This is a genomic window from Paenibacillus sp. FSL K6-1558, from assembly GCF_038002565.1.
Lineage (GTDB): Bacteria > Bacillota > Bacilli > Paenibacillales > Paenibacillaceae > Paenibacillus > Paenibacillus polysaccharolyticus.
The window spans coordinates 1614804-1672474 of record NZ_JBBOCV010000001.1 but is presented as its reverse complement, the minus strand read 5'-3'; the positions used below and the strand labels follow the sequence as shown (position 1 = coordinate 1672474).

Below are 57671 nucleotides of genomic sequence, written 5' to 3'. Positions count from 1 at the left end.
GTGGAATACCTGTTTTTGTTCCACGCCAGATACGGGATGAAGTCAGCGGCGAGTGGGTTTGGGATGGTCGTTGGAATATGGAGCGTCCAATAGGCGATATCTTGCTTGGGATTAAGCGATGTGGGGAGCTGGGGGCGGCTGTGGCCGATGATGAGCAGCCAGCGGGCTATATCTATGCGGCCAAGACAAAGGATCAGTTCCGATACATGCCGCTATTTTCTCGGGCATTCGAGCAACTTGTTGAGGACAAGCTTACTGAATTGGAGCGAACTGCTATTAAGCTCCGCCAAACTTATGCTGGATACGGAATGAGAGCCAGGATAGATAGGGCCGTTGAATCACTAGTAATTCAGGGGTACACGCTGGACCGGCTCAAACTGGTCGTTTCCCCTTTTGATAGATTGGCGGCGGATGAAGATGTTCGGACAACCTTCGGGATGTTGACTGTGGCACCGGATAGGATGGTGCCGGAAGGTGTGTCGTATGTGATACAGGATACTGGCAAGGATCGTGCTCTTGCCTGGGTTAAAAAACGGAATGAATGGAGGCAGGAACAACATGGAAGCAGCAATAGCAAAATTGAGGGCTGAAATGGATGGGGCAGGTGCGAACGCATATATCAAGCTAATCGGGGATTTCTTAATCAAGCATGTGCAGGATAACCCTGGTACTGCGGATTTGGTTGCGGCCGCTGACAAGACGATTGCTAAAAGTCTCCTTGCTATGCAGGCAGAGGCCAAGAAAAAGGCAGTTGGCGGGATGGCTATGCTGACCGATGCAGAAGGATTTGCTGTAGTGCTGAATTATTTTGGATTGCAGGGTGCGAACATGCCAGCACCGGTTGTCGAAGAGAAGTCTGCGCGGTTTGATGTTAAGCTGGATGATTTCTTATGAGGGGGAACAGTTCAATGGAATTTAAAGATGCTGTTAAGCATTTCCCTATGAAAATAAGTCGGTCACTTGTCAGGTTCGTAACTGAAACAGCTTTAAAAGACAGCAGGTACTTGTTCATAAAAACAATGAAAGGCATTCAATCAGCATATTGCACATACTGCAAAAAACAGCATTATCCAGAAGCGAAACTTAAGCACAAACAGCTTCTTCGGGTTGAGTGTCCTCACTGTAAATCAAAGTGTAAGGTACGAGCTTCAGGTCTTGGGCGTAAATATATGCTGGATCGTGCAGTAGTTGTTTGGTATGAAAAATCGATATTAGATAATAAAACTATTGTTGCTAGAGTGATCGAGGTAAGAAGAGACTATAGCGGTGACTACACAAAAATAGAAACAGAATACAGTTCCAATATGCATTATGTATTCCGTCCAGGTAAAAGTTTTTATTACAGCTATGAAAAACTACGCTCAGAGGTAAGGTCTGCATTTGATGAAGTATCTACACGCTATGGATCGGGCTGCCCAAGGTTCATGTCACTGTCGAATATTAAGAGAGCTGTGAAGGGTACTCCATTTCAGTATTCTACTTGGGAACAGTACACGAAGTACAAGAATTCCTTTTATGTAACTGATATGGTTGAATTTTTTGATCTAGCATCCAGATATCCTTGTGTAGAATATCTGACCAAAATAGGATTTGAAAGTTTTATATGGGCAAAGCTCTACCGAGAACAGACATATGGAGCAATTTACTGGCAGGGAACAACACTTATGAAAGTCTTGCGGCTGGATAAAGTGGAGTTGCGAGAGATACGAAACCACAAACTTGTGCTGACCCCAAAAGAACTGAGGTTCTATCAATATGCTCGAAAAAGAGAACTGCCCGTCACACTTCGAGATGCGGCAATAATAGGTGGAGTGTATGGGGGCTATATAAATAATTACTACAAAGATGCTTGTAAACTGGCCCCTGAAGCTACAGTCATTAAATATATCTTGAAACAAATGAAAAAAGAACATTACAAAGGTGACAACTTGTATTCTATGCTTTCTGATTGGCAGGATTACAGAAAACAATGTAGAGAGCTTGGAATGAGCCTTGATGAAGAACGATACTTATTCCCAAATGATTTGAATAGTGCTCATGCTGAATTGGGAAAACGAATCAAGTTAAAAAATGATAGAGCTATTGATTTGATTATTCAAAGGCGGGCAGATGGACTGAAAAAATTCATGTTCCAAAAGGATGGGTTACTGATTCGTCCTATCATGTCACTAGAAGAATTACACGATGAGGGAATAAAGCTGAATCATTGTGTGGGTAGTTATGCAAAAGACTACGGAAATGGACGGATTATCATCATGTGCATAAGGAAAGAAGATGCCCCTGATATACCTTACTTCACCATGGAGCTAGTGGGAAGCAAGGTAATGCAGTGTCGAGGGATGAAGAATTGCAAAATGACTGATGATGTCAAACGTTTTGTTGATCAGTTCGTGGTGACTAAGCTTGTTGTTAAAAAGCAGAGACGTGTTAAAGGGTCTAAAAATACCGAGGGGGTAGCCGTATGAGCCAATTAGCCATCCGCACCATTGAGACAATAGCAATCGAGATTAACAGCATTAAGGATCAGACACGCAAGATCATGATTCATAGTTCTATCGAGATTGGGCGCAGGCTGACAGAGGCTAAAGAGATGATGCCGCACGGCGAGTGGATGAACTGGCTGGCTGATTCGGTTGATTACTCACAGAGTACAGCTAACAACCTCATGAAAGTATTCAAAGAATATGGTTCTGATCAACTCTCATTGTTTGGAGATAATGCAGAATCGGAAGCGCTTGGGAAATTGAGTTATACGCAGGCAGTTGCCCTGCTGGGTATTTCAACGGAGGAACGTGAGGCTTTTGTGCAGGAGAATGACGTGGATAACATGTCTACTCGTGAGCTGGCTGAGGCAGTCAAGGCTCGTAAGGATGCGGAGAAGGCCAAGAAAGAGGCTGAAAAGAAGCTGAAAGAGGCTCAGAAGGCTATGGAGCAGGAGCGGAAGCTGCGGGAGAAGCTGGAGAAACAGCATGAAGACCATGCGCAGATTGTTGAACGGCTCCAGAAGCAGGCAGAAGAAGCGGAGGCGGCTGCGGCCAAAGCTGAATCAGGTGAGGATGATGGACGAGCTGTTGAATTGCAGGCAGAGCTTGAAAAGGCGAAGCAGGAACACGCAGCGTCCTTAGCGCAGATTAAGCAGCTTGAACAGGATTTGAAGGCGAAGCCGATTGATGTTGTCCCTGCTACTGTAGAGGTAGAGGTAGTTCCGGCGGAAATCACAGCAGAGTTGGAAGAGTTGCGTAAGAAGGTAGCACAAGGTACAGGCGAGGAAGCAGCCATATTTAAAGCCCACTTCAAGAATTTGAATGATGCATTCGCTAATCTGCTTGGTGCCCTGGAGGTTGTCGGCAAAACGGATCAGGAGATGCACGCTAAGTACAAGGTTGCTACAAACGGCCTAATAGATCGAATGAAAGCTGAGTTGTGATGAGATATGGCTTTCCTGTTCTTCTACTTTGAAGAATTCAAACCAGGGATGGTTTGCAGAGTGGTAGGAAGTCCAGATAACAAGATGGTTGTTGTTCATAAAGTATTTGAGGACATGCTCTGGTGTTACGATAATCGGCCTGTTGAATACAAGTTGAACAGCAAAAAGCAACGGGTCATAGCATTTGATCCAGCGTGTGTCATGTCACCTTATCCAGCTTCCTGCCTTGAAATCACACCGTTGATCCCGATGCAGGAGGATGGCTGGGGTGCATCATATCGGCATAAAAGGATGTGGCTTTAAATACGGAGGGGATTGCCCCTCTCTCATAGGAGGGAATACATGATTAAAGCAATAGCATTTAAGGCGAAGGAAAAGAACGGCCGTTATTTATGCGATGGGATAGACTGCGGAGACTGGGGAGACGAGAATCTTGATACATCCGTATTGTCTGATGCAATGTTGCTTATCCGCAAGGACTATTCCGAGCCGGATGAAAAGGATATCGAGGGCTATTACAAATTCATGGCCTCTCTGCCGTTGACCAACGATATTCAATCCATCAAAGACAATTATGATCCTGTAACAGTTATTTTAACTCAATCGGAACTTAAGATAATACGTGAGCGGAATGGTTGGTGAGGGAGACAAAATGATCATTGAATTAGAAATTGGCGATAATGTTGAATGCCCTACATGTAAGAGGGAATTCACGATAACTCATATGGATGATGAAGAGCTGGACGATACAGATTTCTATTTTGAACATGTAACATTGTGTACTGGAGGTACAGACGATGGCGAGAGTGAGATATTTTAAATGTGAGCAGGGCGGGAAAGTCGTAGAACTGTTTGAGAGCAGCCATCCAGCCCGAGCCATTGCGGACATATCTGACAAAAAGCGTGCGCAACCGGACATAATCATTACTCAGATTCCCGAGGATGTATACAGGGAGCTGGAACAGGTTGAGGCGGTGACAGAATGAATCAAACGACATTGGAAGGCGCGCAGGCGAAAATAGACAGTCTGGCAAAGGATCATTTCAGTGAATCCGACTACGAATTGTTTTGTGCGGTTATGTTGCAATTAGAGAAGTACAAGTCACTCTCCGATACCCAGCGGTCTGAGTTGTACAATCAAGATAAGGAATTTGCTAATCATATGGAGATCCAGCAAGAAGAAATTAATTCTCTCACAAGATCCGTATCATATTGGCAACACCAATGCACTTTACTTTATGTAGAAAACAAGAGGTTGAAGAGGGAACCAGGAGAGGGTGCAGAGCATGGGGGCGGTGATTATCCAAATGGAGCTATTCCCAAGAGCGGATAAGACAGATTACGAAGCAGCTCGAAGCATGTTGAAAAGGTATTCGCGGATGAGACAAACAGCAAATGCACTGAACAACCGTTCCCTGCTATCTGACAAGGAAGAATTGGTCAAGATCGAGTATCATCAAAAAGCCGATGCTATAGAAATGGCCGTGAATCTTATACAAGATGATGGGGTCAAGAAAGTAATGGAATATAGATTCCTTCGAGGGTTTCCGCGCTGGGGCACAGTCAATCGATTTCAGAGCATAACTGATAGGTCAGTAGACAGGAGAATCGTCCGAGGAATAGAATCTGTGGCCGAGACTCTTAAATTAATTGGAGCCATCTAATCAAACCAAAAAAACCAAAGGGGAGCGACCCCTTTGGTTTTCTCAGTTCCTATTCGCTAAGTCTACTATGTAAGTAACACAACAGAGCAAAGCTAAATGATGCCCATCCAAATCCCAGCGTTGAGAGGAAATACTCAAGCGTGAAATCGAGGTACACCACCAGGTAAAAGTAAGCAGGTTGTTGCCAGTTTCTCATTATCATCATCCTTCACATTTTGTTCAGGGGCAGATTGCCCAGGTCTGGGGAGCAGCTGTCAGCCATTCCCCAGAAATGCAAAGGACAATGTGAGAAACGCATCATCCTACTATTATCATTTTACCTAACAGGAAAGTGTGAACAAACAAATCAAGGAGATGATTAGAGAAACTGGCGATTTACCCCTGCTAAAAGTAAATCTAATGTCCTTTAGTGATCCGAATTTGTTTGATAAGCTTTCGCTCGATCAGACGACACAAATTTCATGCTACACATAGTTTGGATTCACCCTCCTTCATCATCTTTAACTTAATTTGTTGTCACGCCTAATATTATAGTATCTTCCAGTATTTAGCGCAAGGAACTTTAAATTAAATAAATGCTATCTGATGGTTGCACGTTATGGGTTTTGCGTCTGTAGCACGTCTGTAGTGGGTCGGCACAACGTCTGTATTTCAGACTTAAACTAGGCACATAGGGAAGGAAAAATCTTCCCCGGTGTGCTTGGTGCCCGTTATCGCTCCAGGACTCAACCATGCTGAGTGACCCGGAGAGAGTCTATGGACTTCTCTCAGATGTGGCGGTGTGGACGTGGGGGATGCGGGCAAGATCACCGCAAGTTCGCTCCATCCGGGCGAGCCATACAAATACGGATAATTATATAGCAGGTTCTTAACGGAGCCTGCATCATGGTCTGAGAGCAACAGTCTGGGGGCAGGTCCCAGCCGGACCAACGAACGGTTTGACTATGTTTTACTCCTCCTTGATTGAGCCATCCATATACGGGTGGCTCCTTTTTTTATGGAGAGATTCCCAAGCGATTGTAATTATGAAGGGAGGTTTTGAAGATGTCTGAAGGTGGTGGCGTGACAAATGATTAGGAGTCCACACTTTGTGGCAATTAAAGAACGTCCTGTACCTGTTGTGTCCAATCTCCAGCCCAATCAATGTAGAGGGTGCGTGTGGGGGGCATGGGCGGGTGCTAAGCAGATGTGTATGTTACCGAAATGCAGAAAGGAATGAGCGCTGAGTATGCCGCTTAAAAAGTTCTGCGCTAAGCAAGGGTGTAAGGAGACTATAAACGAGGGCAGATATTGTGAAGACCACCAAGACCAAGTACATAGCTATGACCAACATAGAGGGACAGCAGCAGAGCGAGGATATGACAGCCGATGGCGTAAGGCCAGGGATGGATTCCTGAAGAAGCATCCGCTATGCGTCACTCATTGGAAGGAAGGATATGTACAGGCGGCTACGGTAGTCGATCACATACAGCCACACAGGGGAGACAAGACGTTGTTCTGGGATCGTAACAACTGGCAAGCATTGTGTAAGCAGTGCCACGATATCAAGACAGCTAAGGAGGACGGCGGCTTCGGCAATGGGGGAGGGGGGTGAAATCTCTGGAAACCTTTTGGACGATAGACCGCGTCGGACTTATTTCGCGCAAAAATTCGTTTTATAAATTTTTCTGAGGTTAGGGGGTACCTCTGATGGGAAGAAACGCCAAACCGGTTGGACTCCATCTTGCGGAGGGTAACCCAAACAGACTGACGAAAGCACAGATTCAAGCCAGACAAGAAGGTGAGGTTAAGCTTGGAAAAACTGAGTTGGAAAAGCTGAAACCTCCAGTGTTTGTAAAGGATGACACAATCGCCTTCTCTCATTGGAAACAATGCATGAAGGAATATAAAGCTGCTGCTGTTGATGGTGTGAACTTGCTTTCAAGTTCTGATGTTGGTCTTTTAGCTATGTATTGTCGAACGTATTCAGAATACGAAAAACTGCTGAAACAGTACCAAAAAATCGAGCGAATTTCCATCGAAGATTATGTATTTGAAGAATATTTCGAGGAATTGGCTCGAAAAGCCGAGGAAACAGAACAGGACCTGAACGAGTATGGGCTTCGGGCACAAAAATATCTGTCTCAACTGGCATCCATTGAAGGTGTCCTGAAGATCGAAACTGCGATCAACAAGAAAATGGACATGCTCATAAAAATGCAGGACAGGCTATTCCTGAATCCGTTGTCCAAGGTGAAGAACGTTCCGAAACCAAAAGCCAAGGAAGAAAAGGTGAGTAAGTTTGGAAAGTTCGGTGCCAACCGCAGTGGCTAATCCGCAAATATACCCATACAACACAGTTGGTGAGACGGACCGAGTAACGGCCTACGCTCTCGAAGTCACGTCCGGCAGGATCATAGCGGGACAAGCCCAACGCCAGGCGTGCGAAAGGCACCTTCGAGACCTAGAACGACAGGGCACGGAAGATTTTCCTTACGTGTTCGACCCAGATAAAGCCCATGAGATCATAGAATTTGCCGAGTCCCTTACACTGGCTGAGGGTGAGGAACCGACGCCTCTTGAATTATGGGGGTTTCAAGACTTTATCTTTGGATGTTGGAACGGCTGGCTGAAGATGGACGGGTATCGGCGTTTTCGAACCTCATACATCCAAGTAGCTCGGCAGAATGGTAAGTCGTTGGGAAATGCGGTTCCTGCGTTGTATTACGGAAACTTTGACGGATACAGCTATCCGCAAGTTTACGTTACAGCGACCAAGGAAGCGCAGGCACGAATTGTATTAAAGGAATGTATCAAGTTTATTGATGCAGACCCAGAGTTGGCCGGGGATGAATACGAATCCGGTCTTTTTGACGTGAAGGATTATAAAAGCACGATCCTGTGTACCGTTTCAAGAGGCGAGATAAGAGCGCTTGGTCGTGACACTAAATCCATAGATGGTTTCAGGCCGTACTTTGCATCCGTGGATGAGTACCACTTGCACAAGGATAACCAGATGTACAAACTACTGGCTGACGGAACCAAGAAGCTGAAGCAGTGTCTTATTTCCGTTATCACAACAGCCGGATTTAACATCAACGGTCCATGTTACGAATTGTACAAGTACTGCAAGTTAATCCTGTCTGGCGCTCATGCAGATGAAACGCAATTTGTATTTATTTGCGAGCTGGACAAAGAAGACGATGTCTGGGACGAATCGAACTGGCCGAAGGCGAACCCTCTCTGGACTCCTGAAACATTGGAGAGCTTGCGTGCTGAAGCGATCAAAGCGAAGGTTCAACAAGGCGAAGAGCTTCGGAACTTCCTGACCAAGTCCCTGAACAGATGGGTGCAGTTCTCAGATACTCAGTACATGAATATGGAACATTGGGTAGCCTGTGAATCTGATACAACCATCGAAGACATGGAGGGCAAGGAATGTTATCTGGGTCTGGACTTGTCTTCAGGTGGAGACTTAACGAGTGGTGCGTTGGAATTCCCGTTAGACATTAACGGGCAACGCAAGTATTACATTCATTCACACAGTTGGATTCCGGCTGCGCGGGTTGACGAACATGTGAAGAGTGACTTTGCACCTTATGACATGTGGATCATGGAAGGGTTGCTGACCCCAACAGAGACGATGGGCGGAGTCAAGACAGATTACAAGTACATCCTGTCTTATTACCGGGACTTGATTAAAAAACATAATTTGAAGCTGCTAGGCATAGCGTATGATCCACACAACGCAGATGCTTTTTTGTCTGACCTGGAAGAGTTCGGTGTCGATCTGGTTGAGATTGTTCAAAGCGCTAAGAGTTTGAATGATGCTACGGTGGATTTCAAGTTGGAGGCAGAGGCCAGAAACGTGATTTACGACAAGCGGAACAAACTTTTAACGTGGAGCATGGCGAACGCCAAGACGGTCAGTAACAGTTTTGGCGAGATCAAAATAGATAAGGATCCTACTGCCAAAACGAAGCGGATTGACCCGGTGGATGCTGTCATAGATGCCCACAAGCTGACGCTTTCAAATTCAGCAAAACCGAAAAGGTCTGTTTATGAAGAACGTGGCGTCAGAGCGATTTAATGAAAGGGGGTGTAAACACTGCGGATACCATTTGTTTCAAAGTTATTTGAGAAGCGGAGTGATTCCAGTGACCTGAAGAATCCCAAAAGCTGGCTCTACAATGCTTTAGGTGTTCCGATGGGTCGAGGGATAGCCGTCACAGAATCAACGGCCATGCGTTCAACAGCCGTGCTGACTTGCGTAAGGATTCTTGCTGAGTCGGTAGCTTCATTGCCCTTGCCTGTTTATAAGCGGTTAAACCCAAGAGGGAAAATGAAGACCAAACACAGAGTTTCCGATCTTTTACAGAACAGGCCTAATCCGAGAATGACCGCTTTTACTTTTCGTGAAACTATGATGGCTCATATTTTGTTGTGGGGTAACTGCTATGCGGAAATCGAATTTGACTTAGCTGGCGAAATCGTTGCGCTTTGGCCTATTCCCCCTCACAGGGTTGAACACATGGAAACGGCCGAAGGAGATCCATTTTTTAGAGTCGCGACAAAGGATGGAAAACAGCATAACGTCCCGTTTTATGCCATGTTCCATATACCTGGACTTGGATTTGATGGAACCAAAGGCGTATCCGTTATTCATTGGGCGAGACAAGCCGTGGAACTAGCATTGGCAACCGAACAATTCGGAGCTGACTTCTTCGAGAACGGGACGAATGTCGGCGCAGTTGCAACGCTTCCTGGAACATTATCCGATCCGGCCTTTGAACGATTGCAGAAATCACTTCGAGAAAAATACGAGGGTCTGGGGAAGGCTCACCGTCTAATGCTGCTAGAAGAGGGTATGACATTTTCTAAAAACACGATTCCACCGAATGATGCTCAATTTTTGGAGACAAGGAAATTCCAGATACTTGAGATTGCACGGGTATTTCGCGTGCCGCCGCACATGATGGCAGACCTTGAACGGGCTTCGTTTTCAAACATCGAACAACAGTCTACCGATTTTGTTATTCACTCGCTCCGGCCATGGCTGATCAGATGGGAACAGACCATCAACTGGAAGCTATTTTCATCGAACGAGCAAAAGCGGTTCTTTGCCGAGCATCTTGTTGAAGGATTGCTTCGCGGGGATTCAACAGCGCGTGCGGCCTTCTACAAAGAAATGTTCATGATCGGTGTTTATTCTCAAAACGACATTCGGGAAAAGGAAAATGATAATCCCATAGACGGCGGTGATCGGTACTATGTACCGCTTAACATGTTGCCGCTGGATATGCTTGACGACTATTACAAAAATCAGAACAAGGAATCTCCTGAGCCAATTACACCGAAGGGAGGTGATAACGAAAATGGGGAAAGAGACAAAGGAACAACGGGAGATAATCCTACCGGGGAGTCGGCCGGAGGTTCGGAAAGTTGATGGAGAGCCGACCAAAATCATCGGTTACGCTGTGAGGTGGGATCAGTTATCACATCCGATATTTGGGATGTTCCAAGAGAAGTTCCAACGGGGCGCATTTACTGAAGCTTTGCAGAACCCGGATGTATACGCCTCATGGCAACATGATAGCCGAGAGATTTTGGGTCGTACTCCTGGGACACTGCAATTATTTGAGGATGATCTTGGACTGAGATATGAGATACAGCCTCCGAGCTGGGCAGATAAACATGTAGAGACGATTGAGCGCGGAGACGTGCGAGGATCGTCTTTTATTTTCCGGGCAGTCAAAGAAGATTGGGACGAAACGGGTGACATGGCTATCCGCAGTGTTACGAAAGCAGAGTTGTTTGAAGTATCACCTGTCACGACTCCGGCATATCCACAGTCTTCGGTCGGCATCCGTTCAGCTGAAGACACTTTCCAATCAAGGCCTAAACCTGATGTGAGTGAAGATGAGGCAGAGAAACGTTCGGCAGCTTTACTTAAATTGCAAATGAGACGAAGAAAATTAAATCTTTAGGAGGCTACTACTTTGGAAAACTTGATGGAACTGCGCCGCTTACTCGCGGCCAAGAAAGAAGAAATGCGCTCGATGCTCAATAAGGCCGAAGGGGAAAAGCGGGGCTTTAATGATGAGGAAGAAACTGCGTATACAGCCTTGGAAAAAGAACAACGCGAACTCGAAGCCAAGATTAAGTTGGAAGAACGCAAGCAACAGAACGCAATGTCTGCGGTTGAGACGAAGAAACCAGTCGATGATCCAGCATTTGAAGGCGAATTTCGTGACTTCGGTGACTTGCTCGCCACGTATCGTTCGAATCCGTCCGATGAACGATTAAAAGAGTACCGTGAACTCGCTGTCGGTGCGAACGTATCTGGTGGAATCTTCGTCCCTCCACAGTATTCAAAACAACTTCTTGAAATCGCTGCGGAGACAGCGGTTGTCCGTCCTCGGGCTGTCGTGATTCCAGCAGATGGTACATCACCAGATGCAACTATCAACCTTCCGGCTCTTGATCAAGGCGCAGGTTCAAATATTTACGGCGGCGTAGAGGTCACATGGATTGGTGAGGGTGACGAAAAGCCAGAAACAAATGCGAAGTTCCGTGATATGAGCCTTACACCGCATGAAGTGGCAGCGCACATTGTTGTGACGGACAAGTTGCTTCGCAATGCTCCAGCAATAAGTTCAATCGTTAATCGCCTTTTTGGTGGAGCCATTGCCGCTGCTGAGGATAGGGCCTTTATGTTTGGTGATGGTGTAGGCAAACCACTTGGGGCATTTACTTCAACGGCCGCGACAACGATTGCTCGTAAAACAGCAGCAGTCATTACTTATGCAGATGTTGTTGCAATGCTTGCAAAGGCTAAACTTGGCGGTAGATTGGTATGGACAGCTTCTCAATCCATCTTGCCGCAGTTGTTGACGATGAAAGACGAAGCCGGAAACCTTATCTTTCAACCTAATATCGCCGCTGAAATCGGCGGAACGCTTCTTGGATATCCAATTAGATTCACTGAAAATTCGCCAGCGCTTGGGACTGTCGGAGATTTAACACTATCTGATTTTGGATACTACGTTATCAAAGACGGGGCGGGTATCTTTATCCAAGCTTCGGACGCTCCGCTGTTTACACAAAACAAAACGATCATCAAAGCATTCTGGAACGTGGATGGCAAACCGTGGGTTAATGGTCCGTTCACACTTGCGAATGGATACCAAGTGTCTCCGTTCGTCAAATTGGGTATCCCAACTGCTTAATTAAATATCACAGGCGGCCTGGACATTCCAGGCCTGATAGGAGGACGGAGAAAGATGGCCAAAGACGAAGTTTTGAATTACAAGGTAATTTCTGCATTTAACGATAAAGAAACAGAAGAGTTGATTGAAACTGGGTCACTGTATGCCGCTGATCAGAAGCGAGCGAACGTCCTGAGGGCTGCGGGAGTTATTGCCGAGGATGATGAAGGGCAAGCGATACCTAAACAATCCAAAACGGCTGATTCGGGCAAACAAGATTCCAAGACACAAGATGATACAGCAGGCGGTGCTCCTAATGCTGACGACACTCCAAAGAGCTAAAGGAATGTTGTCCATTCCTGCGGACGACACTTCACAGGACTTGTACCTGATATCGGCTTTGTCGGCGGCATCAGAGTGGATTGAACGGGAATGTAATCGAAGCTTTGAATACAAGACATACCAACAGACATTGGACGGTCCTGGAACGCAGTTCCTCCGGCTTCGCAACTTCCCCATTCACTCGGTATCCAAACTGAGCATTAGCGATAAAGTTCAGCAAGCGGACTCTTTTAAGATTGAGTCTGAAAACGGTATGTTATTTAAACGCTCTGGATGGCCTTGTGGCGCACGTTTGGTTGAGGTGGAATATTTGGCGGGTTATATCCTTCCAAGCGACGACATGGAGGCTCCGGCGTCCACGTTGCCACAAAAATACGAACTCGCCTGTGTATTGCTTGCCCAAACTCTCATGAGAGAGCAAGGCGTCACGAGCGAGAGGGTAGGTAACATATCCGTAACATACAAAGATGAGGGCCGAAGCCTGCCGGGTGCAGTCAAGGCTCTTATTCAGTTGTGAGGTGATTGAATGGCCCGTGCAAGACGAGCAAACGTCACGTATACCGGAGATATGGACTTATCTGTAATGGTTAACCGTGTACGTCCATTGATAGATAAAGAGGTTGTCATAGGGGTTGAGGGGAATGCGGAACTGGCTATGATTGCAGCAGTTCACGAATTTGGTTCAGCCAAGATGAATATTCCGGCGCGTTCCTTTATCGGCTCCGGTAAAAAGAAGGCGCAGGCCGCCATTAGCAAGCTTGTCCGAGCCGGAGTAAATGAAATCGCACTTGGAAACAAGTCGGTTGAGTCTCTCTTACAAGAGATTGGACAAGTCGGGCAACAACGTGTGGTTAAGAACTTTGACCGAATCAAACAACCTGGACTATCTGTAATTTATGCTCGTGTCAAAAAAGGGAATCGTCTATTGCAGTCTGATATGGATTTGCGAGAATCTATCGTGTTCCGCGTGCGGAATAAAGGGGGGTAACCATGCGATTTGATCAAGCTCGAATCCTAAGCAAATATGAGCGTCCATACACCCTAATCCGTGAGGGCGAGGGAGATTGGGACTCGGTTGGCGTCTATCGACCTCCCGAAACCGAGAGAATCGCCCTGAGAGGGTCGATACAACCTTTAGGGGATAAACTCACCCAAACGGATGGAGGACGTTACACAGTGGACGACAGGCTGTTATTGACTACGTATCGACATGATTCGGGGGATGTCGTGGAGCATGAAGGTAAACAGTACACGGTTGAGTCTGATAGTGACTGGAATCAGTACAGCAATGTCAACGAGTACCGTTTAAAGCGGGTGAGTACACATGATCCAGTTTGAGGCGATCCGAAAAATCATGATCGAAGGATTGTCGGCGGCTATCGGCGTGCGAGTCATTGAGATTGACGGAGTGAACAAGGTTCCACCAGTTCCGTTCATGTCATATGACTTTTCTGATGAAAGCGGTGTGCGTGGTCACATGGCCGTAACCCTTGAAGACAACAAAATGGTGCATACAGGAGATGTGACGCTAAGCGTGACGTTTCAAAGCTATGCCCATGATCGGTTGGGAGCTGTCGTGTTGGCGAATCGGGCGAGGGATTGGCTTCTTACGTCCGGTCACAGGCTCTTGAAGGACGAAGTCAACACAGTTGTCGTGACCGTTGGTGAATCTGTGAAAAATGATGTACAGATTGGTACAGAATGGGAGCGGCGAAACGCTTTTGAAATTGAATTACGAACTAAAAACGTGATCGAAGAAGATTACACGCCGATTGAATCGGTGAACGTGGAAGGAGTTGAGCCAATTGGCTAAGGACGTAAATGTAATTATCCAGATTGAAACGCCAACGCCAAGGCTTGGTTTTGGTAAACCTTTGATCTTGGGGAGTGCAGCAACGGCTAAACCGTATAAAACATACTTGGATTTAGCTACTGTGAAGGCGGATTATGGCGAGACAACAGAAGAATATAAGGCAGCTGCGGCAATTTGGGCACAGGGCGATTATGCACCGGCAGAGATTGCAATTGCCCGGCAGAAAACCGGGACAGAGCCTGAGACAGTATCGGATGTGTTGGAACGCTTGTTGAAAGAGGATTGGTACTTTCTCATTACCACCACAACAACGCAGTCCGATGTTGATGAATTTGCGGCAGCAATCGAAGCAGACGACACACGGGAATACTTCACAAGAGCAAGTGATTTGGCGGTGGTGTCGGCGCTGAAGGCAAAGGGATACAGCCGGACAACAGTTTTCTATCATACAACCATCACTAATTATCCTGAAGCGGCTTTGATTGGACGTGTCGGGTCGGCTCCGGTTGGCTCTGTGACGTGGAAATTTATGTATCTCCAAGGGATTGAACCTTTGGACATTACAAACACCAATTTGAATGAAATTCATACAGCCGGAGCCATTACCTACGTCACGAAGGCCGGGCGAAACCAGACCTCTGAAGGAAAGACGTTATCTGGAGAATGGATTGATGTCATTCATTCAAAGGATTACATCAGATTCAATATTGAATACGCGATTCAAATCTTGTTTGCTGACTCTGACAAAGTGAGCTTTGATAATACGGGAATTGCGCAACTGGAGAGCGTTACTCGTAACGTACTGCGGCAAGCGTTCCAACAGAAAATGATTGCACAAGATAATGATGGATTGCCACTTTATGGGACGAACTTCAAAAGACGTTCTGAAGTCGATCCTGCGGACCGCGCCCAACGGAAATATAACGGAGGCGAATTTTGGTTTGAACTGGCGGGTGCGATCCATGAAACAACAATTCGCGGGGTTATCCGCAAGTAAGGAGGTATAGCAGATGAAGACGTATGATCCAAAGGACATTACCGTGACCATCAAAGGCGTGTACTTAACTGGATTCAGTGAGGACATGGTAGAGATTGAGAAGGACGAAGAGAACTTTGAAACCAAAGTCGGAGCGCAGGGAGACGTTCAACGTAACAAAATAAACAACCCATTATCCACGGCCACAATCACGCTTCTGGGAAGCAGTCCACAATTGAAATTTATGAACAATTTGGCGAATACGGGGGAGTCATTCCCATTTTCATTAATTGATGCAGGTATGGGTGAAAACATCACGGCAACAGAGGCTTACATTAAAAAGCAACCAACTAGAACATACGGCACGGAGCTTGAAGACAGGGAATTCGAATTGCAACTTGTAGATGCGCAGTTCGACTAAAATATAAATAGAAAAGGATGATTTATCATGGCAGGTATTTTCAAACAAAAGGACTTCAAAAGTGAAAATGGAACGGAATATGTTTTCCAACATCCGGGTGTACGGATGATTTCAAAAATTAACGATCAATCAAAAAATAAATTTGGCGTTGTTTCAGAGGAACGATTGGCGGAGCTAATGTTAAAACATGTTGTGGTCACGCCAAAAGTGACTATTGATGATTTTACCGATTACGAGGAATATAGCGCAGTAATCAATAATGCGTATGCTTTTATTACTGGTAAGGGTGATGAAAATGATAACGAAAAAGGAAGCGAAAGAGAGGGCGACTAGGAACTGGCTTCAATGGCGTTTGCTCCTGTCTGACATGTCCATAACGTATAGTGATTTATATATAATGGATGAGGATGATTTGCTGGAAGCCAACGCCGCTCTTGATATTCACAATGAGCACATGGAAAAACAGAATAAAAAGAAGAAATAGCGTCCCGTTGGGGCGCTTTTTGCTTTTAAATGGGGTGATTTGAGGTGGCAGGCGGCATTATTGGCAACCTCATGTTTGCCGTTGGTTTTAAGCTGAATACCAAGGGCTTAGACGAAGGTAACAAGAAAATCTCCACCTTAACGAAAGGCGTAATAGGTTTAGGCGCTGCTGGCGTGACGGCTATGGCTGGGCTTGGAGTTGCAGGCATTGCTGCATCTTCACAGTTTGAAAGCGCAATGTCCGATGTGCAGCAGGCGACAGGGGCAGCGGCTGAACAAATGGAGGCAACCCGAGAGGCAGCTAAAAATCTGTATAGCCAGAACTTTGGCGAGGACTGGAACGACCTAGGTAGCGCGATTTCAGCTGTTCAACAAGTAACCGGACAGACTGGCAGCGAATTGGAATCAACTACTCAGAGTGCGTTACTGTTACGAGATGCATTCGGGTATGAGATAAACGAGTCCATCAAGTCAGTGGACACGATGATGCGGCAATTCGGTATAACCTCTGAACAGGCATACGATTTGATAGCGCAAGGAACCCAAAAGGGTTTGAACAAGTCTGATGAACTCATGGACAGCGCGAATGAATATGCTAACCAGTTTAAGTCTCTCGGATTTTCGGCAGAGGAAATGTTTGATGTGTTTGCGGCTGGATCTGCTGAGGGTGTTTTTCAGTTGGACAAAGTCGGAGATGCCGTAAAAGAGTTCAACATCAGATCCAAGGACGGCAGTAAGGCATCAGTTGAGGCTTTCGAGATGTTGGGGCTAAATGCAGATACGATGATGCACACCTTTGCCAATGGTGGGCCGCAGGCTAAAGCGGCATTCTCTCAAATTCTACAAATGATAACGGATGTAGAAGACCCTGTTTTGAAAAACCAGATCGGCGTCGCTCTCTTAGGGACACAGTTTGAAGATTTAGAAGCAACAGTTGTCGCGGGGATGGGGCGAGCCACAAGTCAATTCAATTCCACTGGTGATGCGCTGGATGAACTGAATAGAATCAAGTTTAATAAGCCAGGAGAAGCCTTCCGAATGTTCGGCAGGCAAATTGAGACAGGCATACTGATACCGATTGGTCAAAAGTTACTGCCTTACTTTAATCAATTTGGTCAATGGATGGCGGATCATAAGCCACAAATAGAAGCCGTTGGTAACGCGATAGGTGATGGTTTAGGCGCAGCATTGGATTGGGTAGGTAATGCTGTTTCGTTCGTTTATGACAAGTTCAACGAATTTTTACCCAAAATTCTGGAATTTAAGGATCAAGGGGTAACGGCATTCCAAGAATTCACGAGCGCAATTGAAGATAACAAAGGAACTATTATTACAGTGGCATCCATCATCACAGGTCTATTCTTGCCAGCGCTTATCCGGACAGGATTTCAAGGTGTGATAGCGGTCGGAAGGCTTACAGCCGCTTTTTTATTGTCGAAAATCCAGATTGCGGCTAATGCTGCGATAATGACTGGTCAAATGATCGGTGCTATTGCCCGTTACGTTATACAAGGTTGGCTTGCTGTAGCATCTATCACAGCGACAACGGTAGCATGGACGGCGCAAAAAGTCGCCATGGGTATATCAACTGTAGCCACATGGGCATTTACAGCGGCACAATGGGCACTGAATTCAGCTTTTTGGGCTAACCCAATCACCTGGATTGTTGCAGCAATTATTGCTGTTATTATTGCAGCCATTGTCATTTTTAAAAACTGGGGTGCTATTAGTGGCTGGCTGACTGAGAGATGGCAGGCGCTGAAAGCTGGAACCATTTCAGTTTTCCAAGCGATTGGGAATTTCATCAAAAACATGTTCACAGGATTGGTGTCTGCGGTTAAGACAAAGGCAACAGCAATTTGGGACAGTATCAAGTCCATTTGGGATAAGATCACAGGATTCCTGTCGGGGATCAATCTGTTTGATATCGGTAAAAACATCATCGAAGGCATGGTAAACGGTATTGGAAGTATGGCGAACGCCGTGGTCGATAAAGTCAAAGACATTGGTAATAGCATCACTGACAAGATCAAGGGCATATTGGGTATTCACTCGCCGTCACGTGTCATGATGGAAGTTGGTTTCTTCACTGGTGAAGGCTTAGCCCGTGGTATTGAAGGTACTCAAAACCGCGTTTCTGAAGCTTCGGCAGAAGTTACCGACGAGATTGTTCCTAACACAAATAAAAAGGCCGGGTTGTCTCCGGCTAAGAGTCTTGCCCCGGCGCGATCCGTTACAGCAAGCGGTGTTCCGAGTGGTTCCTTTAACTTTGACATCAAAATTGATCTGAGAGCAGACGGCGCTTCAGCTAGCGTAGCATCAGATGTTGGCGCTGAAGTCAAACGTCAAGTACAAGAGATACTGGAAGAGACTCTTCGGCGGATGGGCTTGCAGGCTCCAGGAATGGAGGGTGTATAGTGGCATTAATTGATGGTAAGTACCTACTGGTTGAGCAGGAAAATCCTACTTTCGATGTTGATATTACCTCACAGCCAGTGGAGAAAGACAGCGACATGACCGATCATGTGCAGCGTAAGGCACGAACGATGGGCATAACCGGGCAAGTATCTGGACCGGGAGCGGGTGCCATGCTTACGTATCTCAAAAAGGTATCTGATAAAGGGATAATTGTTAAGTATGTCGGGCGTACCGCTTTCACCGGGATCATTTCCGGATTGGCAACAGGGCATTCATACAAAATCGCAAATGGATACACCGTGTCCTTCACAATCACTGAGGTTCGGGTTGCCTCTTCTTCCTATGTTGATAAGCTGCCAACACCAATCAAAGCTCAAACCGTCAAAATTGTTAATTCAGGTACCAAACAGACCAAAGAAAAGGGCAAGAAAGGAAAGGGTTCAAGCGGCAGTAAGAAAAAGGACAGCAAGAAAGCAAAGAAAGGCAAGAAGGGTAAAAAGGAAAAAGAGCCAGTGCAAAAGGTTAAATTTAAGCCTGGTAGCCCTTGGGCAACAACGTAGGGAGGGCCTATGGAATACATCGACATTGAAAAAGAATTGATTCCCTATCGGTTTGATATATCGCTTGAAGACGAAGTATTCACTTTCGAGGTCCAGTACAACGAGCAGTATGATTACTTCACGGTGGACTTGGAAAAAGATGATGAAGTCCTTGTAACTGGCGAAAAACTGGTGTACGGTACAACCTTGTTCTATGACATCATGGACAACAGGTTTCCACGGGTTCCAATCGTTCCATACGACCAATCAGAAACTGAATCAGTAGTAAACTGGCGGACGCTCTCTGAGAGCGTCTTTTTGTATCTGATTGACACTGAAGGTGAAGACGATGAATAAAAACTTTGGTCGTGTACTGGAAGTCATGACGGAAGGAATGAAGTTTTCAATGTCCGATTACAACATTGAAGGCGTTGTGACATTTGACAATGACCCATTGCCGAACGAGGCTGAAATTAAGATATGGAACCTGTCTGATAAGACTTTGAACAATATCAAAACGAATAAGGTTTTGATGATCAATGCCGGGTACAAGGGAGACGTTGGGGTGATTCTACACGGCTACGTATCCCATGTTTCTACGGCTTGGTCAGGTGTGGATAAAATCACTACGATCAAAGTGTTGGACGGGTACGACTTGTCCAAGCGCCAAGTTAAAGAGATTGCTTTTGCAAAGGGCACATTGGGTAGCCAGATTATCAAACAAATGGCGGTCTATATCGGGTTGCCGATTGCTCAAATGGATTTAAATCAGGATTACAGGTATCAGGATGGATACAGCGCTAAGGGCGCTGTTACTGAGATCATATCGAAGGTATGCAAAGATTGTGCCACGAGCTGCTACATCAATAAAGGCAAATTGTATGTTCGTAGCCTGCGACGAGGTGCTGACAATCGGTTTGCTCTCAATTCAGATACCGGATTGATTGGTTCACCAGCGCCTTTTGAGCAGAGTGGGGTTAAAGGATACAACCTTTCCTCTCAACTTCAGTATCGCATTACCACCGCTTCGGCAATTGATTTGAAAAGCCGGGCATGGACTGGCCGTCTATACGTTCGGAGCGGATCACATACATTCACCCGTACCGGGGATTTCAAGACAGATATGGAGGCGATCATGTGAGCAAAACTGATCCGGCTGCGGCGATGGCTAAATTGTTGCAGTCTTTGGTTGAAAAAGCTATGACCGATATCCATGTGGGCCTTCCATGTAAAGTGATTACCTTTAACGAGGTGACGTGTACGGCAGATGTTCAACCCTTGATCAAAACAGGAGACGACGATCCGGCCATGATCCTGGGTGTGCAAGCTCTCGGGCAAAAACTTAATATTGACGGTGCTAAGAAGGTGTGCAAGCCCGACTTGGCTTCTGGTGACATTGTGTTTGTTTCTTTTGCAGACGGAGAGATCCGAAACACATTAACTGGCGCAGTAGCCAAGCCGGATACAACACGAGCACATGACCGTAATGACGCTGTTATTGTGGGGGTGTTTCCGTGCAGTCTCTTAAATTAATAGATGGCGACATCCAGTTTGAAAATGGCGAACTTCTTCTTGTTGATGGCACAGAGGAAGTGGCGCAATGCTGTGCGATCACACTCGGGACCAGGACTGGAGAATGGTTCCTGAATCCAGAAATCGGTATAGATTTTGACCTGTTTCTCGGCAAGGACTTTCACGAAGAGGCGGCTAGGGATGAATTAACCCGAGCGTTATTAACGGATGAACGGATTGAGAGTGTAGAGAACGCCACCTTTGAAATTAATCGACAGGCCCGTACCATGAACGTTTCGTTCGTGGCTATTGGCGTGGATGGTGAGACAGTTCAGGGGGAGGGGGTGAGTATCGGTGTTGGATGAAACGGGGTTTAAACGGAAACGGTTTGCGGACCTATTCGATGAAATGGAAGACAAAGCGAAAGAAGCCTGGGGCGACGATGTTAACACTTCCGAAAAATCTCCTTTGGGTATCATTCTACGGATTGCCGCTTGGTTTTTAGCTATCGTGTGGGGCGTGGCTGAGAAGGTGTATTACAGCGGATATGTTAATACCGCCGAAGGTGTGAGCTTGGACAGGCTAGGGCCTTATGTTGGTGTTACGAGGATATTGGACCAATACGCAACTGGCTCTGTCACTCTGACGGGTACGCCTGGATACACGCAAGATTCCGGGTTCCTTGTCTCCACTCAAGGAGATGTACAGTTCGAGACGCTGGAACCAGCAGTTTTCGATGTTGCAGGCAAAGCCATAGTCCGGGTCGAGGCCATGGAGTCGGGCATAACCGGGAATGTGGCGGCTGGGCTAATTAGTGTAATCGTAAACCCCAATCCAGACGTTACCGCAGTTACTAATGTGGCTGCTACATCCGGGGGAAGGGCGAAACAAACTGACCCCGAATTTAGGGAATTGTTTGGTCTATCCGTTGCTGGTGGTGGATCAGCTACAGGGGATAGTATTCGTGGAGCGGTGTTGCGTGTTCCAGGCGTTCGAGCTTCCGCTGTGATGATTAATAGCACTATGCAAATAGATGCGTCAGGCAGGCCGCCGAAGTCCTATGAAACTTATGTCTTGGGCGGAGCGGACGCAGATATAGCGGCGGCGATATTTTCAGTCGGTACCGCTGGAATAGAGGCGTATGGGGAAACGGTAGTTCCTGTTAAGGATTTATCCGGTAACGAACATCCAGTCGGTTTTTCCCGTGCTGTGGTCGTGCCGATTCACATCAAAGCGACAATCTATAAAACAGCGGCATTCCCCGCTGATGGCTCTTCGCAGCTTGTTTCGGCATTGGTGCAACACATTGGCGGGACAGACTCAGACGGTACCGTATACGCTGGCCTGAGTATGGATGATGACGTTATTATGATGCGATTGGTATCGACCATTTACAAGATTACAGGGGTGGAGGACGTGTCTATTGAGCTTTCGGAGGACGGGGCGGCCTACAGTGCTGCGAACATCCCTGTTAGCGTGTGGGAGGTTGCACAAACGAATGCTGATTGGATCGAGGTGACAGTCAATGATTTCACCAACTGATCTTATCCGGAAGTTGACGGACGTTTACGCAAAAAATCCAAATAGCAATATTGGTAAGTTGCTCCGAATCATAAGCGAATCTATTAGCGAAGTCAAAGAGGGTTTTGAAAAGATAGAACGTTGGCGTGACATCGACGAGGCGAAGGGTACTACCCTGGACCAGATCGGGGCTAACGTAGGCCAGAAGCGCGGTGCAGCGTCTGACGATGTTTACCGAATATTAATCAAGTCCAAAATCGCCAGAAACCTGAGCAAAGGGGACGTTAACACGATTATCCGAGTGATAGCCCTGGCTGTAGGGGCGGATTATTCGGATATCAAAATCACCGCCAAATTTAACGATCCTCTGGAGCCTGAACCGGCTGCAATATCCCTTATGCGGTTACCGCTTGATAAATTGGCGGCATCCGGGATTGAGTTGAACCAGTTCGTTCAGATCATCCAGAAAACCGTGGGAGCTGGGATAAGCGTACAAAGTGTTGAACTACAAGGAACGTTTGAATTCGGTGGTTTGCCAGAGACGGTTGATCCAGCTACGGGGTTCGGAGATGTTAATGACGAAAGTGTTGGCGGAACTCTTGGCGCCGTCTATCAGGCAGGCACCAATACAGATCTACCGATTTAGAAAGGAGGCCACGTTGTGGCATTTACACAAAAACTGCCGGAGTGGAACGCTACAGGTGTAGAACCATCAGAAACACAGAAACAAACAGGATTTCAGCCAGGAGTTAGGCCGCCAGCGCAATGGTTCAACTGGCATTTAAATTGGAGCTATTTGGCTCTGAAAGAGCTTCAGGAGAAGGCGGCAGAAAAGAGTTACGTTGATGCTGAACTGGATACAATCCAAGCGGATATACAACAGTTACAGGAGGATGTACAAAACGCAGACATCCCAGACGCTTCCCTCACGGTAAAAGGTAAAACGCAATTGTCGAGCGCTACGAACAGCACGTCGGAAGACCGTGCTGCTACGCCGAAAGCGGTAAAAACGGCCTACGACGAGGCACTTGCGGCAAAGCTGCTTGGAGTTGAGCAAAAAAACAACGTGGTTGCCGCTCTCAACTCCATAGGTGTATCGGCATCCACAAGTGAGTCATGGACACAACTAATTAACAAAATTTCAGCAGTTATAAGAGCTACAGGTAATGCGACTCCAGCACAAGTACTATCGGGAGTCCCTTTCAGTAATAGTACTGGAAGCAATATAGTAGGAACTATGCCTAACCGCAGCGGGGGAACTCATCATCAAGCACTTAGTACTGAAGTGTGGCAAGGGGACCGAGCCTTTTTCAAGCCACCTTTAGGGTACTTTGATGGATTATCGTGGGTATTCGCTCTTACTCCCGACTTGCTTTCAGCTAATATTAGAGCGGGAAAGAATGTCTTAGGAGTTACAGGAACCTTAGCTGCGGGAGTTTCTCCAGGATCTACACGAATTGCTTATGACCCTTCCTCATCTATACCATCAACTTACAACACAGCTCCAGTCTTAGTTAGGGAGATAACAATGAATACTGGGGGAACTTATCGAGTGAGTTACGGTATTCGAGCAGATGTACAAGGTTTTAACTATGCTTACGGTCAATTGTATGTTAACGGTGCTGCTAGGGGTATTCAAAGAAGCACTTTTAATGAGACAGTAACTTACTTTACAGAAGACATTGCTATCAATGCTGGCGAAATACTACAATTATACATTTGGACGAGTAATTCAAGTTACCGGGCACTATACTACAGTAACATGTCAATTTTTATCACCGATTTGACATCTCAATTTAGATAGGAGGGTTTAGTGTGTTGCGTAAATTCCAGTACGAGACGGAAGAAGATCGGAGCCGTATTATAGAGGAAAACAGCGACCTCTTACTGATTGAAGAACAAAATATAACGGAAGGAAACTTCCTTATTTTTGGAACGGAACGGCCTGTCATAAAGACGTATATTACCGTGCCAGAAGAAGAGTTTGAACTATTGAAACAAGAAAGCACACTCCTGAAAGCCCAGAACAAAGCCCTATCTGATCGAGCGGAGTTCACTGATGAAGTCATTGCAGAAATGGCTCTGGAGATATACAAATGATCCGGCGCATTCTATTCTGGCTATTACTGAGACTGGAAGGGGGTGAAACCATGGTAGCTATGTTTTTTGCACAACGTATCATTCTGGGTAAGACAGAGTATAAAGCTGTTCCTGAATCATTGCGTGGACAAGTTAATGAAATCTTGATTGAAAGTGGCGTTGAATTCATGATCGAGCAGTAACACGCGTTCCGAAATCGGAGCGCTATTTTTATGCCCTCTGGAGTGGTCAGAGGGCTTTTTTCATTACAAAGAGACGGGGGAACGGGATGGAATGGACGGTACTGGTCAGCATTGTCGCAGCAGTTAGCGGAATTATTTTAGGGTGGACAAGTCGTACCCGGTCTGTGAGACAAGACCTTATCCAAGAGGCTGGAGCTGATGCGTTGCAACGCGCAGACGTGGATTACATAAAGCGTGGCGTGGACGATATCCGGCTGGAGCAAAGGGTTCAGGCGCAGCGTGTAGATGTTTTGGCGGAACGGGTTACGAGGGTTGAGGAATCGGCCAAGCAAGCCCATAAAAGATTGGATCGAAAAGAAGAGATGGGGAGCGTGTAGGTTATGACAAAAGAATGGTTAAAAGCTGCTGGTATTCGAGCAATTAAAACAGGGGCACAGGTTGCTATTGGTGTAATTGGTGCGACTACTGTATTTTCCGCGGTTGACTGGCGCATAGTCGGTGGTACGGTCATATTATCTATAATCACTAGTTTGCTCACTAGTTTGGCAGGCTTGCCGGAAGTAAGTAAAGGAGATGATACAGATGCCTAAAGTCTGGATTGATGCAGGCCACGGAGGCAAGGACCCGGGAGCGGTAGGCAACGGCCTACAAGAAAAGGATATCGCTCTGAAGGTGTCTCTCGGGATAAAGACATGTCTTGAAGCGGCATATCAGGATGTACAGGTATTGCTCTCCAGATCCACTGATGTATTTCTGGAACTGAAAGAGCGGACGAATAAGGCTAATGCTGCGGGGGCTGATATCTTGGTATCAATCCATTGCAATGCAGGAGGGGGCAAGGGTGGTTTTGAAACGTTCAGGTATACATCTGCATCCCAAAACAGCGTCAAGCTCCAGGAGGCGTTGCACAAGGGGATCATGTCGAAACTGGGCGGCATTGACCGGGGGATGAAGGCCGAGAACCTGCATATGGTCCGTGAATCCAAAATGCCAGCAGTGCTGACGGAGAATCTGTTTATCACTGTGGCAGCTGATGCAGATCGTTTGAAGCAGGATAGTGTGATTGATTCAATTATTGACGGTCATGTACAGGGCATCGCTTCTTATCTTGGTTTGTCCAAGAAATTGAATACGAGCAAAGCGGACAATGGCGTGACTGCTATCGTCAACGGTAAGGAGATCGAGGGGGCGGTACTTAACGGCGGAACTGTACTGATTCCTTTAAGAGCGGTGGGAGAAAACATCCCTGGCGCTAAGATTGATTGGGATCAGAAGACAAAAACAGCAAGACTGGACACGCCGAAATAATCCCAAGCGATTGGTAATAAAAAAGGCCCTATCAGCACTTAGCTGGTAGGGCCTTATTTTTATTTGATAAAAAGATTAGGGAAGAAGCCATCGAAAATTGATTTAATTAATATGACTATAGACAAAGCCCATACGAAAAAGAAGGTTATCTCTCCATCGAAATAACGATTCTTTACTTTGTTAAAAAAGGTTAGATTATAAAGATCACGAGACTTAAAAAGATTTCCATACAAAGTACTGACTACTTGCTTCCTATGTTTTATTACTTCTGTGTTTATAAAATCAGTCAATTCTTCAAGAAGGACGGGCCAAGAATCCTTATTTAGTTGTAATAATTTGTCTTGGATGTCTTCTAACATTTTTTCAAGGTCATTCAACAATTGATGTCCGTTTATCTTTTCAGACAAGGACTCATAATATTCAATGGTTTCTTGTCTTTTAAACATAATTGATGTGAGTTTGGTTGAATATTCTTTGAAATCAAGTACTAAGTTTAGACTAGCTTCAGATGAATACCCTTTTGATTTTTGACTTCTCAAATCTAATGTCCAAGTTTTGAAGATGGCGAGACAATCAAGAATTTCATCAGCAGACTTGGTCCTTGCATCCCTTCTGAACTTTTTTGTCTCATTTTCATAATTTTTCTGCTGTGTTCTGTTAACATTGTAGAACACAAGTATAGCTGCTGTGATTGTTATAATAGATGGTAAGATTTGATAGAATGTTTGCTCTTCTATCGGAAAGCCGATAGACATATATGCCGAAGCAATAAAGCATATGTACATAATTAATTTTAATCCATTTATAACAATTCTGTGTCTCTTATTTAGTAATATCTTGTTGGTTTTAGTTTCTAAATTATTTAACAAAGCGGGTCCTCCTTCAGAACGTAAAAAAGGTCCTGTCAGCCACAGTGTGACTGTAGGACCTTTTTTTTATTTTAATAACTTCTTTATAATTGTAATCACATCAAAAGTCGTCTTACGATATACCTTGTTATAAGCTGCTCGTTTTGGATTCCGTAGCCAGCCATACCTACGTGGAATCTTTAGGCCAGACCGATGTATGATTTGACGTTTAATGCTGGTACGAGCTGACACGCGTCTTTTCAGGCTAGGCTTACGGAATCGGAATTTCATTCAATGCACCGCCGATCCTATTTTAAATTAGCTACTGCGTATTTAGCTTCTTCCTTAGTGAACTTCTCACCATATTCAGACACGAGTTGATCGTAAATGGCGGAATCAGACATGCTCATTGACTCAGCATAAGTTTGAGCTTTCTTTAAAGCCGCTTCTTTCCAGTCGAAATCAATGTTATCAATGGCATATTGAGCAGCTTCTTTTGGGAAGTTCTCGCCGTAGTCAGAGGTTAACTGATCGTAAACACCAGCTTTGGACATGTGCATTACTTCGGCATAGGTGATTGCTTTTTCTAGTGCTGCTTTATGTTCTCTGGGAACCTTGTTTGCTTCAGCTTCTTTTTTAGCTAATTCTGCGGCCTTAGCTTCGTCTTTCGCTTTCTGTTCTTCAGCTGCGGTTTGTTCAGTAGAAGCGGTTTCAGCTTTAGGTTGAGCTGCTACTTCGGATGCTGTCGCATTGGGCTTGGCTTCCTTATCCCCCATATTACCAATTAATCCGATAACAACTATGATTCCGAGCCAGAACCACCACTTCTTATAAATCGGTTTCTTTTCCAAGGTGTTTCCTCCTATGTATTAGATAGGATTAGTCTATCAGACCTAGGAAAATGTTTCTAGATATATTTGAAACTATTTACAAAAATGTCGAATGCGATTACTATATAACTAATCCGAAAGCATCGGTAAAAAGGGCGCTACCTGCATAACGCTGGCAGCGCCCTTTTTTTATCGTAGTCCTTTGAGTGGTTAGCCTTGGTGAAAAAGAAGTGGAATCAATATTCCTTTTGTATATCAAATGGAAGAGCTCAGAGATTTACTGCTTTTCTTGCCGATCTATCTACCATCCCAAAAAAAGTTATTGATCTATGCATTAGAAGGTGCTCTCTTTCGCCTTCCACTACGATTAAATGATGGGTAGCTGAGTAAAATGATAGCTAGTCTATGTGATAAATTGTAGGATAATTCAGGGTGAACTATATCGTAAGTGTACAAGTATTGTAATAAATTGTGTTACAAATTATTCTTTATAGTGTCCTGTCCTATTAACTCAATAAGGAGAAATTATGGAGAAGAAACTTCAAATTTTTGTGTCATCAACTTTTACAGATCTAATATCAGAGAGGCAGACAGCTGTCAAAGCGATATTAAATGCAGGGCATATACCTGCTGGCATGGAGTTATTTACAGCAGGAGATGAGTCCCAACAAGATATAATTAAAAGATGGATCGAAGAATCAGATGCTTATATGTTAATTCTTGGCGGCAGGTATGGATCTCTGCTGCCTGATGAGTCGAAGAGCTATACACATTGGGAATATGATTATGCAGGTGAGATAGGAAAGCCACGGTTTGCAGTTGTATTAAGCGACAAATCCTTACAATCAAAAATTGAAGAGATAGGGTTTAAGGATGTTCAGGAGCATACTCATCCTCAAAAGTATAAAGACTTCAGGGATAGTTTACTCTCATCAAGATTAGTTAACGTTATAAATGACAGCAAAGATATTGAGCTTAGTATCTTCAAATCATTAAGAGAAATTGAAAGACGGGAGGACCTATCGGGTTGGGTATCGGGTAAGGATGTTTCTAGTGTTGTTAAATACGCTGAGGAAAATATGGAACTAAGGAAAGAGAACGATAAACTAAAATATGAGCTTCAAAAACTCAAAGATAAGATTAAAATTGATGAAAATTTTAGTGGTTTATCATATACAGAACTTAGAGAACTTTTAATAAGGGAAAATGTTAAATTAAATAGTGAACTGTCTAAAATAATTGGTCGCGAAGAGCTGAATTTATTGAGTTTGTTCATAACATTTGAAAATTTGTTATCTACGGGCGTATCCAACAGCGTAGGAACAACGAGCGATAAGTTATTCCTTTTCTACCATCTAGCTCCAAAGTTAATGCGGTATGGTCTAATGGAAGCTTATAAGGCCCCAGGTATCAAATACGATCAGTTCAGAACTAGTAAGGATGGGCTGAAATTTTTAGCTTTATATCATTCGAAAAAAGTTGAAAAAAACTAGAGCACAGGCATGCTCACTTTTCTTCATACTTAACCTGGCCGTTAGTTTAATGACAAATTATAAAAAAGTAGATATTGCCCAGTCACTTGGCTGGGTATTTTTCCTGTTGAATAGCGAACGTATATTCGCATATACTATAGTGCGAGTATGTTTTAAGTATACGATCCGGACTGATTAAGGCAGACAACTGTCTGTCTGGCCAACCACTTACTTTCCGTGAATCGAGTTTGAATGGCGTGTCATCAGACGACAGCATAGGGGGCAGGACAGGTACTAAATGATTATGAGCGGAAAGTGCTGAGAATTTTATATAACTATAAAGGAATACGGCGAAGGTTTCCCACGATTCATGAGCTGATCATAAAGACTGGAAGGGGAAAAGCAGACATTATGTCTGCGCTTAACGGTCTGGTTGCAGCGAATTACATTACATGGTAAAACAAAACGGATACCAATACAATTGTAATTTTGGAGGGGGGAGTGGGAATCTGATCAGCCCCAAATCCCTCAACCTACGTCAGCCCGACCAAATGATCTGAGTTATTGGACTGAATATTAAAATGATGATCAACAAGAAAAACCCTTGCGCAGATTTTAACTTCTGCACAAGGGTTAGAAAAGCCATCAGATTATTTTGGCATCAGTAGAAAACTCAATTTTGCTTGAGTAAACTGGGGGGCGAGCTGGGGACAAATTGGGGACAGACTGTAGGTCAAACTGTAGAAATCAGTCCAAATTAGTCCAATAAGCTAATGACAAGAATCCTTGATATGACTGCATTTTTTCCTTCCGTTCCATTCTATATCAATCGAAGCATATGTCTTAAAATCCTGCGGTAGGTGACTACCGTACCGGTTCGATCCCGGTCCTCGGCATCTTACAGAAAAGGAAACTCCTTGATACATAAGGGGTTTCTTTTTTATGTTTTCAAAAGAAAGACGACTCAGCTTCTTGGTAACGTGAAACAGTATCGCTATGTTAAAGGGGCGAATATGCGTCGGAACTAGAGACAGTTAAGGCAGAGAATCGTTTTTTGAAGCAACAAATTGACGTACTAAAAAAGCACAAGGTTTTGGAAAGGGGTGTCTCCTCAAAACATCGTCGAATGGATCGAGTCCATCCGTGGAGAGGTCAGTGTGAGCCAGGATGTGCATGGATTGGATTTTCTCGTGCCACCTACTGTCGCTGGAAGCAGCCTATGGGAATCATTGCAAAGATCACATCATCGTAAAAATCATTCGAGAACTCTGTATCACGGCATTGCTTCGGAGAGAGCATCAGATGAATCACAAACGTGTGCAGCGGGAAGGGTTACAGTGCCTTGTCAGAATGAAGAAACGTAGACCTACGGGGCAACCGGCCTACATCGCAGAACACGTGTTAAAGCGTCAATTCAAAGCCGAGACTCCCATGCAATAACTTGTAACCGATATCACGTATTTTTCTTTTGGTAGAAAAATGTTATACCTATCGAGTATTTTGGACTTGTTTAACGGCGAGATTGTGACCTACAGTATAGCTGACAAGCAAGATACTGCATTTATGCTGGACATTCTCAGCCAGTTACCGAATTTACTAGGCACAGTGCTTCATAGCGACCAGGGCAGTGTGTATACTTCACAAGCATATCAAGAAGCTGTAAAGGGAAGAGGCATTAGCACGTCCCGCAAGGGTACGCCCGCTGATAATGCCCCCATTGAATCGTTTCATTCCACGCTAAAGTCTGAAACATTCTATCTCGAACCGTTAACCATTATAATGACGGCTATCGTAGTACAAGTCGTTCGAGACTACATGAGTTACTATAACTCAATTCGCATTCAAACAAAACTAAATAACCAGTCGCCGGTTCATTTCCGACAACTGGTTATTAGAACTTGAAAGGTGTTTTATACACATGTGGACAAAGGTTTAGAAATATAAACCATTTATTTTTGAGCTAATTTCTTTGTATTCTAAACCACGGTAAAACTATTTATTCAATAGTTTAGGCTTAATCATTTTTACGATATCTAATACGGTTTTAAAGTTTTCCATCATTAAATCATCGTCTTCAAAGCTGATGTCGAAATGCTCCTCTAGCTTAACTACCAATCTTATTATTTTAACAGAATCAACCCCGTGTTTACTTAATTCATCGGTGGGTCTAATCTCATTAACTGCAATCAACTCTAAAAAACTTCCGATTAAACTAACAATTTCCTTTTCTGAATACGTACTCATCTAGTTACAGGCTCCGTTTCGTAAAGTTTAGTATGAGCATTTCTACGGTATTCTGCTGGAGTACATGAAAAGTATTTTTTAAATATACTTGAGAACTGGGAATTGGATATGTACCCGATAACAGTCGTAAGTTCTTTTATATTCATTGATGATTCTTTTAATAGTGTACAAGCTCTTTGCATCCGTACTTGTTGCAGATACTTCATTGGGGATACGTCAAATATTTTTGAAAAACTATTGCTTAAGTATACTGGATTACATTCGATTAAATCCGCTAGTATTTGAAGGGTTAACGGTTCTGCAAAGTGCTTACGGATATACCGATGAACCACAATTAGTCTTTTGTCAATTTTTTTTTGAGATTCTTGTTGTGTTGCAGGAGTCTCAAAATGACAAGTATGTGGGTTTTGAAGTTTTGATATCAATAGGTATTCAATCTCTTTTTCAATTTCGTTGAACAGATGTTTAATGACTTGGGAGTGGCTCAAATCCGTGAATATTCTCTTTAAAACAATCTGTATTTTTGAGGGTAAATGAATAATTAATGGTGAATCTTCCGTTAAAGGAATGGAATGACTAAAGGAAATTTTATGAATTTCAACAGGAGAGTTATTGGTATTCTTTAGAGTGAAGTTTTGATCAATGAGGATGCATCCACCACTTAATTCCCTTTCGATCCCATTTTTAGAAAGAATAGTTGTTTGAGAAGTGGTGATAAGAAGTATACTTTGGTTAGTTGTAGATAATGAGAAATCGACTCCAGGCAGGATATATTCAATGCCATAAGAAGAAAGTGTAATATGTTCCATATGAATAGCCTCCTTTTATTGTAATTTATACAATATAAATTTTTTAATAGATTAAGAAAATTATATTATTAATTAACCATGATTTAAAATACCATATTTTAAAGTCTGTATCCAATTTTACATAAAACGAAAATAAATATTTTATCTAAAAAAAATTGGATTATAATATTTTTACAGAGGTTTTATTGTGTTATTTCCTGGTAAAGAACTATTTTCCATATCATCTAGCCCTGCTAGAGAACAAAAAGCATGGTTGGTGCTTATATTATGAACATACATAAGGAGTGGTCTTGTTGTTACTTCCCTTATCTCATCCACAGAAAAGAGTATGGGTTATTGAAAATCTTTATCCTAAAAGTTCCTTGTATAACATAGGTGGCGCTTTTTATTTTACTCAAGTTATGGATCTTGTTTTACTTGAGGAAAGTATTGAGCAAATCATTTTTAATAATGCCAATATGCGAATTCGTTTGAAAGAACACTCTGGGGAGATATTTCAATATGTTGATGAGTCTGAGCATAAGGTACCTCTTTTGGATTTTATGAAAATGGATATTGAATCTAGAGAGTGGTTCAGAAACCATTTTAACAAGCCTTTTGAAATGTTAGAACATCCCCTTTTTGATTTTATGGTGTTTATTGATCGAAATGGCCAAATGGGTTGTTATTTTAAGGCACATCATATAATATGCGACGGTTGGTCCATCAAGCTAGTTGCTGAGAAGGTCGTTGAAACGTATCAGAGTAAGATTTTTGGGAAAGAAATCAAATATGAGCAATTGGATTATTCGTATTACTTAGATAAAGAAAGAAAATATGAGAACTCATCAAGGTTTCTTAAAGATAAAGAATTTTGGTTAGAGCGTTTTTCAGATTTGTCACATATTACATATTCTAAAAGCAGTGACAGGACTGAAGCAAAGAGGCTGACATCCATAATAATTCCAGAACGTTCTCAACGTATAAGAAACTACACACAGGAGTATTCAATTACAATTGCTGCTTTTTTTACATCGGTTATGTTCATATATTTATCAAAAATGAATAAAAGTGATGAGATAGTAGTAGGAACACCCATTTTCAATCGCTTTGGACATAAAGAAAAAGCTACTTTTGGTATGTTTACAAGCACGATGCCTCTTAAAATAAATGTGAGTCAAGAGTTAACGAACATGGAATTTATGCTTCAAGTTAATAAAGAACTATCACAATATTATTCACATCAAAAGTATCCTTATGATACTTTGGTCGATGATATCATGTTAAAGAAGCAGGGATTAGACCAACTATTTCAATACTGCATCAATTATAGTAACGCTGCACTCCCCGAGCGTTGCCATGATATAGATATAGAAACTTTGGATTTTTTCTCAGGGCACCAAATTTATTCATTGCAAGTTTTTGTTAAAGATTGGTACGAGGATGGAAGCATTCGACTTGATTTTGAATATAAAATTAGAGATTATACTGCTTTTCAAATACAACAGTTAGAGCAAACGTTCAATTACTTGATAGATCAAATTACACTTGAGCCAGATAAAATCGTCAAGGATGTCAGATTAGTAGAACCGAAATATGAAGATAAAATACTGTACGAATGGAATAGAACAGAAGATGTAACTGAAAAAAGCAGCAGTATAGTAGAATTATTTTATAGACAAGCAGCACTTGAGCCTGACCAAATTGCTTTGGAAAAGGATGGAGAGTTTTGGACATATGATGAGCTGAATCAAAGATCGAATGCCTTGGCCCGTTTATTGCAACGTAAAGGATTAGGGCCAGAGGATATTATAGCTATAAATGCTGTTCATTCTCTAGAAGCCATTATGGCCATGTGGGCGGTGCTAAAAGCTGGAGCGGCCTTTTTGCCAATAGATCCAGGGCTACCCTCGGAAAGAATAAAGTTCATGATTAAAGATAGTAATGTTAACGCTATTATTACTAATTTAGACAATATTTCGATTTATGAGAATGAAATTGAAATTATTAAAATTAGTTCAGAAGATTTCTTTACTAAAGACATTGAAAATTTAGAATGCTTACCAGAAAAAAGTCAACTTGCTTATATTATTTATACATCAGGCTCAACGGGATCTCCCAAAGGAGTCATGATTGAACATGGCGGATTACTAAATTATATTTCTTGGGCATGTTCAACTTATGTAAAAGGTCGTGAGGTCTTCCCGGTATATTCGTCCTTCTCATTTGATCTAACCCTGACATCCATATTTACACCTTTGGTTTGTGGAAGCAAGGCTATGATATACCCTGAGTCATCTGATGAATTCGTGCTCGATAAAATTCTCACTGAGAACTATTCAACAGTAATTAAACTAACTCCGTCACATCTAAAGTTGATGATTGAAAATAAGATCTCAAACAGCTCCGTGAATACTTTGATTGTTGGCGGAGAAGATTTAAAGGCTCAGCTTGCACAGGATGCATTGGAACACTATAAGGGAATGATTCAGATATTCAATGAATATGGACCTACCGAAACAGTGGTAGGATGCATGATTCATTTGTATAAGGAAGACGAAGTTAATCATCCCTCTGGTTCTGTAAGTATAGGTAGACCTATACAAAATATGAAAGTCTATGTTTTAGATGAGAATTTACATACAGTTCCATTTATGTCCAAAGGAGAGCTGTATATATCTGGTGCTGGAGTGGCCAGAGGATATCTTAATCGTAGAGATATGACTCAGGAGAAGTTTGTGGAAAATCCCTTCATACATGATAGTCTTATGTATAAAACGGGAGACATAGCATATCTCGATGAAAAAGGAAACATGTTTTATGTAGGCAGAGCTGACGACCAGATCAAGATCAATGGATATCGAATTGAAACTTTAGAAATTGAAAATGTACTTTGCAAGCTCGCTGGAGTGCGAGACTCTGTAGTTGTAAAATACTCAGCTCCTAATGGGATGGATATGTTAATTGCTTACGTGGAACTATCGGAGGAGATTTCTGTAATGCAAATGAAGAAATCCCTTTCACTCCTGTTGCCAAATTATATGGTTCCTTCTCATTTTGAAATTTTAGACCAATTTCCAGTTACTTTGAATGGGAAAATAGACCGCTTAAAATTGCCGGAACCTGTGTTTCTGATACCGGAAGAAGAAAACTTTAACTCATTTACAGTGAACGAAGTTCTTTTGGCTGTAAAAGAAGTGCTCAGAGTAGAGGAAATTTCTTTAAATGACAATTTCTTTTTTATAGGTGGAGATTCAATTAAAGCAATACAGATTTCCTCAATATTAAAATTGCAGGGAATAGAACTTAAAGCAAGGGATATACTGCTTTTTCCTATTATTAGAGAGTTTTCTGGCATGGTTACAAAGAATCAACCTACGACAAGAATCGAAGATCCTATTTTTTCCGAAGGCTATATACCAAACTCTCCAATCATTAACTGGTTTTTGAAAAGGAATTTGAAAAATAAAAATCATTATTTGCAATCAGTTCATTTAAAACTTAAACGGGAAATTACTTATGAACAGTTATGTCTTGCAATGTCTTATTTAATAGATTCTCATGACTCTTTAAGAATTACTTTTGATGAAAAAAGATTGTTATTAAAGTATCAAGACAAATCAGTACGTTCTACGATCAAGTATGTTGATTTGAGAGAAAAGAACATGAGCGAAATCGCTGAGGAAATCTATCAAGTTGACAAGCAAGTAAAAAAGAATATTTCCATGAGCGGAACATCGCTATTTTATCCAATATATTATGATACTTCTGATGGCGCGCTGATTTCCTTGATTGCTCACCATTTAATTATGGATGGTGTTTCTTGGAGGATTATTTTAGAGGATTTAAATCTGTTCCTTAGCGGTATAATTCAACATCAAATTCACGAAGCTTCAAAAAGTAGTTCTTATAAACTATGGATAACTGAATTGTTAAAATATGCTCAAAGTGCCTCTTTACATGCAGATAAAAAGTACTGGGCAAATGTAGTATCAGAAATCCACTATGTAAAGATAAGCGAACAAAAGAAATATAATACTTTAACCCCTTCATCTTTAGTGCTTGAACAACAAATAATTGAGGCAGATGTAACGGGACGTATTCTAACGAAGGTTAACGAGGGTATGAAGACAGAGTCAAAGGAGCTTGTTGTAGCAGCGATTGTATTGACGCTTGTAGAGATGTCGCAAGAAAAATATGTATCGTTATTGTTAGAAGGGCATGGTAGAGAACAGTTCGACGAGACATTTGATATTTCTCATACTGTTGGCTGGTTCACGAGTATTTATCCAGCAAGTTTCTCAATTGAATCAGATGTTCTGGAAGAACAGGTTGTTTCAGTATCTAAACAATTAAGAACAATTCCTCTCAATGGTATAGGATATGGTATGCAATATTATTTACAAAATTTGAGTGGAGTGGATGAAAATAAGTTAATCAGGCTGAATTATTTGGGGGAAATGGATAATGGATTAGAAAACACGTTCTTTTCAATCTCAAATATGAACTATAGTCCTGACGTCTGTCCCTCCAACGACTTGAATTGTCTAATGGACATAAACATTTATATAGAAAAAAGGCGGTTTGTTGTAAATCTAACATATAATCGAGAACTTTTTTCCAAGGAGACAATAGATCAATTTTTTAGAGTTTTTAATTGTAAGTTAACCGAAATTTCCCAAATTGGTGTAACAGCAAGTAGTGAAGATATTGTAGATCTCACAGAACATAAGTTGAATCAAGAAGATATGGATATATTATTCTCCTAATTTTATGAGAGAGGTTTATTATGAAAAGTCGATCTAAAAGTTGGATGTTAACACTAGTGTTCTTTTTTCTCTTAAATAGTGTAGGGTTTGCTAGTTCCAGTCCAAGAAATCTCGAAGATGCAATCAATTCTTATATTACAGAAGAATTGAAAGAATCAAATATTCCAGGAATATCAATAGCAGTTGTTCACGATCAATTTGAATACAGCAGAGGATATGGAGTTAGAGACAATGGTAACCAAGACCTTCCAATTGATAAACAGACATTTTTTGAATTGGGTTCCAATTCTAAAGCCTTTACTGGCATTGCATTGTTGCAATTAGCTAAACAAGGAAAGCTTAACTTAAATGAAAACATTAAATCGTATCTGCCGTGGTTCCAAGCCCACTTGCAAGCTGTGGAAAAAGATATCAAAATCCAGCAGCTGCTCTATCATTCAAGTGGAATAGCTAACAATTCAATTACTCAAATCCCTGTTAGCACTGGTCCGGATGCTTTAAAAGAGACGGTAAGGAGTGTGATTCCGATAGAATTAGTCCACAATCCGGGAGAAAACTATGAGTATGCAACATTAAATTACGATATCATCGGATTGATTGTTCAAGAGGTTTCAGGAATGAGTTATGAAGACTATATGATTGAAAATGTATTCAAACCTTTAGGTTTGTACAACACCTTTCCGTTAGCCAAGATTCCAAAAGCAGAAAATCAATCTCCAGGTCATAAACTAGGGCTCTTCGGCACAATCTTATATAACGGACCAACATATCGCGGGAACACACCGGCTGGATATATTGTTTCTAATGCTGAGGATATGATCCGATGGATGAAAATTCAACTTGATCTGATATCAATTTCTGAATTTAAGGGAATTATTGAGCAATCTCATATTCCGGATAAATCAATTGTACAATTCAAAGGTGATCCTTATTATGCAAGTGGATGGGAAGTTTACAGTTTTGAAGGTGAGCAACTTGAACATTCTGGAGCAAATCCCGGTTTTTCATCCTACGTATTGATTAACAAGGGTAAGAAATTAGGGGTTACGGTAATGGCAAATATGAATACGGAAGCAGCTTTTTCTATGGCAATGGGTATCGAACAGTTGTTATTAGGAAACAGCCCTGAACCGTCAAGAACTGGTATGTTCACGATATTACACAAGATAATGCAAGGGATTATTTTAATTAGCACGTGCTCTGTAGTTATTGTAAGTTTTCTTTTAGTTAGAATGTACAATCAGAAACAAAGAGTGTTCCAAGTTCCTTCGCCTGCGGGTTGGATTAAACTATTACTAATTATAACTAGTTTTGCGTTGATTGTATTTGCGACTTATTTCTTACCAAAAATCTATCAAGGCTATTCATGGACATTTCTGTGGGTCTGGGCACCATCAAGTTTGACTATTGGAGCCATCGCATTGGTTGTTGCTCTAAGCGTTTTAATGATTTATCTTTCGTTTTCCATACTCTTTCCCTCAGAAAAGCATATGAAATCTAGGATATGACGAAAAATACTAGGAGGAATTTACAAATGATTAAAATAAAAGACTCAATTACAAGCGAAATAGCTGAATCTATATGTACTTTTAGCCCCATAGAAAACGGGATCAAACTGAATCAATGGCTATCAACAAATAAATTAAAGCTTGAAGAATTATTATTAAAGAAAGGTAGCATTTTGCTTCGGGGATACGATAAATCAAGTATAGCTGAGTTTGGAAAAGTCACGAGCATATTTAGTTCAGAATTGCTTAAGTACAGTGAAAGATCAACTCCAAGAACGGAAGTTCAAGACAATATTTATACTTCAACTGAATACCCAAAAGACCAATGTATTCCTATGCACAATGAAAGCTCTTATTCCAAAGTTTGGCCTATGAAAATATGGTTTTCATGTCAACTAAACGCTGAGCAGGGTGGTGAAACCCCGATTGCTGACAGTAGAGAAATGTTTCGAACACTAGATTCAACATTAAAGAAAGAATTTATTGATAAAAAGGTGATGTATGTAAGAAATTATGACGGTGTCCTCGATCTGTCGTGGCAAAATGTTTTTCAAACAGAAGACCCCAAGCAGGTTGAGAGATATTGTACAAACAATGAAATCGAATATGAATGGATTTCGAAGGATCATTTGCGTACACGAACCATAAGAGAAGCAGTGGCTGTCCATCCTGTTACCAAGGAAACAGTTTGGTTTAATCAAGCAAATTTGTTTCATGTCTCTAGCCTTCCTATAGAAGCAAGAGAATGGCTTATCGAGGAAAGAGGGTACGAAAATCTTCCGCGAAATACTTACTTCGGTGACGGTAGTATCATACCTGACTCTATAATTGATGAAATACAAGATCGGTATAAAGAGTTAAGCAAAGCGTTTCCTTGGGAAGAGGGGGATGTCTTAATGCTGGATAATATGTTAATGGCCCATGGCAGAAATACATATAAAGGAAATAGGAAAATCGTGGTCGCGATGGCTCAGCCACATGGAAACAGCAGATAAACAAATAAAACATGAGAAAGGAGATCTGTTATGGTCAACAAATATGTTTTGTCACATGACGAGGTAAAAGAAATTATGGAATTGATTGGGAGTATATCGTCTAACTATGATTTAGAAACAGATCGCTACTTAATTGATGCTTCTTTTTTAGGACATGGCTTGCCTAGCAGCTTAAAGAGAAAATTGGTCGAGTTCAAGTATTTAGAAGACAAAGCTCACTTAGTCATTTCAGGTTTTCCAGTAGATGAAGATGGTATTGGCTTTACTCCTACTCATTGGATGGAAAGACCCGACTCGATACTTACTAAAAAAGAAGAGATCTTTTTTTCATTATGCGGTTCACTTTTAGGCGACCTCTTTGGTTGGAGCACTCAGCAGAAGGGGTTCTATATTCACAACATACTCCCTGTTAAAGGAGATGAGAACGAACAACTGGGTTCGGGAAGTAACAGCCTGCTTTGGTGGCACACCGAGGAAGCTTTCCATGATTATCGAGCTGACTATCTGGGATTGCTCTGTCTGCGTAACCCTGATGCAATTGCTACAACATATGCTTCCATAGACATGGTTCATTTAGATACACGATATAAAGATATTTTGTTTGAACCTAGGTTTTATATTTTACCTGACGAGTCACACCTCAGTAAAAATAATACTGGACATAGTAATTTAGAGATATTTGAACAGTTAGAGTCCGTATATTCCCAAAAGAAAAATTTGTCTGTGCTATTTGGTGATTATGAATCGCCATATATACGACTTGATCCTTTCTTTATGGGGGTAGTAGATGAAGAGGATGATGAAGCCAAAAAAGCCTTAGAACATATTGTAAGTCAAATAGACAAAGCTATTATCGATATTTCGCTACAGCCAGGAGAAGTCCTTTTTGTTGATAATTTCCGTGCTGTTCATGGCAGAAAGCCATTCACAGCCAAATATGAGGGGAAAGACCGCTGGCTAAAACGTATTAATATAACTCGGGATATCCGCAAATCTAGAGATAGTAGAAATAGTGCCGATTCAAGGCTAATTCAGCCTAGGGTGAGGGTCAACTCAGGTACATCGACATGAATATGACAATTGCTAAGCAAAATGTAGAAGCCGTCACTGATTTGTCTCCTTTGCAGGAGGGGATGCTCTTTGAACATATGATTAACCAAGAGCAACATCATGTGGTCTACCATTATCACATTCAAGCAAACTTAAATGAGGAATTATTGAAGCAAGCGCTAGATAATACAACATGTAACAACGAAACATTACGGACTATTTTCCGGTGGGAAAACATCGAAAGGCCTGTTCGAATTATTTTAAAGGAACATAAAGTACCTTTTCATTTTGTTGACTTAGTTTCAAGCAAATCTAAAAGCGAACAAACATATGATATATCTGACCAGCTAGAGTTGTTACGTAGTAAAATTGATCTGCAGAATCATCCCTTTCATGTAGGGTTATTAAAAGTCCAGAAGAGTGAATGGCATATCATCATTGCATTTCATCACATGTTGATGGATGGATGGTCTAATATGATTTTTATGGAACGTTGGTTAAAAAGCTATCAAAACTTAATTTTTTCCAAAGATATCAAAAGTAATCATGAAGTCATTAAATATAGCCAATTTATAAATTTTTTAAGAAATACAAACACAGAGGCTGAGAAGAAATACTGGGAACGTTTCTTAAGTGGGTATACAAAATCATCTTTATTTAAAAAGTATAATTCAAGTTCCACTTCATTTTTAAGTCATAAACTCCTCGTCGGAGAAAGTGATACAAAGCTACTAGTGAATGCAATTAATACCCATAAATCCACGTTGGCCATGGCAGTTTACACGGCATGGGGGATATTGTTGCAAAACTATAGTCAGAGTGAAGATGTATTATTCGGTATTGCTGTGTCAGGTAGGAGTATAGCACTAGAAAAAATTGAAGAAGCAATGGGACTGTTCATTAATACAATTCCATTTAGATTTAATTTTGATGACCAAAAGACCATAGAAGAAGTAATCAAGCAATGTGGTACCCGGTTTCATGAGATCGTTGAGTTTGAGCATACGCCGCTAACTAAAATACATGAATATGCAGGTTTAGGGAAGATAGACCGTCTATTCGATACACTGGTTGTGATTGAAAACTATCCAATGGATATTGCAAGACTGGAAAAGAATTATAATATTTCAGTCATAAATTATGAAGTGCATGAGACAACACCATATGATATGACTCTAACAGTGACCCCGATGGAAAATAATTTGGAGTTTACTTTTAGCTATAATTCTGGAATCTTCGATAAAGACTTTATCGAAGAATTCTCACGTCAATTTGTATGTATGTTAAATCGAATAGTTAGTAATCCAACAGTTAAGTTGGAAGAGATTTCACTCTTGCCCATTGAGGAAATTTCCAAAGTGTACTATTCCTTAGAAAGACCTTTTCAAATTATTGATGAGGGTCAAGAAGCTACAATTGATATGATTTTTGATAAAATGGCTCTTAAGTTCCATGATGAAGTGGCAGTGGTATTTAGAGATGATTTTATCACTTATGGAGACCTCCAGAAGAAGGTAGACTCGTTTTCCAACTATCTGACCACCCACTTGAAGGTTCAACAGGATGATAAAATTGGAATTTGTCTACCTCGTTCATTGGAATTAATTATAGCAATCCTAGGTGTTTTGAAGTCAGGTGCTGCATATATACCAATAGATCCGGAATTACCTGAAGAGCGCATTCGTTATTTAATAGAAGATAGCGACATGATCGCACTGATTGTTGAAGAAATTCCGGAAGATTATAAGCTTTCATTAAAATTAATTGCTTTGACGGGGTGGGATTTCGAGAAAGCGCACTCTAAGATTCCGATGAGAAATCATGATGCGAATTCACTCGCCTATGTGATTTATACTTCGGGTTCGACAGGTCAACCCAAAGGAGTAATGATTGAACATCGAAACGTCGTTCATTTCTTTAATAGTCTAAACGAGCATATAAAACCTTCATCAAAAGAGGCGCTGCTATCCATTACAACGGTTTCTTTTGATATATCCATTTTGGAATTGCTCTGGACACTGTGTAATGGTATTCAAGTTGTATTACAAGCAGAAAATCAGGAACAATTAGATGCTCATCGCGGATACTTACAATCGTCAGATGAACTCAGTTTCAGTTTATATTTTTTCGGAAATGATAGTCGAGAGAACGGTACTAATGAGATTTATAATTTGCTTCTTGATTCTGCGATTTTCGCGGACGAAAATGGTTTTGAAGCAGTGTGGACTCCGGAGCGCCATTTTCATGAATTCGGCGGAATCTATCCTAATCCTGCAGTTACAGGTGCTGCTCTATCTTCAATAACAAAAAATGTTAAGATTCGGGCTGGAAGCGTGGTATCGCCTTTACATGATAGCTTACGCATAGCTGAAGATTGGGCTATGATTGATAATCTTTCGCACGGACGTGCTGGAGTATCCTTCGCATCCGGCTGGCATGTGCAAGATTTTAGTTTGGCACCAGATCGTTTTCATGAAAAAGAAGATATCATGTATAAACAGATCGAAGAAGTACAAACGTTGTGGAAGGGAGGAGAGGTGGAAAGAAGAAATGGAATGGGTCTAACAACATCACTACGTTCATATCCAAAACCTATTCAAAATATACCAATCTGGGTAACGTCAGCTGGTAATCCTGAGACGTTTGAGAAAGCAGGTAAAATTGGTGCAAACGTACTTACACATTTATTAGGGCAAGATCTGGAAACATTAAAAAGCAATATTTCAATTTATAGAAAGGCTTTGAATGATAGTGGTTATCCTTCAACTCACGGTAAAGTAACTTTAATGATCCATACCTACTTGGGTGAAAATATTGATGAGGTTAGAGATGTTGTAAAAGGTCCATTCTGTAACTATTTGCGTTCAAGTGCCGGACTGATTCAAAGATTTATCGATCAGATAAATGAAGAAATTGACATAGAATCAGAAGATGATATTTTTGAACTTGCTTTCGAGAGATATTGGAATACATCTGCTATGTTTGGGACCATAGAAACTTGTCAAGTCATGGTGAATGAATTGTATGAAGTTGGAATTAACGAAATTGCCAGCTTAATAGATTTTGGAATTGATTCTGTCCGAGTCAAGGAGAGTCTGGAAAGATTAAATCAATTGAAGATTATTATTACTCAGAGAAAAGAGATTTTTCGGCAACATGAACAACAGATTAGACCTGTTACTATGTTTCAAACTACACCATCTCGTCTGAAACATATCTTAGATGAAGCAGCTTCTAATCATTTTTTGAAATCTTTAAAGACAATTATTGTCGGTGGGGAATCTTTTCCCGTGGAATTATTTCATCAGCTTCGCAAACGTACCGATGCTAGGATTATCAACGCATATGGACCAACGGAGACAACGATTTGGTCTGCACTTTTCGATGTTGACAGTCATGAAGTAGGGCCAATACCAATTGGGAAACCATTAATCGGGGAATGCATCTATGTGGTAGATAAAAAGCTCCGACCTTTACCGCCGTATGTCCCAGGAGAAATTGTAATTGCAGGTTTTGGTGTTGCTAGAGGATATTTGAACAAAGAGAATATGACTAAGGAAAAGTTTATTCCTTTATCTAGTTCTATTCCTGGCGAAGGGGATTTTTTTAGAACGGGTGATCTGGGTGTACTTAAAACTGACAGAACAATCGAATTTATGGGAAGAAAAGATAATCAGGTGAAAATTTCTGGTCACCGTATTGAGTTGGAAGAGATAGAGACAGCTATTCGTGGAATTGAAGGGGTAGTGCGAACCGTAGTCTTTGATTATAAGTCTCTTGAGCATGAAAGTGAGATGTTGTGTGCTCTTGTTGTTGTTGAAGGAGATTTAGAAAAAGAAATTATACGTGAAGCATTAATAAAGCAGTTACCACGTTATATGGTGCCACAAAAAATAATCATTGTTGATAATATTCCTTTGAATGCCAGTGGGAAAATTGATCGAAATAAAGCTAAACGTATTGATTTGAGTCTCTTCAAACAGGAAGAAAAAAATATTCCGCCAAGGAATAACGAAGAGAAAGAGATTGTTGAAATATGGCATCAGGTGCTCGGCCAAACACAAATCGGTATTTCGGATGATTTCTTCAGCCTCGGAGGAGATTCTATTAAAGCCATGCGAGTAATTGCGCTTCTGAAGAAAAAGGGATTTAACTATGATGTTAAAGATATTTTTGAGCGCCCTACCATCAAATCTCTCGTTGAACATGTGAGTAAGGACAAACCGGTATCCATTCCGACTCAGGACAAGAGTAACTTACAACAGCGGAAGCGAAGAAGTCACTATCAATATACCCAACTGAATAGTCAGCAACAACAACAAGTAGAAAAGGTTTTAATAAAAAAACAAAATTTGGGAGAGCCTCATAATGAGTGATGTACAAAGGATAGATATGATTCCCCCTATACAGGCAGGACTAATGTACCATCTTATCAATGATCAGCAGCAAGAAGGGGCATATGTAGAACAGTTCGTTATTGATATTAATGGCATATTCCATTATGAAAAATTTGTTGCGTCCTTACGTGAAATTTCTCAATATCATGAGATTTTACGCACTTATTTTGAATATGAAGATGTAGATCAACCGGTTAGAGTGGTTAAACAAGAAGGTTTGATAACGGTGAATTACAGCGATGCATCATCGATGGAGACGTGTGATCAGGAACAATTCCTACAAACTCATATCGAAAAAGATCGTCTAAATCCTTTTTCTGTTTCAGCAGAATCGATTTTGCGTTTTTCTGTAGTTACCATAAACGATCAATCATTCAAATTAATCTGTAGTTACCATCATGCTCTGATCGATGGATATTCCTTTCAAATCTTATTGAAGGATATATTAATGAACTATGAGAGTCATATACAGTCTGATAGGGATCAAAGAGTATTAATTGGCACATCCGATGAAGGTTACATCAAGTGGTTAAATCATCAAAATTGGAAGGATGCATCTGATTATTGGTATTCTTACATGTCTGGTTATGATGCTAATCATTCAATCCCGACGCTGCGTTATCAAAACTGTCTTCCCAAGTATAAAGAATTGGAAATAACAGTTGAGTCTTCATTGTTTCGTGCCTTATTCAATATAGCATTAGAACATCGTGTCACAATAAATGTGATCTTTCAAGCGATATGGTCCATGATGCTACAGAGGTATACTAATTCAGAGGATGTTGTATACGGATTAGTAACGTCCCTTAGAGATCCTAGTATAGATGATATTGAACATGCTTTAGGTGTGTTTGTAAATACAATTCCTATGAGGGTGAGAACGGATTCAAATACTACCTTCTCTGCAATTATTAAAAATATGCAAGAGGACATGCTTAGATCAAGGCAATATGGATATTATCCTTTACACCAAATTCAGGCGGATAGTGAAATTGCTCAGGAATTAATCAATCATATTCTGATTTTTAATAATCATGGTGACAGTGTTAAAACTGAGATAAGTTACCTGCAAAATTTAAATAATCAACTATCCGAGCTACAGGTAATCAACATTGCTTTTTCTTCGAGGTCCCACTATCCCTTAGAGATTGTGGTAGATGTCTATGATAATAAAGCTAGTATGTTGTTGAGCTACGATAGCAATATCTATGATGAGCAATTAGTGGATTTGTTTAAAGGGCATTTCTTTAAGTTAGCGGAGTTAATTACAGAGAAGAAAGTATTGCTACTGAGCGATTTTGATTTATTGACGCCTGGAGAGAGGCAAGAATTGCTACCGGAAACTAAATTTATCTTGCCAGAATATTCATCTGTTTTTCAGATGTTTGAAAAACAGGCAGTTACCCATCCTCATAGAACAGCTATTGTTAGTTGCAATCGGGAATTGAATTATCAGGAGTTATTAAACGAATCGATGCGTTTATCTAATGTGCTCCTTAATAGTGGCTTGGATCAAGGTTCAGCTATCGGCTTGTTATTTGATCGCAACGATTTTTTTGTAGTTAGTGTACTGGCAGTTTTGAGATCTGGATTTCATTATGTGCCTTTAGACCCTGAAGCGCCTCAGGATCGGAATCTTTATATTATAGAGGATAGTGATATTCAACTGATTCTTTCAGAATCACAGATTTTCTCGATACAAGGATCAGAAATTAGAAATCATCATCATCTTTTAATAGACAAGGTGAATTCCTGCAATATAGAGCTAAGTGCTTCTCCGACAGCTCCAATTGTGGACTCTAGTCAAAAAGCATATATCATTTATACGTCGGGTACTACCGGAAAACCGAAAGGGGTCGAAATACAGCATAGGAGCATTATAAATTTAGTTATAGGGCTGACCAAGGAGATATATGCCCCTTTTGATGAGCGATTGAACGTTGCACAACTTGCGCCTTTCTTCTTTGATCAATCTATTGAAGAAATATTCGGATCTATATTACTAGGGCACACGTTAGTAATAGCAACTAATGAAGAACGGTTGGAGTACGAAAAGTTACTTCAATTTCTTGACAACCATACAATTGAGCTTATGAATGGAAGTCCAAGTTATATTAGGTCACTTCTGGTTGAAGAGAGAACCCCACACTCTTTACGCCGATTATTAATTGGAGGAGAGACCGTTCCCTATCAATTGCTAATGGATTTGTTCCATTCACCAGGTTATAAGAATCTAGAAGTTTTTAATGTATATGGTCCAACGGAATGTTGTGTAGATGCGACCTATTACAAAGTGAATCTTGATGAAATCCAGCGTTGGAAAACGACACCAATTGGTAGACCGATGATAAATAAGAATGTTTATATACTTGATAAATATGACCGTTTGCAACCTGTGGGGATTCCTGGAGAGCTAGTGATAGGTGGGGAAGGTTTAGCTGTAGGATATACGGGATTATCGCAGATGACCTATGAAAAATTCAAACTAAGCCCCTTTAATGATAATGAGATGGTCTATCGAACAGGTGATCAAGCGAAATGGTTAGCAAGTGGACAAATCGATTTTTTAGGACGAACTGATAGGCTAGTAAAGCTCCATGGTTATCGTATTGAATTGGAAGAAATTGAAAAATGTTTATTGAACCATGAGGACGTGCAAGAGGCAATAGTGTTATTGAAAGAGACGGAGTCTCGAAAATATTTATGTAGTTTTATTGTGTCAACAGAAGGACGGGAATTGTCGGAATACCATTTAAAATTATGGGCATCTGAAATTTTACCTCACTACATGACACCAACCAAGTTTGTTTTTCTGAGTGAACTTCCTCTGTCGGATCGAGGAAAGGTTGATATTCGTCTTTTGGAGCAGATGGATATTGAAACTGAGATTGACCATGTTCCACTCACCCCGATGGTATCAACCATTATTAAGATATGGGAGGATATCTTTAAAATTGAGGATATTCAGCCGAGAGATCATTTCTTTGAATTGGGTGGACATTCATTATATGCGACAATGTTTATTTCCAAAATAAAGAGAAATTTAGGAGTTAACGTTTCGATAAAGGATTTGTTTATATATCCTACACCTTTCGATTTTGCAGGGTTAATTGAGCAAAAACAGACTCAAGATACGTATGATGCTGTTGTGATTGAACAAAAGCAAGAATTAACTCAACAATACTATCCGTTAACCCCAGCACAAACACGTATGTTTCTGATGTGTCAAATGAATAAAGAAAGTACTAAATATAATATTTCAGGCAGATACAGAATCAATCGCAAAATGGTTTTGGATAAACTTCGCTCTTGTTTTAATACATTGTTGACGAATCATGAAATTTTGAGAACAAAATTTACGCTAGTTGATGGAGCCATTATACCAACTGTACTGCATACATTTGATATTGAGTTACAAGAATGGGATTGTCCTCCTGAAACTAGTCAGTGGATCAGACCATTCGATTTGGATATAGCCCCGTTACTAAGAGTTTCCGTATTGGAAGTAGATGCACATAGCTTTGATTTATATATAGACATGCATCATATTGTAACGGACGGAATTTCTAATGTGCATTTAATGAGCCAGTTTATTCAATTGTATAACGATGAACAGGTTAAGCATGGTGTGGCCTCTTATCAGCAGTACGCTTATTGGTTTGAGAACTATTTAAATTCAACAAAACTCCAGGAAGATCAGGATTATTGGGCTAAAAAAATGGCCGGGGAATTAACGGAAGATAGCTTGCTTGTTGACTATTCAAGAATGGTGGAGCAGGAGGGCAAGTCAGAAACCGTTTGGATAGAAATCGAGGCTAATATGACTAATGCGTTAAGAAAATTGGCATTAGATCAAGAGACAACCTTATTTAGCGTACTTCTGGCAACATATAATGTGCTGTTATATAAATACAACAGTCAGGAAGAAGTAATTCTAGGAACGGCAGTGTCGGGGAGGACGCAACACGGTTTTGAAGACAGTATTGGTTTATTTGTCAATACGATTGTATTGCGAAATTATCCTTCCGGGGAGAAAATATTTTCGCATTTTCTGAACGAAGTGTCGCAATCTTTGATGGAAGATTTAGATCATCAAGATTATCCATTCGATCATTTAATAGACCAGCTTTCAATTCGAAGAGATCGAGCAAGAAATCCTATATTCGACATCATGTTTATAATGCAAAACAGGACACGCAACGATCAACATATTAGTGATCAAGATTATATTATTGAATATCCAATTGCAAGCAGCGAAGCTAAATTCGACCTGCTTATTGAGGCATATGAATACAACGATACTATTAAAGTTAAACTTGAGTTCAACAGCAGTCTGTATGAGAGAAATACGATTGAAAGACATGGTTCTTATCTCTTGAGTTTACTATCTAACATTATAGCTAAGCCTCAAGAACAATTAGCCAATCTTTCATTTATGGAACCTAATGAATTCAAGCATTTACTTAACTCATTTGATCGTTCAATGATACAGTATCCGAATAATCAGACTATTCATAACGTATTTGAGGAACAAGTGACACGGACTCCAGAAAATATTGCAGTTAGTTATCAGGGGGAAACTTTAACTTATCTACAATTGAATGAACGCAGCAACCAATTGGCCAACTATTTGATAAGAAAAGGCGTAGATTCAGGACAATTTATTGGGATTTATTTAGAAAAATCAATTGATGCGATTATCAGTATACTCGCTGTGCTCAAGGCTGGAGCTGCTTATATCCCAATTAACAAAGAGTATCCAAATGAATTGATTATGCACATTTTGAAGGATAGTTGTGTTGAACTTGTCATTGCAGATCGACCTTCTCCTATGTGGAATGAAATGTTGAAGTCAGGTCAAGTTTTATTTGTGAGTGATCTGTTTAGTATCTGTCTCACTGAAGAAAAAGGAAATCTTGAGATTGAGGTTTCGGCCGATCAGATTGCTTATATAATCTATACATCAGGAACGACCGGCAAACCTAAAGGGGTTATGATTGAACATGCTAATGTGGTCAGACTCTTTGTGAACGCTGAACCTTTCTTCCCATTCCATGAACAAGAAGTTTGGACCATGTATCATGCATTGAGCTTTGATTACTCCGTATGGGAGATGTACGGTGCTCTACTTAAAGGGGCAAAATTGATCATTGTGCCTGATTCAGTTGTATATAATAGCCAGATGTTTTTCGAAATGCTAGTAAAAGAAAAGGTGACAGTGCTCAATCAAACACCTGCAGCTTTGTATGTTTTAATAAACGCTATATCGGATCGAGGAAGTGATCTGTCATTAAAATACATCATTTCTTCAGCAGAGGCCTTACATCCAAGAAGATTGCTCGATTTTCACAAAGCGTATCCTCACATCAGGATTATGAACATCTATGGCATTACAGAAACCACAGTGTTCACTACGTACAAGAATCTCAAATCAGAAGATATTGAGTCAGATAATCGTAGTATCGGTAAGCCAATTTCTACGTTAAGTTTATATTTGCTAAACAAAGATAAGCAGCTATGCCCCCGAGGTGGGATTGGTGAGTTATATGTAGGAGGAGCGGGCGTTGCTAGAGGTTATCTCAACCGGGATAGACTAAATGAAGAAAGATTTGTAGAGAATCCATTCATTCCGGGAAAAAAGATGTATCGGTCTGGGGATTTGATGCGTGTGCTGCCTAATGATGAACTTGAGTATATTGGTAGAATTGATCATCAGGTGAAAATTAGAGGATATCGGATTGAATTAGCAGACATTGAGAAGAATGTCATGACTTATCCTCAGATCTATGAGGCTATGGTGTTATCTATTGGAGTATACCCGAACAATTATTTGTGTGCTTTTTATGTTGCTGAGCAATCGTTGCCTAAAAATGAGTTGAAGAACTATCTAATGCTGAAGCTTCCTGCATATAGTGTCCCGTTTAAGTATGTGTACTTAAATGAATTCCCAATTACTTTAAATGGGAAGATAGACCGTAAAAGACTCATTGAGCTTGCTGAGGATAGTCAAGAAGATCAAAAAAATCTCCCAAGAGACGAGTCGGAGCTTAAAATCGCATCACACTGGTCTAATTTATTAGGTAAGGATGAAATCGGAATTGAGGAAGATTTCTTTGAACTGGGTGGTAACTCGTTACAAGCCATTCAATTAGCTGATTCCCTACAAAAAGAATTCGAAAAGAACTTGACCATAAAAGACATATTTGAGAATCCGACCATCTCTTTACAAACAAAGGTCGTGCTTGAGGCTGCATCATTGCACAACACAAACGTAATATCAAAATATGATAAATCAGGGACATACTATCCTCTATCCTCGGCACAAAAGAGAATATTTTTGTTGAGTCAGAACCCTGACATTGGTATGTCTTATAACATTGTGACCAAGTTTGATTTGTTCGGTCAATTCGACCGTTCTCTATTAAAAACAGCGTTAGAGACAATTGTTCAAAGACACTCCGTTCTACGTTATGGGTTTGGATATGAAAGAGGAATACCTGTTCAATTTATTAGCAAGGCAGAGCCTGAAATTTTTTGGTTTGAAACTGGAGAGAAACGACGAGAGCAAATCATGGATGAGTTTCTTCAACCTTATGATGTTACAAGTGGTGAAATACTCTTCTCCACAGCGGTAATTCGTATTGAAGAGGAGCATCATGTCCTGATTCTGAACATGCATCATCTAATAAGTGATGGAGTATCAATGAACATTTTTGAGCAGGAATTAAAGGCCTTGCTTAACGGGGAAAAGTTACCTTCTTTAGAAAGTGATTATCAAGATTATGTGCTTTGGCAATTAGAGCAATACCAGGGGCAGGTCAAGGCAAACGATGAGAAATTTTGGTGTGATTCGTTTAAAGGTTATGTACCAGAAACGAATGTGCCGTTACAAAAAAACATTCAGAACTTTAAAGGAGAACTTATTTCTTTTGAAATACCAGAAGGGAATTTTGAGAAGTTACGAATGATCGCCATTCGTGAGAAAACTACCTTGTTTAATGTTTTGATGACATTATATAAAAGTGCATTGTATTTATTGTGGAATCAACAAGATATTGTTGTAGGGACTCCAGTCTCGGGCAGAACCAATCAACAATTTGCCGGAACAATGGGCATGTTTGTTAATACGCTGGCGATACGCAGTAAAGCTGACGGGGCCATGACCTTTAAAGAATATCTGGACCAGATAAAAGAAACAATGCAGCAAGCTCTAGAGCATCAAGCATATCCCTTAGATGAATTAATTGAAACTCTTGGAACACCGACGACCGCTGGACACTCGCCCTTATTTCGATTTATGTTTGCCTATGAAATCGCGATACCAACAGAGTTTAAGATCAACGAATTAAAGGTAGTAACCGATGAAAATATCTCGGATGGTTCAGCTATGATAGATCTTTCCTTTGTAATATTGGAAGACGCTACACATGGGAGAATCCAAATTGAATATAATACATCTCAGTTTAGAAGAGAAACGGTTCAATTCCTTTTTGAAACCTTCAATCAAATTACTGAAATTGTACTACATGATTATCATATAAGATTAGATGAGATATATACTCCAAACTTTAGTGATAATGGATCAGTATGGAACGATCAACAGTTTGAATTTAATTTCTAATATATAGCTTATTTGAAGGTTCAAAACCAATTTCTGTCGGCAACAACACCTGTTGCTGGCAGAAATAAAAGTGGATGATAGTGAGGGATTAAAATGTTAAATACTAAAAAAAATCTAGAATCAGCAGAGCAATATTGGGGAAAGATATTAGAAAACGAAAAATTTATTCCAACTAATCTGTTGGTTTGTCAGCCGCCGAAGAGCAGCTCTTCCTTAAAAGAATCAGAGAATGCTCACATCCATATCGATCAAGAAATGGTAGAGCAATTATATAGCAGATGTAGCGGAAACGAGTCATTATTATATGCTTATCTTCTATCCATGTGGAGTGTCTTGTTAAGTCAATATACAAGGAGTAAACAGGTTGTTATCGGCGTTCCAAATTTGAAAGATAATCAAAAAAATCCCCAGGCAAACTTGACGCTCCCATTTTTCTTAGAAATGAAAGCAGATATAACGTTTAAAAACATACTTAGGGACACAAAAAACAGCCTAGACAATTTATATAGTCATCCATTAATTCCTCTATCTTTAATAAATATGAATATCGGTGAATTTCATCATATTGTAATTGGTTTTGAATCCCTCCATGGCCTAAATTATGTTGGAGAGATGTCTGGAAGTAATTTTGTTATTAATATGAGCCATACATCTAGCGGAATTCATGTAACTGCTCATAATCAATTACAACTAAACGAGGATTTCGTGAATTCTCTGTTAAAACATTATATACAACTTTTACGTAATTCTCTTGATTACGCTATCGATACCAAGCTGCAGGAATTTTCTACATTATCAATTGATGAGTATTTAATGATTACTGATGCCTTTAATGAAAGAAAAGTAGTAGAAGTGCCTGAATCACCGCTACATATACATTTTCAAAAATCTGTTCGATCGTTTTCTAAACGTCAAGCCATAAAAGACTTAAATGAAACGCTATCATATGAGGAACTAAACGATCGATCAGATTATATTGCCCGCGGATTGTTAAATAAGGGACTTAAAACCGGAGAAGTTGTTGCTTTTATATGTGAACGTTCGGTTAATACTATCGCTGGTCTCCTTGGTATTCTTAAAGCAGGTGGCGTGTTCTTACCCATTGATCCCTCTTTGCCATCAGAACGAGTTAATTATATGTTGAAGGATAGTCAAGCCCAAATCTTGCTGATTTCTTCTAGATTTGCTTTAGAGGTAGATTCACTATTGCAGAACATCCTAATTATAGAGGATGTTGTCTCTCTCAACGATAAACAGGATATTGACTATCCTTTGGTTTCCAAAGATCATGCGGCATGCATTATTTATACTTCTGGGACAACTGGTCATCCCAAAGGTGTATTGTTTAACCATAATATTTTGTTACATCACACGAGTGCATTTTCAAAATATGTCGCATCAGGTGAAAAGCCAAGAAATATTGGTTTGATTGCCCCTTATTATTTTGATGTTTTCCTGGAAGATGTTTTTTATGGGTTATTTAACGGTCATACTATTTTTATTATTCAAGAAGATGCTCAGTTAGATGCTAAGTTATTGATGGAGGTATTATGTGATCATCAGATTCATTACATGAATGCCACACCCACTCAAATTCGTATTTTACTAAGCAATTCCCGAAATGAATTCTCTAATTCTAGTATTGAATTATTCCTAATTGGCGGTGAGCCTCTTAAGGAAACCTTAATAAATGACATTAAAGTTGCGTTTGCACATGCTATTCCTCAGATCATTAATTGCTATGGACCAACGGAATGTTGCGTTGATGTAACTACTTATCGTGTAGATTCGGAACAGCATTTCTATCCATACTCCATACCGATCGGCAAACCTATGAAAAACGTAGGTGCTTACATTACAGGTTTAAATAATGAAGTTCTCCCAATTGGTGTAATTGGAGAGTTATGCTTTAGTGGAGATGTTCTAACCAAAGGCTATATTGGAAAACCAGATGAAAGTTCTAAGGTTTTTTCTCCTTCTCCGTTTATTCCGGGTGAGACATTTTATAGAACAGGTGACTTAGCGATGTGGCTCCCTGATGGCAACATCGAATTTGTTAAACGTATAGATTCCCAAATAAAAGTACGAGGTCACCGAGTAGAACTTTCTGAAATTGAAATTGCACTTCAACAACATAAGCATGTAAAAGAAGCTATAGTTCTGTTCGAAAATGAAGAGTTAGAAGCTTTTGTTGTAATGGATAGTGAAGGAGATTTGAAAGAGTTAAAACGCTTTTTGAGAGAAAAACTTCCATCATATATGCAACCTTCAAAATTTGCACTTTTAGAGGTTTTGCCTACAAATGCTAACGGGAAGATAGATAAGAAGGCTTTGAAACATTACAATGGTTTTGCTTCTCTAGATAACTCTCATTCAGGAGAAATGAACACAGAAACAGAGAAGGTATTGAGCAAAATTTGGATTGAAATATTGAATGTAAATGTTATTGATAGAGAAGATAATTTCTTTGACTTGGGCGGGCACTCTCTTAAGGCTGCTGTGCTTACTGCTGAGATTTACAGTGCATTTCAGAAAAACATTTCAATAAAGCAATTGTTCTCGAGTCCAGAGCTCTATCGTTTAGCTGAATTGATTGACTTGACTGACAATACGACCAACATTCAGATTTCTCCTGCTCCAGCGGCTGCCTTTTATCCATTGTCATTAGCACAGGAACGGCTATTCACCTTACACTCATTGAATCCTGAAAGTACAGCCTATAATATGCCAGGATTAATAGAAGTAAAAGGCCATTTAGATAAAAATAGATTAGAGTACACTTTAGGTGAGTTAATTAAACGACATGAGATACTTCGTACAGTCTTTGAAATACATGATCATATACCGATGCAACGGATCGTTGATGATATTAACTTAAAACTGGAGTGGCGTAAGCTTCAGTATGATCAGGTGCAAGCTTTTAAAACTGAGTTTGCAAAACCTTTTGATTTGGGAGTTGCTCCTTTATTCAGGGTATGTGTAGTTGAGTGTACAGAAGATTTATTTTATGTATTATTCGATGTACACCATATTATAGCGGACGGACAATCATTTGAGATCCTGACTAAAGAAATCTTTAATATTTATAATGGTGCTCAGCTTGAGGAAAGCGTCATCCAATACAAGGATTATGCTTACTGGGAAAAGGAGTTTACTAAGACTTTAAGCTTCGGGAAAATGAAAGACTTTTGGATAGATTACATGAGTAGTGAGATACCTGAGTTAAATCTACCCATAGATTTTGACCGAGAGCGGTCACAGACATTCAATGGTTCTACGATTTATAAAGAAGTGAGAAGAAAAACCGTCGATCATTTGAAAAAAATATCCAAAAAATGTGAAACTACGATGTTTATGAACCTCCTTACTGCATACTATGTGTTTTTGAACAAATATACAGGTAACCAAGACTTTGTCGTAGGTACAACTGCATCTACACGTAATGACAAAGATTTAAGCACGGTTATGGGGCCACTCATCAATGCATTGGCAATTCGGCAGGATGTAAATCCTGAAATCACCTTTTTGGAATTATTGAGTAGAGTTAAATCCAATGTTCTAAATGTCTATGAAAATAAAAACTATCCATTTAATCAATTGGTTGAAAATATTCAAAACAATAGAGATAAGAGTAGGAACCCATTATTTGATACTATGCTAATTATGCATCAGTATGAAGAAAACTTGGTGAACAAACTTGAGGGGTTGTCCGTAAGATCATTGCCTATGGAAAATCCAATTGCAAAAATGGATCTTTCTTTAGAGTTTTCAGAGCTTGACGGAAAAATAATCGTTTGCTTTGAATATAATACCGATTTATTTCTTGAGAATACAGTGGAAAGGTTAGCAAATCATTTTATTAACCTTTTGGATATGATTTCTGAGAGTCCAGATGAACGTCTAGAATCGTATACCGTATTATCAGATGAAGAGATGAACTGGCAAATTTATGAATTAAACAATAACGAAACAGAGTTATCTTTTAATCAACCTGTCCATAGTCTTATCAGAGAAAAGGCTGTTTTGTACCCCGACCAGATAGCAATTCGGGAGGGGAACAAAGTATTGACATATCGACAGTTAATACAAAGAGCAGATATTATTTCCCAAGATTTGATTTTAAATGGAATTGGAAAAGGGAAAATTGTAGCTCTGATGATGGAAAGATCAGCATCATTTGTTGCGAGTGTTCTAGGGGTGATTCAAACCGGAGCCGCCTATGTTCCTATCGACCCTATGTACCCACAAGAACGAGTTGAGTATATTCTTGACGACAGTAATTGTTTTGCAGTGATTACGGATAAGCAGTATGAACAACTACGAAGTAAGAGCATATATAACATGAACGTAGAATCAGTATTTCTTGACAATGTTATGTCTGATTTGCACGGTGCTGCATCGCTTCCTGAAATTAGTATTGCAGATCCTGCCTATGTTATATACACATCAGGTTCTACAGGAAAGCCTAAAGGGGTTGTTATAAGTCATAAATCTTTATTAAATTACTCAACTTGGGCTGCCAAGGTATACGTGGGAGATGAGCAACTTACCTTCCCATTGTATACTTCAATTGCTTTTGACTTGACAGTGACATCTATTTTCACACCACTTATCACAGGGAATTGTATTGTTGTTTATAGTGACCCTCCAGAAAAATCTTTAGAAAGAATCATTGAAGATAACTTGGTGGATATTATCAAGTTAACCCCATCTCATTTACGATTGTTAAAAGAAATGAACCTTGATCATAGCCGAATCAGACGTTTTATTGTTGGAGGAGAGGCATTAGAGACTCATGTTGCTCGAAAACTAGAGGAAAAATATAGAAATACAAAAATTGAAATTTTTAATGAATACGGACCTACCGAAGCAACTGTAGGTTGTATGATTTATCAGCTTGATTCCTTGTATGAAGGACCTTTTGTACCGATTGGTATTCCTGCCGAAAATATGAAAATTTACGTGTTAGATAAATCTATGAATCCCTGCCCCCCATCGGTTATTGGGGAATTGTACATTTCTGGTGTGGGTGTAGGGATTGGTTATCTCGGTAAGACAGAACTCACTCGTGATCGATTTATCCAAAATCCTTTTGTAATTGATGAGTTAATGTATAAAACAGGAGACTTGGCAAAACTGCTACCAGATGGAAACTTTATGTATATGGGCAGGCTTGATGATCAGGTGAAAGTAAGAGGGCATCGGATTGAACTGGGCGAAGTTGAGTATCATCTTAATCAAAACATATACATCAAA

General features: G+C 40.8%; 51 protein-coding genes and 2 pseudogenes (2 of these 53 cut by a window edge). 49 read left to right on the top strand and 4 right to left on the bottom strand.

Translation table 11 applies throughout. The features are described from left to right. The 37 genes from MHI38_RS07140 to MHI38_RS06960 all read left to right on the top strand — a co-directional run. Nucleotides 1–590 carry the 3' portion of a hypothetical protein gene (locus tag MHI38_RS07140; protein WP_341181106.1) on the top strand. Its footprint begins 25 nt before the window's first position, so the window shows 590 of its 615 coding nt (coding positions 26–615); its start codon lies off the left edge, out of view; the stop codon is at nucleotides 588–590. Continuing rightward, entirely contained in the window at nucleotides 559–894 is a 336-nt protein-coding gene (locus MHI38_RS07135; RefSeq protein WP_341181105.1) for a hypothetical protein, read from the top strand. The genes MHI38_RS07140 and MHI38_RS07135 overlap by 32 nt, the downstream gene beginning before the upstream one ends. A 14-nt stretch (nucleotides 895–908) precedes the next feature. Then, complete coding sequence (locus tag MHI38_RS07130; protein WP_341181104.1) at nucleotides 909–2465, top strand: PcfJ domain-containing protein; 1557 nt, start codon at nucleotides 909–911, stop codon at nucleotides 2463–2465. Continuing rightward, complete coding sequence (locus tag MHI38_RS07125) at nucleotides 2462–3427, top strand: DUF3102 domain-containing protein (RefSeq protein WP_341181103.1); 966 nt, start codon at nucleotides 2462–2464, stop codon at nucleotides 3425–3427. The genes MHI38_RS07130 and MHI38_RS07125 overlap by 4 nt, the downstream gene beginning before the upstream one ends. A gap of 6 nt (nucleotides 3428–3433) precedes the next feature. Further along, nucleotides 3434–3730 (top strand): hypothetical protein, encoded by a 297-nt coding sequence (locus MHI38_RS07120; protein ID WP_341181102.1) that lies wholly within the window; start codon nucleotides 3434–3436, stop codon nucleotides 3728–3730. A 39-nt stretch (nucleotides 3731–3769) separates the two neighbouring features. Beyond that, nucleotides 3770–4069 carry a hypothetical protein gene (locus MHI38_RS07115; protein WP_341181101.1) on the top strand — a complete coding sequence of 100 codons (300 nt, stop codon included), beginning with the start codon at nucleotides 3770–3772 and terminating at the stop codon, nucleotides 4067–4069. Nucleotides 4070–4224: 155 nt separating this feature from the next. After that, nucleotides 4225–4413, top strand: a complete 189-nt coding sequence (locus tag MHI38_RS07110; RefSeq protein WP_341181100.1) for a hypothetical protein — start codon at nucleotides 4225–4227, stop codon at nucleotides 4411–4413. Beyond that, the gene (locus MHI38_RS07105) at nucleotides 4410–4760 is read left to right on the top strand and encodes a hypothetical protein (protein ID WP_341181099.1); all 351 of its coding nucleotides are present in this window, start codon (nucleotides 4410–4412) and stop codon (nucleotides 4758–4760) included. Before MHI38_RS07110 ends, MHI38_RS07105 begins: the two co-directional genes overlap by 4 nt. Next, on the top strand, nucleotides 4714–5091 hold the full coding sequence (locus MHI38_RS07100; RefSeq protein WP_341181098.1) for a hypothetical protein: 378 nt from the start codon (nucleotides 4714–4716) through the stop codon (nucleotides 5089–5091). Before MHI38_RS07105 ends, MHI38_RS07100 begins: the two co-directional genes overlap by 47 nt. A 1228-nt stretch (nucleotides 5092–6319) precedes the next feature. Next, nucleotides 6320–6685, top strand: a complete 366-nt coding sequence (locus MHI38_RS07095) for an HNH endonuclease (protein ID WP_341181097.1) — start codon at nucleotides 6320–6322, stop codon at nucleotides 6683–6685. A gap of 95 nt (nucleotides 6686–6780) precedes the next feature. Continuing rightward, nucleotides 6781–7404, top strand: coding sequence for a terminase (locus tag MHI38_RS07090; RefSeq protein ID WP_341181096.1), 624 nt, complete (start codon nucleotides 6781–6783; stop codon nucleotides 7402–7404). Continuing rightward, nucleotides 7397–9160, top strand: a complete 1764-nt coding sequence (locus tag MHI38_RS07085) for a terminase large subunit (protein ID WP_341181910.1) — start codon at nucleotides 7397–7399, stop codon at nucleotides 9158–9160. Before MHI38_RS07090 ends, MHI38_RS07085 begins: the two co-directional genes overlap by 8 nt. A gap of 117 nt (nucleotides 9161–9277) precedes the next feature. Further along, nucleotides 9278–10516 carry a phage portal protein gene (locus MHI38_RS07080; RefSeq protein ID WP_341181095.1) on the top strand — a complete coding sequence of 413 codons (1239 nt, stop codon included), beginning with the start codon at nucleotides 9278–9280 and terminating at the stop codon, nucleotides 10514–10516. Next, entirely contained in the window at nucleotides 10446–11057 is a 612-nt protein-coding gene (locus MHI38_RS07075; protein ID WP_341181094.1) for an HK97 family phage prohead protease, read from the top strand. The genes MHI38_RS07080 and MHI38_RS07075 overlap by 71 nt, the downstream gene beginning before the upstream one ends. A 12-nt stretch (nucleotides 11058–11069) precedes the next feature. Continuing rightward, a complete protein-coding gene (locus MHI38_RS07070; RefSeq protein ID WP_341181093.1) occupies nucleotides 11070–12299 on the top strand; it encodes a phage major capsid protein in 1230 nt (409 codons plus the stop codon). Between the two features lie 54 nt (nucleotides 12300–12353). Beyond that, nucleotides 12354–12620 carry a hypothetical protein gene (locus MHI38_RS07065; RefSeq protein ID WP_341181092.1) on the top strand — a complete coding sequence of 89 codons (267 nt, stop codon included), beginning with the start codon at nucleotides 12354–12356 and terminating at the stop codon, nucleotides 12618–12620. After that, nucleotides 12595–13137, top strand: coding sequence for a phage head-tail connector protein (locus MHI38_RS07060; RefSeq protein WP_341181091.1), 543 nt, complete (start codon nucleotides 12595–12597; stop codon nucleotides 13135–13137). Before MHI38_RS07065 ends, MHI38_RS07060 begins: the two co-directional genes overlap by 26 nt. A 9-nt stretch (nucleotides 13138–13146) precedes the next feature. Continuing rightward, nucleotides 13147–13608: a hypothetical protein gene (locus tag MHI38_RS07055; RefSeq protein ID WP_341181090.1), complete on the top strand. Its 462-nt coding sequence runs from the start codon at nucleotides 13147–13149 to the stop codon at nucleotides 13606–13608. A gap of 2 nt (nucleotides 13609–13610) precedes the next feature. Then, nucleotides 13611–13958, top strand: a complete 348-nt coding sequence (locus MHI38_RS07050) for a hypothetical protein (protein ID WP_341181089.1) — start codon at nucleotides 13611–13613, stop codon at nucleotides 13956–13958. Then, on the top strand, nucleotides 13945–14433 hold the full coding sequence (locus tag MHI38_RS07045; RefSeq protein WP_341181088.1) for a phage neck terminator protein: 489 nt from the start codon (nucleotides 13945–13947) through the stop codon (nucleotides 14431–14433). The genes MHI38_RS07050 and MHI38_RS07045 overlap by 14 nt, the downstream gene beginning before the upstream one ends. Further along, complete coding sequence (locus MHI38_RS07040; protein WP_341181087.1) at nucleotides 14426–15430, top strand: DUF3383 family protein; 1005 nt, start codon at nucleotides 14426–14428, stop codon at nucleotides 15428–15430. Before MHI38_RS07045 ends, MHI38_RS07040 begins: the two co-directional genes overlap by 8 nt. A gap of 13 nt (nucleotides 15431–15443) precedes the next feature. Beyond that, on the top strand, nucleotides 15444–15830 hold the full coding sequence (locus MHI38_RS07035) for a phage structural protein (RefSeq protein WP_341181086.1): 387 nt from the start codon (nucleotides 15444–15446) through the stop codon (nucleotides 15828–15830). A gap of 27 nt (nucleotides 15831–15857) precedes the next feature. Then, entirely contained in the window at nucleotides 15858–16163 is a 306-nt protein-coding gene (locus tag MHI38_RS07030) for a hypothetical protein (RefSeq protein ID WP_341181085.1), read from the top strand. A gap of 195 nt (nucleotides 16164–16358) precedes the next feature. After that, nucleotides 16359–18731, top strand: coding sequence for a phage tail tape measure protein (locus tag MHI38_RS07025; RefSeq protein WP_341181084.1), 2373 nt, complete (start codon nucleotides 16359–16361; stop codon nucleotides 18729–18731). After that, nucleotides 18731–19291: a phage baseplate protein gene (locus MHI38_RS07020; RefSeq protein ID WP_341181083.1), complete on the top strand. Its 561-nt coding sequence runs from the start codon at nucleotides 18731–18733 to the stop codon at nucleotides 19289–19291. Before MHI38_RS07025 ends, MHI38_RS07020 begins: the two co-directional genes overlap by 1 nt. A 9-nt stretch (nucleotides 19292–19300) precedes the next feature. Next, nucleotides 19301–19627 carry a phage baseplate plug family protein gene (locus MHI38_RS07015; RefSeq protein ID WP_341181082.1) on the top strand — a complete coding sequence of 109 codons (327 nt, stop codon included), beginning with the start codon at nucleotides 19301–19303 and terminating at the stop codon, nucleotides 19625–19627. Beyond that, on the top strand, nucleotides 19620–20411 hold the full coding sequence (locus tag MHI38_RS07010; RefSeq protein ID WP_341181081.1) for a phage protein: 792 nt from the start codon (nucleotides 19620–19622) through the stop codon (nucleotides 20409–20411). The genes MHI38_RS07015 and MHI38_RS07010 overlap by 8 nt, the downstream gene beginning before the upstream one ends. Continuing rightward, on the top strand, nucleotides 20408–20803 hold the full coding sequence (locus MHI38_RS07005; RefSeq protein ID WP_341181080.1) for a Gp138 family membrane-puncturing spike protein: 396 nt from the start codon (nucleotides 20408–20410) through the stop codon (nucleotides 20801–20803). Before MHI38_RS07010 ends, MHI38_RS07005 begins: the two co-directional genes overlap by 4 nt. Next, nucleotides 20785–21147 (top strand): DUF2634 domain-containing protein, encoded by a 363-nt coding sequence (locus MHI38_RS07000; protein WP_341181079.1) that lies wholly within the window; start codon nucleotides 20785–20787, stop codon nucleotides 21145–21147. Before MHI38_RS07005 ends, MHI38_RS07000 begins: the two co-directional genes overlap by 19 nt. Then, nucleotides 21137–22324 (top strand): baseplate J/gp47 family protein, encoded by a 1188-nt coding sequence (locus tag MHI38_RS06995; RefSeq protein ID WP_341181078.1) that lies wholly within the window; start codon nucleotides 21137–21139, stop codon nucleotides 22322–22324. Before MHI38_RS07000 ends, MHI38_RS06995 begins: the two co-directional genes overlap by 11 nt. Beyond that, nucleotides 22308–22949, top strand: coding sequence for a hypothetical protein (locus tag MHI38_RS06990; protein WP_341181077.1), 642 nt, complete (start codon nucleotides 22308–22310; stop codon nucleotides 22947–22949). The genes MHI38_RS06995 and MHI38_RS06990 overlap by 17 nt, the downstream gene beginning before the upstream one ends. Before the next feature lie 15 nt (nucleotides 22950–22964). Next, on the top strand, nucleotides 22965–24107 hold the full coding sequence (locus tag MHI38_RS06985) for a phage tail protein (RefSeq protein ID WP_341181076.1): 1143 nt from the start codon (nucleotides 22965–22967) through the stop codon (nucleotides 24105–24107). An 11-nt stretch (nucleotides 24108–24118) separates the two neighbouring features. Then, nucleotides 24119–24403, top strand: a complete 285-nt coding sequence (locus MHI38_RS06980) for a hypothetical protein (RefSeq protein WP_341181075.1) — start codon at nucleotides 24119–24121, stop codon at nucleotides 24401–24403. A 50-nt stretch (nucleotides 24404–24453) separates the two neighbouring features. Beyond that, on the top strand, nucleotides 24454–24585 hold the full coding sequence (locus MHI38_RS06975) for a hypothetical protein (protein WP_308722517.1): 132 nt from the start codon (nucleotides 24454–24456) through the stop codon (nucleotides 24583–24585). Between the two features lie 86 nt (nucleotides 24586–24671). After that, nucleotides 24672–24962: a hypothetical protein gene (locus tag MHI38_RS06970; RefSeq protein WP_341181074.1), complete on the top strand. Its 291-nt coding sequence runs from the start codon at nucleotides 24672–24674 to the stop codon at nucleotides 24960–24962. A 3-nt stretch (nucleotides 24963–24965) separates the two neighbouring features. Further along, complete coding sequence (locus MHI38_RS06965; protein WP_341181073.1) at nucleotides 24966–25175, top strand: holin; 210 nt, start codon at nucleotides 24966–24968, stop codon at nucleotides 25173–25175. Continuing rightward, complete coding sequence (locus MHI38_RS06960; protein ID WP_341181072.1) at nucleotides 25168–25893, top strand: N-acetylmuramoyl-L-alanine amidase; 726 nt, start codon at nucleotides 25168–25170, stop codon at nucleotides 25891–25893. Before MHI38_RS06965 ends, MHI38_RS06960 begins: the two co-directional genes overlap by 8 nt. Nucleotides 25894–25952: 59 nt before the next feature. Here MHI38_RS06960 and MHI38_RS06955 read toward each other — a convergent pair whose 3' ends face one another. Both MHI38_RS06955 and MHI38_RS06945 read right to left on the bottom strand, forming a co-directional pair. Beyond that, nucleotides 25953–26762, bottom strand: a complete 810-nt coding sequence (locus MHI38_RS06955) for a hypothetical protein (RefSeq protein ID WP_341181071.1) — start codon at nucleotides 26760–26762, stop codon at nucleotides 25953–25955. Between the two features lie 287 nt (nucleotides 26763–27049). Further along, entirely contained in the window at nucleotides 27050–27592 is a 543-nt protein-coding gene (locus tag MHI38_RS06945; protein ID WP_341181069.1) for an Ltp family lipoprotein, read from the bottom strand. Between the two features lie 506 nt (nucleotides 27593–28098). Between MHI38_RS06945 and MHI38_RS06940 the strand changes: the two genes are divergently transcribed. From MHI38_RS06940 to MHI38_RS06930, 3 genes are all read left to right on the top strand, one after another. Next, nucleotides 28099–29064 carry a DUF4062 domain-containing protein gene (locus MHI38_RS06940; protein ID WP_341181068.1) on the top strand — a complete coding sequence of 322 codons (966 nt, stop codon included), beginning with the start codon at nucleotides 28099–28101 and terminating at the stop codon, nucleotides 29062–29064. 1281 nt (nucleotides 29065–30345) lie between these two features. Then, nucleotides 30346–30483: a hypothetical protein gene (locus MHI38_RS06935; RefSeq protein ID WP_341181067.1), complete on the top strand. Its 138-nt coding sequence runs from the start codon at nucleotides 30346–30348 to the stop codon at nucleotides 30481–30483. A 12-nt stretch (nucleotides 30484–30495) separates the two neighbouring features. Then, nucleotides 30496–30945, top strand: a complete 450-nt coding sequence (locus tag MHI38_RS06930) for a DDE-type integrase/transposase/recombinase (protein ID WP_261769249.1) — start codon at nucleotides 30496–30498, stop codon at nucleotides 30943–30945. 90 nt (nucleotides 30946–31035) lie between these two features. On the opposite strand, the gene MHI38_RS06925 is transcribed toward MHI38_RS06930, so the two are convergent. Both MHI38_RS06925 and MHI38_RS06920 read right to left on the bottom strand, forming a co-directional pair. Continuing rightward, a complete protein-coding gene (locus MHI38_RS06925; protein WP_154888180.1) occupies nucleotides 31036–31287 on the bottom strand; it encodes an acyl carrier protein in 252 nt (83 codons plus the stop codon). Then, nucleotides 31284–32096, bottom strand: coding sequence for a helix-turn-helix transcriptional regulator (locus tag MHI38_RS06920; protein WP_154888183.1), 813 nt, complete (start codon nucleotides 32094–32096; stop codon nucleotides 31284–31286). The genes MHI38_RS06925 and MHI38_RS06920 overlap by 4 nt, the downstream gene beginning before the upstream one ends. Before the next feature lie 293 nt (nucleotides 32097–32389). On the opposite strand from MHI38_RS06920, the gene MHI38_RS06915 reads away from it, so the two are divergent. The 9 genes and pseudogenes from MHI38_RS06915 to MHI38_RS06885 form a co-directional block, all read left to right on the top strand. Continuing rightward, entirely contained in the window at nucleotides 32390–36844 is a 4455-nt protein-coding gene (locus tag MHI38_RS06915; RefSeq protein WP_186809613.1) for a non-ribosomal peptide synthetase, read from the top strand. A 44-nt stretch (nucleotides 36845–36888) separates the two neighbouring features. Next, nucleotides 36889–38352 (top strand): serine hydrolase domain-containing protein, encoded by a 1464-nt coding sequence (locus tag MHI38_RS06910; RefSeq protein ID WP_253492694.1) that lies wholly within the window; start codon nucleotides 36889–36891, stop codon nucleotides 38350–38352. A gap of 26 nt (nucleotides 38353–38378) precedes the next feature. After that, a complete protein-coding gene (locus MHI38_RS06905; protein WP_186809614.1) occupies nucleotides 38379–39347 on the top strand; it encodes a TauD/TfdA family dioxygenase in 969 nt (322 codons plus the stop codon). 30 nt (nucleotides 39348–39377) lie between these two features. Continuing rightward, nucleotides 39378–40418 (top strand): guanitoxin biosynthesis L-enduracididine beta-hydroxylase GntD, encoded by a 1041-nt coding sequence (gene gntD / locus MHI38_RS06900; protein WP_154888191.1) that lies wholly within the window; start codon nucleotides 39378–39380, stop codon nucleotides 40416–40418. Next, nucleotides 40415–41734, top strand: a pseudogene (locus tag MHI38_RS28735) (condensation domain-containing protein); the annotation flags it as partial. The gene gntD and the pseudogene MHI38_RS28735, both read left to right, overlap by 4 nt. An 84-nt stretch (nucleotides 41735–41818) precedes the next feature. Next, nucleotides 41819–42412: pseudogene (locus tag MHI38_RS28730) on the top strand (AMP-binding protein); the annotation flags it as partial. Next, nucleotides 42398–44773 (top strand): MupA/Atu3671 family FMN-dependent luciferase-like monooxygenase, encoded by a 2376-nt coding sequence (locus MHI38_RS28725; RefSeq protein WP_445667225.1) that lies wholly within the window; start codon nucleotides 42398–42400, stop codon nucleotides 44771–44773. The pseudogene MHI38_RS28730 and the gene MHI38_RS28725, both read left to right, overlap by 15 nt. Beyond that, nucleotides 44766–52415 (top strand): amino acid adenylation domain-containing protein, encoded by a 7650-nt coding sequence (locus MHI38_RS06890; protein WP_154888195.1) that lies wholly within the window; start codon nucleotides 44766–44768, stop codon nucleotides 52413–52415. The genes MHI38_RS28725 and MHI38_RS06890 overlap by 8 nt, the downstream gene beginning before the upstream one ends. A 93-nt stretch (nucleotides 52416–52508) precedes the next feature. Continuing rightward, nucleotides 52509–57671, top strand: partial view of an amino acid adenylation domain-containing protein gene (locus tag MHI38_RS06885; RefSeq protein WP_154888197.1) — the 5' portion only. Its footprint extends 4194 nt past the window's final position; the window shows 5163 of its 9357 coding nt (coding positions 1–5163); it begins with the start codon at nucleotides 52509–52511; the stop codon falls past the right edge of the window.

Coding starts and splice junctions, on each gene's coding strand:
- MHI38_RS07135 (WP_341181105.1), top strand. CDS start 559: ATGGAAGCAGCAATAGCAAAATTGAGGGCTGAAATGGATGGGGCAGGT.
- MHI38_RS07060 (WP_341181091.1), top strand. CDS start 12,595: ATGCTGACGACACTCCAAAGAGCTAAAGGAATGTTGTCCATTCCTGCG.
- MHI38_RS06935 (WP_341181067.1), top strand. CDS start 30,346: ATGAATCACAAACGTGTGCAGCGGGAAGGGTTACAGTGCCTTGTCAGA.
- MHI38_RS07065 (WP_341181092.1), top strand. CDS start 12,354: ATGGCCAAAGACGAAGTTTTGAATTACAAGGTAATTTCTGCATTTAAC.
- MHI38_RS06975 (WP_308722517.1), top strand. CDS start 24,454: ATGGTAGCTATGTTTTTTGCACAACGTATCATTCTGGGTAAGACAGAG.
- MHI38_RS06940 (WP_341181068.1), top strand. CDS start 28,099: ATGGAGAAGAAACTTCAAATTTTTGTGTCATCAACTTTTACAGATCTA.
- gntD (WP_154888191.1), top strand. CDS start 39,378: ATGGTCAACAAATATGTTTTGTCACATGACGAGGTAAAAGAAATTATG.
- MHI38_RS07120 (WP_341181102.1), top strand. CDS start 3,434: ATGGCTTTCCTGTTCTTCTACTTTGAAGAATTCAAACCAGGGATGGTT.
- MHI38_RS07115 (WP_341181101.1), top strand. CDS start 3,770: ATGATTAAAGCAATAGCATTTAAGGCGAAGGAAAAGAACGGCCGTTAT.
- MHI38_RS07130 (WP_341181104.1), top strand. CDS start 909: ATGGAATTTAAAGATGCTGTTAAGCATTTCCCTATGAAAATAAGTCGG.
- MHI38_RS07030 (WP_341181085.1), top strand. CDS start 15,858: ATGGCAGGTATTTTCAAACAAAAGGACTTCAAAAGTGAAAATGGAACG.
- MHI38_RS07035 (WP_341181086.1), top strand. CDS start 15,444: ATGAAGACGTATGATCCAAAGGACATTACCGTGACCATCAAAGGCGTG.
- MHI38_RS06990 (WP_341181077.1), top strand. CDS start 22,308: ATGATTTCACCAACTGATCTTATCCGGAAGTTGACGGACGTTTACGCA.
- MHI38_RS07125 (WP_341181103.1), top strand. CDS start 2,462: ATGAGCCAATTAGCCATCCGCACCATTGAGACAATAGCAATCGAGATT.
- MHI38_RS06890 (WP_154888195.1), top strand. CDS start 44,766: ATGAGTGATGTACAAAGGATAGATATGATTCCCCCTATACAGGCAGGA.
- MHI38_RS07095 (WP_341181097.1), top strand. CDS start 6,320: ATGCCGCTTAAAAAGTTCTGCGCTAAGCAAGGGTGTAAGGAGACTATA.
- MHI38_RS07105 (WP_341181099.1), top strand. CDS start 4,410: ATGAATCAAACGACATTGGAAGGCGCGCAGGCGAAAATAGACAGTCTG.
- MHI38_RS07100 (WP_341181098.1), top strand. CDS start 4,714: ATGGGGGCGGTGATTATCCAAATGGAGCTATTCCCAAGAGCGGATAAG.
- MHI38_RS06920 (WP_154888183.1), bottom strand. CDS start 32,096: ATGGAACATATTACACTTTCTTCTTATGGCATTGAATATATCCTGCCT.
- MHI38_RS07045 (WP_341181088.1), top strand. CDS start 13,945: ATGATCCAGTTTGAGGCGATCCGAAAAATCATGATCGAAGGATTGTCG.
- MHI38_RS07080 (WP_341181095.1), top strand. CDS start 9,278: ATGGGTCGAGGGATAGCCGTCACAGAATCAACGGCCATGCGTTCAACA.
- MHI38_RS07075 (WP_341181094.1), top strand. CDS start 10,446: ATGGGGAAAGAGACAAAGGAACAACGGGAGATAATCCTACCGGGGAGT.
- MHI38_RS07010 (WP_341181081.1), top strand. CDS start 19,620: ATGAATAAAAACTTTGGTCGTGTACTGGAAGTCATGACGGAAGGAATG.
- MHI38_RS07090 (WP_341181096.1), top strand. CDS start 6,781: ATGGGAAGAAACGCCAAACCGGTTGGACTCCATCTTGCGGAGGGTAAC.
- MHI38_RS06905 (WP_186809614.1), top strand. CDS start 38,379: ATGATTAAAATAAAAGACTCAATTACAAGCGAAATAGCTGAATCTATA.
- MHI38_RS07050 (WP_341181089.1), top strand. CDS start 13,611: ATGCGATTTGATCAAGCTCGAATCCTAAGCAAATATGAGCGTCCATAC.
- MHI38_RS06910 (WP_253492694.1), top strand. CDS start 36,889: ATGTTAACACTAGTGTTCTTTTTTCTCTTAAATAGTGTAGGGTTTGCT.
- MHI38_RS07110 (WP_341181100.1), top strand. CDS start 4,225: ATGGCGAGAGTGAGATATTTTAAATGTGAGCAGGGCGGGAAAGTCGTA.
- MHI38_RS07055 (WP_341181090.1), top strand. CDS start 13,147: ATGGCCCGTGCAAGACGAGCAAACGTCACGTATACCGGAGATATGGAC.
- MHI38_RS07015 (WP_341181082.1), top strand. CDS start 19,301: ATGGAATACATCGACATTGAAAAAGAATTGATTCCCTATCGGTTTGAT.
- MHI38_RS06965 (WP_341181073.1), top strand. CDS start 24,966: ATGACAAAAGAATGGTTAAAAGCTGCTGGTATTCGAGCAATTAAAACA.
- MHI38_RS06960 (WP_341181072.1), top strand. CDS start 25,168: ATGCCTAAAGTCTGGATTGATGCAGGCCACGGAGGCAAGGACCCGGGA.
- MHI38_RS06970 (WP_341181074.1), top strand. CDS start 24,672: ATGGAATGGACGGTACTGGTCAGCATTGTCGCAGCAGTTAGCGGAATT.
- MHI38_RS06925 (WP_154888180.1), bottom strand. CDS start 31,287: ATGAGTACGTATTCAGAAAAGGAAATTGTTAGTTTAATCGGAAGTTTT.